This is a genomic window from Skermanella stibiiresistens SB22 (assembly GCF_000576635.1).
Classification (GTDB): domain Bacteria; phylum Pseudomonadota; class Alphaproteobacteria; order Azospirillales; family Azospirillaceae; genus Skermanella; species Skermanella stibiiresistens.
On sequence record NZ_AVFL01000025.1, the window covers coordinates 57672 to 114305 of the forward strand.

Below are 56634 nucleotides of genomic sequence, written 5' to 3' on the forward strand. Positions count from 1 at the left end.
GCCCTGGTTTTCCGGCGGCGCGGTTCGCTTCGCCGCCGTGCATCTCGGGGGCGCCGAGGCCCTGCTTGACGAGGTGGTCGAGCATCTGACCTCCAGGGGCCGCGATGGCGATCCCTATCAGGTGGCGCGCGTCGGCACCATGGCGGTCGCGGTCGAAAGCGGGCGGGCGTGGCTGGCCCGGGCGGCGGAGGCGGCCGACGCCGTGTTCGGCCACGGCGATCCGGCGCCCGACGCCGCGGCGGAAGCCGTCCATGTCGCCAACATGACGCGCACCGCGATCGAGCGGATTTGCCTGGACGTCCTGGAGGACGCCGTGCGCGGCATCGGCGTCGCCGGCCTGCTCAAGCCGCATCCACTGGAACGGCGGGGGGGCGACCTCACCACCTACCTGCGCCAGCCGGCACCCGACGCGACGCTGGCCGCGGTCGGCAAGCACGTCCTCGCCACTCGGGGCCAGCGCTCCAGCGGTGCGGGCGCGTGACGGACGCGTCCCTGGAACCCCTGGAAAGGCTTGGCCGGGTCGCGGTCGTGGCCCCCCACCCCGACGACGAGAGCCTGGGCTGCGGTGGCCTGATCGCCCGGCTGGCCGTCATCGGCAACCCTCCCCTGGTGATCATGATCAGCGATGGCACCGGATCCCACCCCAACTCCCCCTCGTTCCCGCCGGACCGGCTGAGGGCGGTGCGCGAGGCCGAGACCATCGACGCCCTGGTGGCGCTGGGCCTGACCGAGGCGCCGGTTTTCCTGCGCCTGCGGGACACCCAGGTCCCCCATCCTGGAGCCGAGGGCTTCGAGGCGGCCACCGCCCGCATCGCCGAACTCCTCGACGGCATCGACACGGTCGCGGTCTCGTTCCGCGACGATCCCCATTGCGACCATCAAGCCGCCTTCGCGATCGCCAGCGCCGCCATCCACCAGATCACCCGGCAAACCAGCCGCCGGATCAGGCTGCTCGAATACGTGATCTGGAACGACGCGGCCCACACCTCGGTCCCGGAAGGCTTCCGTGCGTTTGGCCTCGACATCGCGTCGGTGCTCGACGCCAAGCTCAAGGCGATCGGCTGTCACCGTTCACAGATCACCGACATGATCTCCGACGATCCGACTGGCTTCCGCCTGGACCCCGTCATGCTCAAGCGGTTCGAACAGCCGGTGGAAACCTATCTCGAGGCGGTCCCATGAAGCCCTCCCTGCCCGGCAGCTATTTCGACGACATCTACCGCCGCGACCCCGATCCCTGGCGCTTCGCCACCAGCGACTACGAGGCCGCCAAGTACCAAGCGACCCTCGACGCCCTGACACGCCCCCGCTATGGCCGCGCCTTCGAGATCGGCTGCTCGATCGGCGTCCTGACACGCCAACTCGCCACCCGCTGCGACGCTTTGCTGGCGGTCGACGTGTCGCCGCTCGCCCTCGAACAGGCCACCGCGCGCAACGCCGACCTACCCCAGGTCAGCTTCGCCCGAATGGCCATTCCCAACGAGTCCCCCAGCGGAACATTCGACCTGATCGTGATGTCGGAGGTGGGCTATTACCTGTCGATGCCTGACCTAGAACTGGCCGCCGACACCTGCCGCGCGCTCCTGAACCCCGGCGGCGAGCTGGTGCTCGTCCACTACATCCGGGAAACCGACTATCCCCTGACCGGCGACGAAACCCACGATTTCCTGCTACGCCGCGAAGGTTTCAGCGTCCAAGCCGATGAATACGGTGGTGACTACAGGTTGTCGGTGCTGAAGCGGACGGGCTAATATTCGTAGGTCGGATAAAGCGAAGCGGCATCCGACAAGCAGGCGCGTCGAAGTCGGATGCCGCTTCGCTTTATCCGACCTACGAAAACATAACTACTTGATTTAATTGACCCTCAATGCCGAAAGTCATCCACGAATACTGCCTCAATCAACTCCGCGGTGGCGGCCCGGCGGGTCAATAAATCCAACTTGTCGGCGGATAATCGGGACAATTGGCCCTTCACTTCGGGCGGCAAGGCGCCGAAGCGAGCCTCCAGCAGGACGCGGAAAAGTTCGCGCTTACCCTCGCCGCGTCCTTCGATGTTTCCCTCCCGCCTACCTTCCGTCCGCCCTTGCCTCAGCCATTCCTGTGCGGCGAGTGATACCATGTCATGCTCCCGATGCGGTCTGGCCCGTTCGTTCACCGCCTTCATCATGTCGATGGTGACCGCCGGGTACTTGTCGAGGATATAATACAGCACCTTCGCGGCGAGTGGTGAATCCCCGCGCAAGCCGCTCAGCACCGCCTCCAGGAGTTTCTCCGGATCGGGATGGCGGTGGACGTATTTCAGCGGCAGCAGCGCCGCCCTCACCTCGGGGTCGGAGGACAGCTGATCGTCCGGTATGGGGATGATGTTGCAGGTGATGTAGCGGAAGTCGCGCAGGAACTCCCGCAGGTTCTCGTCGGCGTCGAAGCCGTCGATGATCGAGGTCGGGACCTTCCAGGCGGCCTTTCCGTGGTAGAAGACCAGCGGGACGATCGGCGGCAGCTTCCGCATCTTCGACAGGTCGTCGCCGACGAAGTATTCCCATAAGTCCACCATAGTCGCGGATCAGGATGCCGGCGCGGGCGGCGTCCTCGACCAGGGCGCGGAACAAGAGATCGTGCTGCTGGCTCATCGCGCTCGTGACCGTCCGCATACCGTCGTGTGACGGGGCACAAGACCCCGTTCCCACACGCCGCGCAATGCGTCAAGTCGCGCGCTGAGTCATTCCGCTTGAAGCTCCATGACCCGACGCGCCATCGCTGGAACGGCGTCCTCGAGCGATACCCGCGCGGCCTCTCCCCTCCCCACCAAGGGCCCGCCGCCACCGATGCGCCGCGCGATCGCGTCGGGGCACTCGACCAGGATATCGTTGCCGTTCGCCAGGCTGGTCCGCCAGCCCGCCAGCGTCGCCGCCATCCCTCCGGCGGCGCGCCCATCCTGGCGATCGGAGGTGAACACCCGCACGCGGGGACTGTGGCGAAACCGGGCGCCGCTTCGCCGCAGAGCCCTGTGGAACGCCTGATCCTCACCCGTCGGCAAGGGAGGCAGACCCCCTGCCCGCAGATAGGCCCGCGCCGTGGCCGCCAGACTGGCTCCCCCATGATCACCATGGCGGGGCCAAGGATCGGCGGGATCGGGATCGAGCAGGCTGGCCATCCGATCGGTCAACCGCTCGTACCGGCGATGAAGCAATGTCGCGCGCTTCAACTGGGGATCGCCATCCAACAGGTTGACCGGAGGCAGCATCAGCTTTCCCCCCACGGCATCGGCGCCAGCGTCGATCTCCGCCAGCGTCCGCGCGACCCAGTCGGGCGCCACAATGGTATCCGCGTCGGTCGTCGCGATGACACCGCCCGCACGGCCCAGCAAGCGGAAGCGGTTCAGCGCCTCGTCCATCGCCAGCCGCCGCGCCCACCCGACATGGGCATGTTGGGGAGCCAGCACGAGGTCGACGATATGAAGCCCTAATCGCGGGTGCCGGGCCGCGTGACGGTGCGCGACGATGGCCGAGCCATCCGAACAGTTGTTCAGCAGCAGGATGACCTCGAAGCACGCCGGATCAAGCGGCCGGCCATGCCCGTCCACCTGACGCGTGAAACCGTCGAGGCAATCCCGCAGCCTCTCCTCCTCGTCATGGGCGGGGATGGCGACGCTCATCCGCAACCGCCGGGGAGGAGGTCGGTCGAGCGACAAGCCGCGAAAGATGGAGAGTATGAGTGGGATGGTGGACGACATCAAGCCCGAGGCGTTGACGGAGGCGCGAAGCGTCCGCGATTGAAACCACAATCATGATTGTGCGCGTTGAGCTAATTTCAACGGGAAGACAACTGTTATCTTTCGGATACTCCATCGTGTTTCCACCGCAATTGCCTAGGAACAAATAACTTACCCAGGTGTTTCGCGGATAATCTTGCGCAGTTCTTCCATCACCAAACTTTGCGCCGCGTCCAACCTTCCCTTGGTCCGGTGGACCAGCATGAACATGTGGGGCCCCATGTGCTCGTCCAGCAGCGGCAGGAAGACCAACTCCCCACGGCGGCGCTCCACCGCCACGTCGATCTCGTTGAGGAACGTCACGGCCTGACTGCGTGATGCCGTCTGCTTCAGCAATTCCAGCGAATTGCTCTCGATCGCCATGTCGATCGTGACGCCGGCCCGTTCGAACCCATCCGCCACCAGCCTGCCGATCGTCATGCCGCGATCCGGCACGATCAGCGGATAGCCCAGGCAGTCGCCGAGACGAATGGTCTCGCGGTTCGCCAGCGGGTGATCGGGCGCCATCACCGCGCCGATCGGGATCCGGGCCGACGCCACCACCCGCAGCTTGGGATCGTCCGGCAGGTTGAAGGCGAAACCGAGATCGGCCTCGCCGGTGATCACCGCGTTGGTCACCTGATTGACCGACAGCGCGCTGATCACCAGCTTGACGAAGGGATGGCGCTCTCGCATCCAGATCACGACATCGGGCAGAAGGGTGTTGGCGAGGCCAGCCATGGTCGCGATCCGCACCAGCCCGCGCCGCCAGCCCTTCATGTCCACGATCCGCTCACGCAGCTGGCGATGGTCCCGCAGCGTGTCGCGGACATGGGCGATCAGAAGCTCGCCGGTGGCCGTCAGCCTCATGTGCTTGTGCATGCGCTCGAAGATCGGAGCGCCCAGCTCCGCCTCCAGCGCCAGGATCTGCCGGTTGATCGATGACGAGGCGACGTTGAGCTTCTCCGCCGCCTTCCTGATCGACCCAGCCCTCGCGACCTCGTCCAGATAGACCAGCATCCGGGAATGCAGCATGGCGTCGGGTTCCCTGCGCTGCCTTTCAGGCATCAGTGTAGTGGTTTTTTGATGCTTTTCCAGCATCGCGATCCGCGTTGTAGTTGGTTCGATAGACAAGACGGTTCACCCATCCACCGGATCATGGACCGCCGGATCCCGGGCCAACAGCGCCCCAGCGAACAGGACGAGACATCATGGCATTCAAGCAGGCTCGGCGCCGCCTGATCGGTGGCGTCGCCGTGGCGGCCCTATCGCTCGCCGTCTCCACCGCCGGAGCGACCGCTGCGCTGGCCGCCGACAAGCTGGTGTTCCTGACCAGCTGGTTCGCGCAAGCCGAACATGGCGGCTTCTACCAGGCGCTGGCGACCGGCGCCTACGAGAAGGTCGGCCTCGACGTGACGATCAAGATGGGCGGCCCCCAGGTCAACGGCATGCAATTGCTGGTGGCGGGAGAGGCCGACGCGATCATGGGATACGACATCCAGACGCTGAAGGCGGTCGAGAACAAGCTGCCCGTCGTCACCGTCGCGGCCTCGTTCCAATACGACCTGCAAGGCTTGATGACCCACCCGGACATAGGCTCGCTGGAGGACCTCAAGGGCCGCAAGATCCTGATCGCGACCGCGTCGCGCAACACCTTCTGGCCGTGGCTGCGCGCCAAGTACGGGTTCGAGGACCAGCAGGCCGCTCCCTATACCTTCAACCTCCAGCCGTTCCTGGTCGATCCCAAGGCCGCCGTCCAGGCCTATCCGTCGTCGGAACCGTTCGAGGCGAGACAGCAGGGCAAGGACGTCAAGTTCCTCCTGCTGGCGGACGCCGGATATCCGCCCTACGGCACCACCATCGTCACCACCCGCGGCATGCTCGACCAGAAGCCCGACGTGATGCGCCGCTTCGTCAAGGCGACGATGGAGGGCTGGAAGAGCTATCTCGCCAATCCGGCTCCCGCCAACGAGTTGATCAAGCGCGACAACTCCAAGATGACCGACGAGCGCATGGCCTTCGCGGTGGATTGGCTGAGGACGCACAAGGCGGTCAATGGCGGCGACGCCGCGGCCGGCGGGATCGGCACCATGACCGAGGCGCGCTGGAAACAGACCTATGATTTTCTGGTCTCAGCCGGCCTGCTCAACAAGGAAACGGACTGGAAACGCGCCTTCACGACCGACTTCGTGAGGGATCTTCAAGTCACCCTGGACTGACGGTCATGGGCCCCGCATCCCAACGCGCCGCCTTGGTCCAGGCGGCGGCCGCCAAGCCGCCGCCTGGGCCCGAGCCACACCTCCAGCCCCCAGTGGTCGAGGTGCTGTCCGCCGAGAAGTCGTTCGCCAATGGCACGCGGGCGCTGGCCCCGATCGACCTGACCGTCCGCGCCGGTGAGTTCCTGACCCTGATCGGCCCGTCCGGCTGCGGCAAGAGCACCCTGCTCAAGCTGATCGCCAACCTGTACGAGCCGACCGACGGCAGGATCAACTGGTGGCGTGGCGACTTCCGCAAGGTCGGCCAGGACGGTCGCCGCCTCGCCTTCGTCTTCCAGGACCCGACGCTGATGCCCTGGGCCAGGGTCGCGACCAACGTTCGCCTGCCGCTGGACCTCGAACGCGTGCCCAAACCCCAGGCCACCCCCCGCGTCGCCGCGGCGCTGGAGCAGGTCGGCCTCGGTCACGCCGCCCGGAGCTTTCCGCGCCAGCTTTCCGGCGGAATGAGGATGCGGGTGTCGATCGCCCGCGCCTTGGTGACGGAACCCAACCTGCTGCTGATGGACGAGCCATTCGGCGCGCTGGACGAGTTCACCCGCAACAAGCTGGACGACGACCTCGTGGCGCTGTCGTGGGAGCGGAAGCTGACGACGATCTTCGTCACCCACTCGATCTACGAGGCTGTGTTCCTGTCCACCCGCATCGTCGTGATGGCGGCCAACCCCGGCCGGGTCTTCCGCGAGGTGGTGATCGACGAGCCGATGCCGCGCGGCGACGATTTCCGCACCAGCTCCCGCTTCGCCGACCTGTGCCGCGAATTGTCCGCCGCCCTGACCGACGCCTCGATCGCCAGCCAGGGAAAAGGAGCCAAGACGCCATGCGCCCGCTGATCCGGAACGAATGGTTCGTCCGGGTCGCCGCCCCGCTGCTGGTCGGCGCCCTGGTGCTCGCGGTCTGGCAACTGGCCTGCCAAACCTACGAGGTCCCGGCCTACCTGTTCCCGACGCCGACCGACATCGCCGCCAAGCTCGCCAGCGACCTGCCCGGCCTACTCGGGGCCTTGTGGAGCACGCTCAAGGTCACTTTCATGGCCTTCGCCATCGCGGTGATCGCCGGAACGGCGCTGGCGTTCCTGTTCACGCAGAGCAGGATCATCGAGTTCAGCCTGCTGCCCTACGCGGTGATCCTCCAGGTGACGCCGATCGCCGCCGTGGCTCCCCTGATCATCATCCTGGTCAAGGACACCACCGCGGCCCTGACGATCTGCGCCGCCGTCATCGCCATCTTCCCGATCATCTCCAACACGACGATTGGGCTGAAGAGCGTCGACCCCAGCCTCGCCAACTATTTCCGCATGAACAAGGCCGGCCGGCTCCAGACGCTCGTCCGGCTGCGCATCCCCAGCGCGCTGCCCTTCTTCCTAGCCGGCCTCCGGATCTCCAGCGGCTTGGCGCTGATCGGGGCGGTCGTGGCCGAGTTCGTCGCCGGAACCGGCGGGCGCAGTGCCGGCCTCGCCTACGAGATCCTGCAATCGAGCTTCCAACTCGACATCCCGCGCATGTTCGCCGCCCTTTTCCTGATCACCGCCACCGGCGTGATCCTGTTCCTGGCCATGGCCGGCCTATCCAACCTGCTGCTGGGCCATTGGCACGAAAGCGCCCTCAAGGTGGAGCAATGAACGACATCGTCATCACGGGCGCCCATGGCATCCTGACGGGACTGACCGGCCCCGCCGAACGGACCTCGGGCGCCATCCGCATCCATCACGGCCGGATCGCGGAGATCGGCGCCGTCGCGCCCAAGCCTGGCGACCGGGTGCTCGACGCCACTGGCTGCGTCATCTATCCGGGGTTGGTCTCGACCCACCATCACCTGTTCCAAAGCGTGCTGAAGGGCGTCAAGGCGGGCATCGACCTGTCGCTGGAGGGCTGGCTGCGGACGGTTCCCTACAGCCACTGGCACCTGCTGGACGAGGAGGCGCTGAGCGTCGGCGCCACCATCGGCTTCGCCGAACTGCTGCTGTCCGGCACCACCACGGTCGCCGACCACCACTACCTGTTCGCCGAGGATTACCGGTTCGACCCAGCGAGCGTGATCTTCGAGATGGCGGAGCGGATGGGCGTCCGGCTGGTGCTGGCGCGCGGCGGCGCAACCCGCGCGCGGAGCTTCGACATCCCTGGCACCCAGCCGATGCCGACCGAATCGCTGGACGCCATGATCCGCCGCGTCCAGGACCTGGCGTCGCGTCACCACGACCCGGCGCCCGACGCCCTGCGCCGAATCGCCTTCGCGCCGACCACGCCGCCCTGGTCGGTCGCCCCCGACGAGTTGGACGTGATCGCGGAGGCTGCCCGCTCCATGGGCGTCCCGCTCCACAGCCACCTGTCGGAGACCCGCCACTACGTCGATTTCTGCCTGGAGGTCCACGGCAAGCGCCCGGTCCACTGGGTCGCCGACCACGGCTGGACCGGCCCCGACGTCTGGTTCGCCCACCTCGTCCACATGGACGAGGGCGAGATGCGCGTCCTGGCGGAAACCGGCACTGGCATGGCCCATTGCCCGCAAAGCAATTGCCGTCTCGGCTCCGGCGTGGCGCCCGCCGATCTGTTCGACCGGATGGGCGGCCGGGTGTCGCTGGCGGTGGACGGCGCCGCCTCAAACGAGTCCTGCGACATGCTGAGCGAGATGCACACCGCCTGGCAGGTCCACCGCGCCGCCAAGGGCGCCGACGCCGTCCGGGTCGAGGATGTCGTCCGCTGGGCGACCGCCGGCGGCGCCACGGTGCTGGGCCTGCCCGCCATCGGGACGCTGGAGGTGGGCAAGGCGGCCGACATCGCCGTCTTCGACCTGTCCCAGCCGCGCCACGCCGGCCTTCACGATCCGCTGATCGGTCCCGTCGTCAGCGGCGTCGCGACCGCACGCCATGTGCTGGTCGGCGGCAAGCCGGTGGTCGAGAACGGCGCCATCCCCGGCCTCGATCTGGCGGCCCTCTCCGCCCACGCCGCGCGCGTCGTCACCCGCCTAGCCGCCTGAGCCTCGCACCCTGCGCCCCCCTTACGTTCCGAACAGGATCATCCCATGCTGACTTCCCGACAGAAGACGCTCCGCAAGTTCTGGTACGCCGTGATGCCGGTCCACAGGCTGAATGACGGCCCGAAGCCGTTCAAGCTGATGGGCGAGGATATCGTGCTGTTCCTGGACGCGGAGGGCAAGCCCGCCGCCCTCAAGGACCGTTGCTGCCACCGCACGGCCAAGCTGTCGAAGGGCTGGTGCGACGCCGGCCGGATCGTCTGCGGCTATCACGGCTGGACATATGACCGCGAGGGCAAGGTCGTCCGCATCCCTCAGGCCGGCAACGACGATCTCAAGACGCGGTTCGCCACCCCGTCATACCATTGCCAGGAGCGCTATGGTTACGCATGGGTGGCCCTGGACCAACCGATCGCCCCGATCTTCGACATCCCCGAGGACGGCGATCCGAGCTTCCGGCGCATCTTCCAATTTTACGACCAGTGGAGGACGTCGCCGCTGCGCCTGATGGAGAACTCCTTCGACAACGCCCACTTCTCGTTCGTCCACAAGGCGACCTTCGGCCAGATCGACAAGCCGCGGCCCCAGCGCTACGAGCTGGTGGAGACCGACTACGGTTTCTACGCCGCGTCGACCGTCGAGGTCCTGAACCCGCCGGAGGCGCACCGGGTCACGGGCGACACCTCACCCGTCACGACGCGCAAGATGGCCAATCACTGGTACATGCCGTTCTCGCGCCGGATGGACATGGAGTACCCAAGCGGGCTCCGCCACATCATCATCAACTGCGCGACACCGATCGACGACGGCAACATCCAGCTGGTGCAGCTGCTCTACCGCAATGACACCGAGAAGGACTGTGCCACCCAGACGCTGATCGACTGGGACGGCAAGATCACGATGGAGGACAAAGAGGTCCTGGAGTCGACCGACCCCGACGCCTGCGTCGACCTGTCCCGCAAGGCGGAGGCCCATATGGCGTCGGATCAGCCCGGTATGATCATGCGCCGACGATTGCTGGCGCTGCTCCGCGAGCATGGCGAGGAGGAAATCTTCAACTCCCCGCCGGCGGACGCACCGTCCGCCAACCAATCGTCAAACATCGCCGCCCTCTGAGAGGGGCCGCGGTTGGTATTAGGCCGCCTTGCGCAGGCGGTCGTTCGCGGGCTGGCCGGAGAAGCCCTGATCCTTGGCGGCGCCGGCATCCTGCGCCAGTTCGTCCTGGGTCAGCTTGCGGGCGATGATCGCGGTCACGGCGAAGTGGACGATGGCGATCAGAGCGATCAAGGTCACGACTTGGGTGGTGGCTTCGCTGAGCATCGGATCAATTCCTGTTTGGGATTTCCATGGTGCGGTGCGGCAAATATGCCGTCGCCACCACGCCCATGTCAAATGCCGTGTGAAGTATTTTGTATACCAGATCCGGGAGGCAGCCTTGCGTTTCCCGGATAGGTGATGGCACACGAAGGAAAATCCTTCCATTCACGCGGCAAGCTAAACTGATCGACCACACCATTCCCGTTAAAGGTGTATCAATGGTTAGTTTTACCTTAAAGAAATAATGCTGCTGACTTACCGCCGCGATATCGCATATTCTTACCGCAGCGCACCATATTTAGACTTTTTGGAACCCGACGGTCCCGCGGTCACCGCCGTGGTTTCGTCCATCGGCCGGGGCGTTTTTTCGACAACCCCCAGAACCACGCGATGTGTTCGACGCAGGCGATGCCCATGTCGAAAGCGTAGGGCGCAGTCATGGAGCCGCGCGCCGCGACGGTGGCACCCGCCTTCACGGGCGTACCGTGGGCCATGCCCTTGACCACATACTCCTCGACCAGGGTTTCGCCCGCACGGTCGACCCAAGCGTTCCGCGTGTGCCCGCTGACGCTGTCGATGACGGAGGGGGATCTCGCCAGCCGGTGGACACCGACCCACTGCTTGACGCATTCGGCACCGTTGACCGGGCTGACCGTCCTATCGGCGTCACCGTGCCAGATCGACACTTTCGGCGACCGCCCCCGCCGGAGAGCCGCCGCGCGGACCAGGCCCGCCCAGACGATCGATGGCCTGACCCGGCCGTGGACCATGGCGTTCAACGCGTCGAACTTGCCATAGGCGGCCTTGTAAGGCATGCCGGCGATGATCGCTCCACCGGCGAACACATCGGGATATATCGCCAACAGGGTGGACGTCATGGCGCCACCGGCCGATAGACCCGTAACATAGATCCTGTCCGGGTCGAGTCCGTGGTCCCCCACCATTCGGTCGACCATCTGCCGGATGGAACCCGGCTCGCCATGGTCGCGCTCCATGTCGCCCGGCGAGAACCAGTCGAAGCAGCGGTTGAAGTTGTTGGCGCGCCGCTGCTCCGGCAGCAGCAGCGCGAAGCCCAGCCGTTTCGCCAACGTGGACCAGCCGGCGCCGTGATCGAAGCTGGCCGCCGTCTGTCCGCATCCATGCAGCGCCACCACCAGCGGCGCCTTGGGCGGCAGCCTCGGCGGGACATGACGGTACATCCTCAAGTTTCCAGGATTGGAACCGAAGTCCTCGACCTCCTGTAGTGCCGGCTGCCATGGAACGGTGGCGCGCCCGAAAATCGGGGCGCGGGGCACCGTCAAAGCCCTGCCTGTCGCTTGGGCCATTGTCCGCCTATCAGAATGGATGGATGTTATCGCGGTACGGTCTTTCGAAAGCCGCCCGATTCACAACAACAACGAACCGGGAAACCCACAGTTCCTTCGCACTTGCAAAAAGAACTTGCCCAGGATGGCAGCCCATTTAGGCGGCAATGATCAATGCCTAAAAATTGGGCATAGTTACAAAAAATGGATATAAGAAAGTTGGAGCATTAAGCAGTTGGCAAACGCCGTGTTTTGTGCAAAAAAAAGGCCGCCCCGAAAGGCGGCCCGAAGTCTAGGGAGGAAACGCCCAAAGAGGCGTATGCAGCATCGCTGCTGCACTGCAAAAAGTACCCGGAAATGGGTTTTGATCAATGGGAAAGGCAGGTCGTCAGATCTGCCCTTCGCCATTTGCATGCCTATGTGCCAAAAATCGCGCATACCCCACGTATCCCGCGCCTGACCATCGCCAGTTCCGGAACCCATTGCCACTCCCGCCTGCTTCGGGACAGCCGGAGCGCAATCATCCGCACACTCCTTGGTCGGCGCGCGGCATCCTCCGACGGCTGATCATGGCCCCGCCCGAATCGCGGAGCGAATCACTTTCCGCCCCCACCTCCACCCACCCACGCCTTGGCTGGGCTCGGCTCGGCTCGGCGTAGGCTCTCATATGGCAAGTGATTCTCGCCCCGCCTATGAGGTTTGGCTGAACCCAACCCCAAGCATAAGCCGATCTATCCCTAAAATTCTATTAATTTCCCCTTTATATTGGACATTTTTTGGACCAATATTGGTCTCAAGAAGATCACAGCCCGGCGACGACTTAACAATTGGCCGCTCCTTTTCAAGTAGCTCCACACCGATTTTTAGGAATCGAAAGTCATGACCACCAGCAACCGCACCATCCTGATCGAATCCAACCGTCTCTTTCGCGAAGGTCTGAAGCATCTTCTTGCCGGAACCCGGTTTGAGGTCGGTGCGGAGTTCAACACCATCGATCTGGCGACCGAACACGCCGCCTTGGACGGTGCGGAACCTGCCCTGGTGATCTCCGGTCAGGCCATCAAGGAGGCCGCCGACCTTCGGCGCCTGCGCGACGCCCATCCCGCCGCGAGAATCGTCGTGTTGGCCGACGACCTGTCGGTCGACATGCTGCGTGAGGCGATGGCAGGTGGCGCCGACGGCTTCCTGATCAAGAATGTCTCGCCCGAGGCGCTGATCCAGTCGCTGCAGTTGATCATGCTCGGCGAGAAGGTGTTCCCGACCAACCTCGCCTCGATGCTCCTGGACATGAACACCCCTTCGCCGCAGCAGTCGATCCGCGGCCTGTCTCCCCGCGAGCAGGAGATCCTGCAGTCGCTGGTGACCGGCGCCAGCAACAAGATGATCGCGATCCGACTCGGGATCACCGAGGCGACCGTCAAGGTCCACCTGAAGACGCTGCTCCGCAAGATCGACGTCAACAACCGCACCCAGGCGGCGATCTGGGCCATGAACAACGGCTTCACGGCCGACGGCCAGACGACGCCAACTCGCACCCTCCACGCGGTTTCCGCCTGAGGCTCCTCCGATCGGCTCGCGGAATACTGACTGGTTCAACATATCAACAAGGCGGCAGGCGGGACTTTCCATGGAAGAACCATCCAGACTTCACACCATCCCAGTCAAACTGGGCCTGAGCGAACACTATCTGGTCGGCCGCATGCTGATGCTGCGGGAGCGCCTCACTCCCCAGCAATGGAATGTCTATGACCGCAGCGCCGAGGCGATCTGCAACCAGATCCTCAACCGTCTGCCCGCCGACAATCCCGACAGCTGCCAGTGGGACAACCGCCGCAAGCGGACCTGATCCGTCCCAAGGTGTTCCCGATCCACGACAACGGCCGGTCCGGCGCCCTCAGGCGCCGGACCGGCCGTTGTCGTTTCAGGATGCCGCCGACCCACGCGGCCCCGGATAAGTTTCCACCCAACGCTATTCTTAATTCCGGCTCACGAATCGCAGTAAACGAGGAGGGATTAATCCTCTGGACAAAAGCATCATCGCAGTGCAACAAAGCTACCTTTTCACGCGGCGGCTGTTATTCTGATACCGAAGTGCGGAAGCCATATCAAAGAGCGTCAAGGCCCAACAGACGCCAAGAGAAGGAACAGCTTGATGCAACTCAAGATCATGGGGTTGATCCTCGCCGGCGGTAAGGGAACGCGGTTGTTTCCGCTCACGAAAGAGCGGGCGAAGCCGGCGGTTCCTTTCGGCGGCAAATACCGTATCGTTGATTTTGTCTTAAGCAATTTCATCAATTCCGGCATCTTCTCGATCTATGTCCTGATCCAGTTCCGCAGCCAATCCCTGCTTCAGCACCTGCGCGACGGCTGGCAATTCGGTGGATTGCTCCAGGAGCAGTTCATCATCCCGGTGCCGGCCCAGATGCGCTCCCCCGGCGAAACCTGGTACAGCGGCACGGCCGACGCGGTGTTCCAGAACTGCAACCTGATCGAACAGTCCAAGCCCGACCTCGTCGTCCTGTTCGGCGCCGATCACATCTACCGGATGGACATCCGGCAGATGATCGAGTTCCACTCACGGAAGAACGCCGGCGTCACGGTCGCGGTGATCCCGGTCGACAAGAAATACGCCAAGGAATTCGGCGTGATCGAGGTCGACAACGAAGGCCGCATCATCGGCTTCGTGGAGAAGCGGGAGGACGCCCCGACGATGCCGGGCGACCCGACCAAGGTGCTCGCCTCCATGGGCAACTACATCTTCTCGACCGACCTGTTGCTCAAGATGATCTACGACGACGTCAAGGACGCCGACAGCTCCCACGACTTCGGCAAGGACATCCTGCCGAACCTGGTCGGCAAGGTCGAGATGTTCGCCTACGACTTCCAGACCAACCGGATCGCCGGCGACCCGCCGGACCGCGTTCCCTATTGGCGCGACGTCGGCACGCTGGACGCCTATTACGAGGCCAGCATGGATGTCAGGGCGATCGATCCCCCGCTCAACCTCTATAACCGCCAGTGGCCGCTGCGCACGTCCGGCTATTCCGATCCGCCGGCCAAGTTCGCCTTCGACGAGGAGGATCGCCGGGGCCAGGCGATCGACAGCATGCTCTCGGGCGGTTGCATCGTGTCGGGTGGCACGGTCAAGCGCTCGGTCCTGGGCCGCTGGGTGCGCGTCCATTCCGGCGCCTTGGTCGAGGACAGTGTGATCTTCGACAACGTGGACATCGGCCGACGCGCCAAGGTGCGACGCGCGATCATCGAGAAGAACGCCCGCATACCCGCCGACGCCGTGATCGGCTACGATCTGGAGGAGGACCGGAAGCACTACCACGTCACGGAAAGCGGCATCGTCGTGATCGACGGCCACCGCTCGCCCGTGCCGCTCGGCAAGGTCACGGTTTGACCCGACCCGCGCCGACCGGTGTTTCCAGTCCCTAGGACCAGATCAAGCGAACAGGAAGAAGAATGGCTCCGGTGATCGTCAATACCACCCCGTTCAACGACCAAAAGCCGGGCACCTCCGGCCTGCGCAAGAAGGTGACCGTCTACAGCCAGCCGCATTACGTGGCGAACTTCGTACAATCCATCTTCGACGTCATGGACGGTATCGCGGGACAAACGGTGGTTATTGGCGGCGATGGCCGCTTCTACAACGCCGAGGCCATCCAAATCATCCTGAGGATGGCCGCCGGCAACGGTATCGCGCGGGTTCTGGTCGGTCGCGGCGGCATCCTGTCGACTCCGGCCGCCTCCAACGTGATTCGCCAGTACGAGGCTTTCGGTGGGATCATCCTGTCTGCCAGCCACAATCCGGGCGGTCCCGACGGCGATTTCGGAATCAAGTACAACATCGGCAATGGTGGGCCGGCGCCGGAGAAAATCACCGACGCCATCCACCGCCGAACCGGTGAGATCAGCGAATACCGCCTGATCGAGGCTCCCGACATCGACCTCGACAGCTTGGGCAAGGCCCGGATCGGCGAGATGGTGGTGGAGATCATCGACCCGGTCGCCGACTACGCGGCGCTGATGGAGAGGCTGTTCGACTTCAACCGCATCCGGGCGCTGTTCCGGGGCGGTTTCCGCATGACCTTCGACGCCCTCAGCGCCGTCACGGGGCCCTATGCCCACGAGATCCTGGAAAAGCGCCTTGGGGCTCCGGCGGGCACCGTGCTCAACGGCACGCCCCTGCCCGACTTCGGCGGCCACCATCCCGACCCCAATCCGGTCCACGCCCACGACCTCGTCGCGGCGATGACCGGCGCCAACCCGCCTGATTTCGGCGCGGCGTCGGATGGCGACGGCGACCGCAACATGATCATGGGTCCGAATCTGTTCATCACGCCCAGCGACAGCTTGGCCGTCCTGGCGGCCAACGCGCATCTGGCGCCGGGCTACGCCGCCGGCCTAAAGGGTGTCGCCCGCTCGATGCCCACCAGCCGGGCCGCCGACCGTGTCGCCGCCAAGCTTGGCATTCCCGGCTTCGAGACACCGACCGGCTGGAAGTTCTTCGGCAACCTGCTGGACGCCGGCATGGCGACGCTGTGCGGCGAGGAGAGCGCCGGCACCGGCTCCGACCATGTCCGCGAGAAGGACGGGCTGTGGGCGGTGCTGCTCTGGCTCAACATCCTGGCGGTCAGAGGGGAGCCTATCGGCGCCATCATGACCGGGCATTGGCGGGAATACGGCCGCGACTACTATACGCGGCACGATTACGAGGATGTCGACACGGCGACCGCCGACGCGTTGATGGCGGACTTGCGGGCCAATTTGCCGACCCTGCCCGGCATGGCCTTCGGTGGCACCACGGTGGACGCCGCCGACGACTTCGAGTACCGCGACCCGGTGGACGGCTCCGTCTCCAGCCGCCAGGGTGTCCGCGTCACCTTCGCCGACGGCTCCCGCGTTGTCTACCGATTGAGCGGCACGGGAACGGGCGGCGCCACGCTCCGTGTCTACATGGAACGGTACGAGCCCGACCAGGCGCGCCAAGACCAGGACGCCCAAGAGGCGTTATCGGGTCTGATCGCCATCGCGGACCAAGTCGCCGGAATCCGGTCACGCTCCGGCCGCGACAAGCCATCCGTGATCACCTGATTCACCCCGTTGAAAATGGGGATGTGGGTCTCAGGTCGTCAGGCCGTCGGGACCCACGTCGAGCATCGACTTCAACGCCCGCAGCATGCCCGCGAGATCGAGCGGCTTGGTGAATATCCTCATCGGTCCGTTGATCTCGTGGAGCAGGCGGTGCTCGACGGCCTCCGAGAGATATCCGCTCGCGACGATGACGGGCAGCGAGGGAGCCGCCACCCGCAGGCGCGCGGCCAACTCGTCACCCGTCATCCTCGGCATCTTCAAGTCGGTGACGACGGCGTCGGCGCCGTCGCGTTGCCAGATGTCCCAAGCCTCTTGCCCGTCTCCCGCCAAGGTGACGCGAAAACCCCGACGCTGGAGAACGCTCTCCAGCGCCATCGCCGCGATCACCTCGTCATCGACGACGAGGATGTGACGCTGGTGCATTCCATGCCTTCCTTAATTCCGCACCGGAGTTCCGGCCCTTGGGGCGCATTGAACACCCATTTGGAAAATAAGGCACTTCCATATTCACGGTGATTAACTTAATGCCTATGCGTCACGCCCGCGTCAGCGCACGTCGAAGCGCCACCAGACACTGGGCGGCGGCGGACGATTGAAGCGCGTCGGGGATTGCCAGTCCCGACGGCCGAAGCCATAGTGGCGGCCGTTGCCGCGCCAATCGCGGCGGCGCTGGGCCTCGCGGTTCGAGCCGATGATCTCGCCGAGCCGGACGCAGGCGCGCCGATCGCCGAAGTCGCAAGCCCGCTTCAGGCCATTTGGATTGGAGAAGGACTGGTGTTGCCTGCCCGGCCAGCCATCATGCCTGTCCCGATGCCGATCCCAGTCGGCCGAAGCCGGCAGGGCGGAGAGCAGGAGCAGAGATGCCGAGGCGAACAGGAGGCGGATACCCATGGGGGTCACCTTGCAGTTGATCCACAAGCATGAACAAGCCCTGGGTGTCCGCTATTCCACGACCCCGATGGGTGAGGCCGCCGGCCAGCCGGGGGTAAGGCGGCGAAACGTCGCCTTACCCCCGGAATACGGTCAGAGGCCGGTCGCGACCGTGTTGGACCCACCGTCGACACGAAGCTTGTCGCCATCGCGGGTCAGGGTCAGGCGCGCCGCCGGGGAGCCGGCGTCACCCGCCAACTCGATCACCGCGGACTGGCCGACCGCCAAGTCATGGGTGAAGCGCAGGGCCGGGGAGCGGTCGTCGGCGGAGACGGTGGTGACGACTTCGAACTTGTCGGAGGCGTTGGTGAAGAAGACCACGGCGGAACCGTCACGCAGGGAAACGGTGCGGGCCTGTTCGGCGCTCACGATATCTGCCGCGGAAGCCATGGTCGGGATCAGGAGGGCGAGGGCCGTAGCGGCGAGGAAACGACGCATTGGGAATTCCTTTCGCAGTGCAACATACTGCGGACTCATATAGTCGAAGCTGGCTGGAATAACATGAAATATTGCAGTGCAAAAAAGCCATAGGTGGATTGCGCCATTCGGGACACCCCTTAGGAGCCACAGCCCGACGCGACCACAAAGAATATGCTCTCTAAAGTTGTAAAAATCGAAACACGAGCGGAACGGGCTGACCGCCTCTCCAACCAATTCTCCTGGTGGAAGAACAGCCAGCCCATCACGGTGCCGTGCTTACTTGCGGTCGCGCGGGGGCGTCAGCATCGGCATCCAGAACCGCATCGACATATCGATCGAGTTTCTCGTCAGCTCCTGCTGCTGCTTGTGCATCTCGGCGGCCCAAGCCCCGCGCATCATGCCGGCGGACTGGTTGAATGCCGAGAGCCACATGCTCATGAAGGGGTTCTTGGCGGTATAGAGGTTCTGCATGGTGATCTCCTGTCTCGAATGCTCGCAAAGACAACGTGCCGCGGTGCGGAACGGCACCACGGCACGAAAATCAGCGATCCAACAGGAAAGGACCCAGCCGGCCCCAGCGGCTTCAGTTCAGAAGGGCTTTGAGCCAAGGGGCTTTCAGGCCTGGGCGGCCATCCCCGGTAGCGCCGGAATGGCGGCTTCGTCGCGGATCCGGCGCACTCCCAGCTCGCCACGCAAGCGCCACAGGTTGCTCACGAGGCACATGGTGTCCGACGCGAGGCCGAAGGGTGAACCGACCGTCATGTTATGGGTGCCCCATCCCAGCGAGCACAGCACGAAGAAGCCACGCAGCTTGAAGGTGTCGGTCTGCCAGCGACCCAGCGTCGCCATCGCCATGCCGAACGCGGCGCCAGCCGACGCCAGCCCGTTCCACGTCAGGATCGTCAGCAACGCGATCATCGGCACGGTCGACCAGAAGAGAACCGTGGTCACCTTGTTGCGCTCGCGGGGCAGCGAGGATGCCGCCTGCACCAGCGTCATGACGCACATGGCGGCACCGCTCCAGGCGCCGAGCAGCCCGTAATGGATGCCGAACATGACGGTGGCGAAGGCTTGGACGGCGAGAATGGCGCGGCGATCCTTGAGGAATCCCCAGGACGAACCGGCGATGACGCCGGTGATGCCAAATATGTCGGCGAGCATGTCCGTGACAGCACTGTATGGGAGGATGGGGAAGAAGACAGCGCTGTATATACCTCCTTGGATGAGTCGGATGCCGTGCGATCTTCGACGGGGAGCCATGCGCAAATTGTGGCCCGCCGAACGCACCAGTTACCCGTATGACACACTCTTTCGATCACGTAATGGTGTCTCTTGCCGCGACTCGCACGCGCCTGAGCGGCTCGAAACGGCCATGCCTCTCATGATCACTTCCCCGCTCTCTGTTTAGTTGCATTATTAATATCCAGTTATGACGCCTTCCGATGCTTTGGCCTCATACTTTTGTTAACAAACTAGGCCTAAGGGCATATTGCCGAAGCTGAGTTTTTTATCCAAAATTCGCGCGCAAATTCAATGCATTACAGAAAAGTGGAAAAAACGATCGGAGAGCCGACTCGTACGGATTGGGTAATCATTCATTAACTTAACCGGCCGTATTCCAGAACGAACAGGATCTCGTTGCGGATGGAGAAACCGGCGATGAATGACGATCAGAACAGCGGCAAGGACGATGCCCCCCAGTTGCTTGGACAAGCGCTGACAGGTCGCCACCTGCTCGACACTCCTGGTCCGACGGGCGGATCCCCGGGCTCACCGCGGTTCGACGGCGACACCTATCCCCGAGTGTCCCGCCCGCCGCCGCCACGCCGTCCCAACCGCCGGATCGATCCACGCGGTCTCGATCAACGGGGCGTCGATCCCCGCGGTTTGGATCAGAAAGGACTTGATCGACAAGGTCTTGAGCGTGCGAGCCCGGACCAGCGCGACTCCGACCAACGCGGCATGGCCGACCGGTTCTCCTCGCTCGACCGGCCCCACGCCATTCCCGATCAAACCGCCGTGGAGCGGCTCGCCGCCGCCGCCTCGGCCATCCAGGCCGACAACGACGCCGATTTCGACGACGACAACGACGACCTCAACTCCAATGGGCTGATCTCGCGGTCCGGCTGCCCGCGGGGCTGGCTGATCAGCGAAGCCGAACTCGCCCGGCGCTTCGCCCGGATGGGCTGCCGCTTCGAGGATGTCGAGGTCGACACCGAGGTCGACCGCGTCGCCGTGGCGATCAAGCCGCCCCAGCCGGCGCGCGCGTCGGCCGAGGGCGCCTCCTACACCTCGCTGTTCGACCTGCCGCGCCGCCCGCCGTCCTCGCAGAAGCGCTGAGGCCGGCCCGTCCATCGATTTTCCTGAAACTTCGCGATCGCCGTGTGTTTCCCTCTCCGGGGATGAACCCCATCCCGAGGCCACCCCGAGGAGGACTTCACATGTCGAACCACCCCGCCCTGTCATCCGGCCGCGTCGCGGTCATCACGGGCGCCGCCAGCGGCATCGGCCTCGCCGCGGCACAACGTTTCGCGACGCTGGGCATGAAGCTCTGTCTGGCCGACCTCAACGGGAACGCCCTGGAGGAAGCGGCCGCGGGTCTTCGCGACCAAACCGATGTGCTGGCCGTGCCGACCGACGTGTCGGACCGTGCCCAGGTCGAGCGGTTGCGCGACAAGGCCCTGGAGCGTTTCGGCGAGATCGCCGTCCTGATGAACAACGCCGGCCGCGAGGGCGGTGGTGGCCTGTTCGGCGACCCGGAGCGTTGGAAGGCGACGCTCGCCACCAATCTGTGGGGCGTCGTCCACGGCGTCCAGGTGTTCGGGCCGGCGATGATCGCCCAGAACACCCCCGGCGCCATCATCAACACCGGCTCCAAGCAGGGCATCACCTGCCCGCCCGGCGACACCGCCTATAATGTCACCAAGGCGGGCGTCAAGGTCGTGACGGAAGCCCTCGCCCACGAGCTGCGCGAGACCGAAGGCTGCCAGGTCACGGCCCATCTGCTGATCCCCGGCTTCACCTTCACCGGGTTCACGCGCGTGCGCGTCTCCGAGAAGCCGCCGGGCGCCTGGACGCCGGAGCAGGTGATCGACTTCATGCTGGCGGCGATGGCGGCTGGCGACTTCTACATCCTGTGCCCCGACAACGACATCGACCGGAAGACCGACGAGAAGCGCATCCGCTGGGCGGCGGAGGACATCATCCGGAACCGCCCCCCGCTGTCGCGGTGGCACCCCCTGTACAAGGACGAGTTCGAGAAGTTCGAACCCTGACCACGCTTCCGCCACTCGCCCAGCCTCATTTCTCCGGGAGGCGCGCCGGCAATTCCAGTTCGATGATCGGTGCGGTCCAGTGTCCGGACCGCATCGACGCGGAATAGCCAGGCGTTGGATCGAACCAGCCAAACCAACCATCCAAGGCCAGGATGAAGCCGATCACACCACCGGCGTGTATCAGACTAGCCAGCCAAATATCCGAGGATGAAATCAAAAGGTAACGGGCGACATATCGGCTCAACAAGTGATGCGAGCGAAGATAGCGAATGATGACGCGTTTACAGAGCCATGCCGCCCATACGAGTATGAGCAGCAGACCCAAATGCCACATTTCCACGGACACCCCTCGATTGCGATCCAAGATGCTTTGACGGCGCTTCCCTGATCGAATTCTATGGGGTTGGTCAGCCGATGTATTGTGAGATCGAGCGGACCACCCCGTCAGACGTGCTCGGACGCCGCCGCCGCGGCCGAGGCCTCTCGACGGGCGTGCTCGGCGCTCCCCATGCCGTTGAAGAAGGCGTTCAGCAGGACCGAGACGATGGCCGCCAGCAGGATGCCCGACTCCAGCAGCGGATGCAGGGCGTGGGGCAGGTTCTTGAAGAAGTTGGGCGACACCAGCGGGATCATGCCGAACCCGATCGAGATCGCGACGATGAACAGGTTGTTGGCGTTGTTGCGGAAATCGACCGCAGTCAGGATGCGGGCGCCGGTCGCCGCCACCATGCCGAACATCACCAACCCGGCTCCCCCCAGCACCACCTGGGGAACCGCCTCGACCAGCGCCGCCATCTTCGGCAGCAGGCCCAGGATCAACATGATCACGCCGCCCGCCACCGTGACCCAGCGCGAGCGGACACCGGTGACGCCGACCAGCCCGACATTCTGGGAGAACGAGGTGTAGGGAAAGGTGTTGAAGATGCCGCCCAGCAACGTCCCGACGCCGTCGGCGCGCAGCCCCTTCGTCAGCGCGTCCTGATCGACGTCGCGGCCGGTGATGTCGCCCAGCGCCAGGAACATGCCCAGCGACTCGATCATCACGACCATCATCACGACGCACATCGTCACGATCGGGACCAGATGGAATTCCGGCACGCCGAAGTGGAACGGCAGCACCAAGTCGAACCAGGAGGCCGTACCGACCTTTTCAAAGTGCATCAGCCCCATCGCCGCCGCCAGGATAGAGCCCGCGACAATGCCCAGCAGGACCGCGATATTGGCGACGAAGCCCCTGCCCCACTTGATCAGCGCCAGGATCACCAGCAGCACGAACAGCGCGATACCCAATCCCGTCACCTGTCCGTAGTTCGGGTTGGGAAACGCCGCCGGCACGCCATCCACCATCTTGGTCAGCATCGGCAAACCGCCACCGGCCCAATTGATGCCGACCCTCATCAGCGAGATGCCGATCACCAGGATGATGGTGCCGGTGACGACTGGTGGAAAAAGCGGCAGCAATCTGCTGATGAACGGGGCAACCACGATGCCGAAGACACCGGCGGCGATCACCGAGCCGTAGATCCCCAGCAATCCGACCTCCGGCGCCGCCGCCATCGACAGCATCGGGCCGACCGACGCGAAGGTGACGCCCATCATCACCGGCAGCCGGATGCCGACACCGGGAAATCCCAGACATTGGACCAGCGTCGCCAAGCCGCAGGCGAACAGATCGGCGCTGATCAGGAAGGCGACATCCTGGGGAGGCAGGCCCAGCGCGCGCCCGATGATCAGAGGCACCGCCACGGCACCGGCGTACATCACCAGCACGTGCTGCAACGCCAGCGGGATCAGGCGCGGCAGGGGCAGCCGCTCGTCGACGGGATGGGTGGTGGTCGCCATTTGGGTCCGGTTCCTCCAAGCCACAGGGTCATCCTGAGACTTGGAGGGTTGCAACAACTACGCCATAAAGCCAATGAATAAAGTCAGGCGCCCTGCTGTCCATGGTCCTGCCGGCCATAGGCCAGGACATGCTCGGGATAGTGGACATCGGCGGTGGGGTCGCGCTTGAAGTCCAGCAGCAGGACCACGCGGGTTTCCCCACTTCGGTTCCATGCCTCGTGCTCGGTCGTGTCGTCGAACAGCATAAGCCCGCCGGGCGTCCAAGCCTTGGTTTCCGGCCCCACCCGGATCGCGCAGTCCGTCGGCGTCAGCAGGCCCAGGTGGGCGCGCAGCACCTCGCTCGTGTAGCCGAAATGCGGCCCGATATAAGTGCCGGGCGCCAGCGAGGAGAAGCCCGCCGTCAGCAGGCCGGGAATGCCCTCGATCGCCCTCGTCGTGATGGGACAGAGCGCGCAATGCTCCACCACCTTCTCGCCGAACTTGTAGAGCGGGAAGACGGTCCAATCGCCGTCGTAGATGCTCTTCTCGGGCCACGAGATGAAATACTCGCGGGAAAGCGCCTCCAACTCGGCCCTGATATCGGTCCACGCGTCGGAGAGGGCGGTCAATTCCGGCACCTGGGCCGGATCCATGAACATGATTGTGCCTCCTGGATATAAATCAATTCAGAGGGGATGAAACGCGCATCGAACCTACTTAAAATACGGATCGAAATCCATCAGGTTGTGATCCTTGAAATCGGATGTTCGCCCCCACCTCGATTGGCTACCCCAACTAAAACGTTTGCAAGTCACTCGCATTATCATTAGCGTCAGGCGAAAATCACGATATCGCCGTCAGCACCCGTTCCCCTTCTGGAAAAGTTCTCCTATGCGTCCCGAAGCTCGCCTCCGTTCCCTCCTCGCCCGTCTGATGGGAACCGCGGCGGTCCTGATCCTTCCCGCCGCCGCTCACGCGCAGGATGCCGACGGTGGCTCGGTCGTCCTGCCTCCCATCTCGGTCGAAACGGCGGCCCCCACTGGCACCAGCCCCGTCCAGGGCTATGTGGCGCCGGTCACCAGCACGGCGACCAAGACCGACACGCCGCTGATCGAGACGCCGCAGTCGATCTCCGTCATCACCCGCGACCAGTTGGACGACCGGGCGGTCCAGTCGATCACCGACGCGCTGGACTATACCGCCGGCACCTTCTCGGGCACCATCGCCGATCCCCGGTTCGACGCTCCGAACATCCGGGGATTCAGCGCCGGACCCAACCAATTCCTGGATGGGCTGCGCATCCTCCGGAACCTCGGCGCCCCCGCGATCGAGCCCTACGGGCTGGAGCGCGTAGAGGTGCTGCGCGGCCCCTCCTCCGTCCTTTACGGCCAGTCGGTGCCGGGCGGTCTGGTCAACATGGTCAGCAAGCGCCCGACCGAGGACAGGTTCGGCGAGGTCAACCTCCAGGCCGGCAGTCACGACCGCTACCAGGGCTCGTTCGATCTGGGTGGGCCGCTGGATCCCGACGGCAAGTTCCTCTATCGCCTGACCGCGCTTGGGCGCGACAGCGGGACGCAGATGGACGATGTGGACGACGACCGCTGGTTCGTCGCCCCGGCCCTGACCTGGAAGCCGACCTCCGACACCAAGCTGACCCTGCTCGGCCGCTTCCAGCACGACGAGGCGCAGTCCCCACCCGGCCTGCCCGCCTTCGGCACCCTGTACGGCAGCCCGTTCGGCGACATCTCGACCAGCTTCCACCCAGGAGAGCCGACGTTCAGCGACTCCCAGCTGGAGCTGTCCAGCATCGGCTACGACCTGGAGCACCGCTTCAACGACACCTTCTCGATCCGGCAGAACGCCCGCTACCTGCATCTCAGCTTCAACTACGACAGCCTTTACACCTCCGGACTGGCGGCCGATCAGCGGACGCTCAACCGCGGCACCATCGTCCAGCGCGAGAGCTCCGACACCGTCAACATCGACACCTCGGGCCAAGCCAAGTTCGCGACCGGGCCGCTCGGCCACACGGCATTGCTGGGCGTCGACTACCGGCGCTTCTGGGGCGACACCAGGACCGGCTTCGGGCGGGCGCCGTCGCTCGACCTGCTGAACCCGGTGTATGGCCAAGCCATAGCCCTGCCCGCGATCGGCACCGACCGCGACGACGACCTCAGCCAGATCGGCGTCTATGTCCAGGACCAGATCAAGCTCGACAAGTGGCTGCTGACGCTGGGCGGCCGGCAGGACTGGGTCTCGACCGAGCAGCGCAGCCGGATCACCGGCGCCACCACCGAACAGGACGACAGCGCCTTCACCGGCCGCGCCGCCCTGATGTACCTGTTCGACGCCGGGTTTGCCCCCTATGTCAGCTACACCACGTCGTTCGACCCGGTCATCGGCACCCAGGCGCCGCAGCGCGGCGGCGGCACCTTCGAACCGACCGAGGGCGAGCAGTACGAGGTCGGCGTCAAGTACCAGCCTCCCGGTAGCGAGAGCTTCATCACCGCGGCGCTGTTCGACCTGACGCGAACCAACGTCACCACCACCGACCCCGACTTCCCGACCTTCCAGATCCAGACCGGCGAGGCCCGGGTCCGCGGCATCGAGCTGGAGGCGACCGCCAATCTGATGGCCGGGCTCAACATCACCGCCGCCTACACCTACCTGGACACCGAGATCACCGAGAGCAACAGCGGCACCGAGGGCAACCGTCTCGCCACCGTGCCGAAAAACCTCGCCAGCCTGTGGGGCGACTACACCTTTCCCGAAGGCAGCTTCCTGGAGGGCTTCGGCTTCGGCGCCGGCGTCCGCCACATCGGGTCGCGCTTCGGCAACGACGCCAACGACATCGAGGTGCCCAGCGTCACCCTGTTCGACGCGGCGGTCCATTACGACTTCGGCCAGTTCCGCGTCGGATTGAACGCCAACAACCTGTTCGACCGTGAATACGTGGCCTCGTGCGGCAGTGTCGGCGGCTGTTACTATGGCAACCGGCTCGCGGTGATCTCGACACTCACATACCACTGGTAGCCCGCCTTGGATGGAACCTTGACCACCGTCGCCGGCCACGCCCTGTACCACCTGAAGGGCGTCGGCTTCAGCGTGCCCGGCCGCGACCTGCTCCAGCCGCTCGACCTCACGCTCGACGGGCGCAGCATCCACGGCCTGATCGGACCGAACGGCTCCGGCAAGAGCACGCTGATCAAGCTGCTGGCCGGACAGAAAAAACCCAGCCGGGGCAAGATTAGCTTCGGCGGCAAGCCGGTCGCCGATTGGGCCGGCAAGGCCTTCGCCCGCAAGGTGGCCTATCTGCCCCAGTTCACCCCCGCCGCCGACGGCATGACCGTCCGCGAGCTGGTGGCGCTCGGCCGCTTCCCTTGGCACGGCACGCTGGGCCGCGTGACCGCCGCCGACCATGCCGCCGTGGACGAGGCGATCACCCGCACCGGCATGGCGCCGCTGGCGGGGCGGCTGGTCGACAGCCTGTCCGGCGGCGAACGGCAGCGCGCCTGGCTCGCCATGATGCTGGCCCAGCAAACCGAGTGCCTGCTGCTGGACGAGCCGACCTCCGCCCTGGATGTCGCCCATCAGGTCGAGGTCCTGGCCCTGGTCCGCCAGCTCAGCCGGGAACGCGGGCTCGGCGTCGTCATCGTGCTGCACGACGTCAACATGGCCGCCCGCTATTGCGACGAGCTGCTGGCCCTGGGGGAAGGCCGCCTGGTGGCGCGTGGCACCCCGGCGGAGATCATGCGGCCGGAGATGCTGGATCGGATCTACGGCGTGCCGATGGGCGTGATGCCCCACCCGGTTACCGGCGAGCCGATCGGCTACGTCCGATGACCCTCCCGACGCGGCGCGCCGTCTGCGCCGCCGCCCTGGCGCTGCTGGTCCCGCCCGTGATGTCCCTTCCGGTCGCCGCCGCTCCGGTCGAGGCCGCGTCGCGCGTCGCCGCCGTGGACTGGGCGATGCTGGAGACCGCGCTGGCGCTTGGCGTCACCCCCGTCGCCGGGACCGAGCTCGTCCACTACCGCCGTTCGGTGGTGACCCCAGCGGTCCCGGACGAGGTCGCCGATCTCGGCCTGCGCGGCGCTCCCAACTTGGAGATGCTGCTGCGGACGGCGCCCGACCTGATCCTCAGCTCGCATTTCTACACCGGCATCCGCCAGCGTCTGACCCGCATCGCACCCGTCCACATTTCCACCATCAACGCACCCAACGGCCGTCCCTATGTCCGGGCGCTGACCGAAACCGCCGAGCTTGGATCCCTGTTGGGCCGCGCCGAAGCCGCCCGAACCCTGATCGACGACACGGAGGCGGCCATGGAACGCCACCGCCGAACCTTCCGAAACCTTCGTCCGGGCCCGATCCTGCTGGTCAACATGGGCGACACGCGCCATGTCCGCACCTTCGGGGCCGATAGCCTGTTCGGTTCGGTGCTGGAGCGGCTGGACCTCGCCAACGCCTGGACCGACCGCACCCAGTACCGGGCGTCCGCCACCATCGGGATCGAGCGGCTGGCCGAGACGCCGGAGGCCACCCTGGTGGTGGTGGAGCCGACGCCGCCCGGCGTCGAACCCGTCCTGACATCCAGCCCGTTGTGGCGGGCGCTGCCCAGCGTCCGCGCCGGAGCGCTGGTCCGCCTGCCCGCCGTCAACCCGTTCGGCGGTCTGCCCGCCGCCACCCGCTTCGCCGACCTGCTGTCGCGCCACCTGACGGGAGGAACCGCCGATGGCTGACATCGCGACCCGACGCTCGATCTCCTTCCCCGCCCCGCGTGGCCCGGCCCTGCTGGCGTTGGCGCTCGGATCGGCCGCCGCCATCCTGTCGCTCTGGCACTTGTCGGCCCTGCTGCCAGCCCACCGCTGGGCGGAAGCCCTGCTGGCGCCCGACCTGACCGACATGACCCAGGTGCTGTTCCATTACAGCGCCCTGCCCCGCCTCACCATGGCGCTGCTCTGCGGCGCCGCCCTGGCGCTGTCCGGCGCCCTGCTCCAGCGCGTGCTGCGCAACCCCATCGCGGAGCCGACCACGCTGGGCATCTCCGCCGGCGCCCAGTTGGCGCTGGGCACCGCGACCCTGTACGCCCCGGCGGCGATGGAGTTCTCGCGCGAGGCCGTCGCCTTGGCGGGAGCCGCGGCGGCCATGCTGCTGGTCATGGCCCTATCTTGGCGGCAGGGACTCCGCCCCGTCTCGGTCGTGCTGTCCGGCCTGATCGTCGGCCTGACCTGCGCGGCGCTCAGCGCCACGCTGATCCTGCTGAACGGCGAGTACCTGATGTCGCTGTTCATCTGGGGCGGCGGCTCGCTCAGCCAGCAGGGTTGGAGCGACGTCCTGGCCCTGCTGCCCCGCTTGGCGCTCGCGGGCGTGGCGGCGGTGCTGCTGATGCGCCCGCTGATCCTGCTGGGATTGGACGACAGCGCCGCGCGCGGTCTCGGCGTCGCCCTGCACGCCACACGCTTCGGGGTGCTGCTGGTGGCGGTCTGGCTCGCCGCCTCCGTCGTCTCGCTGGTCGGGATCATCGGCTTCGTCGGATTGGCCGCCCCGACCTTCGCCCGGCTGGCCGGCGCCCGCTCGCCCCGTCAGGTGATGGGCTGGGCTCCCGTGATCGGCGCCACGCTGCTGTGGCTGGCCGACGGCGTCACCCAGACCGTCGCCGCCACCCAGGCCGACCTGATCCCGACCGGCGCCATGACCGCGATGCTCGGCGGGCCCCTGCTGCTGTGGATGCTGCCGCGCCTTCACGCGCTGGCGGGACCGACCGACGCCGGCACGGCGTCCACCGGAATCGAGCGCGACGCCCGGCACCCCTGGCGGCTGGTCGCCGTCCTCGCGGTGGCCCTTCCCCTACTGTGCTGGGCCGCCCTCACGTTTGGCACAGGCCCAAGCGGCTGGACGGCGGCGACGGGGGATCTGTTCACCCAACTGCTGCCCTGGCGTGCCCCCCGCCTCGCCGCCGGTCTGTGCGCCGGCGCCATGCTGGCGACGGCGGGCACCATCCTGCAGCGCCTGACCGGAAACCCGATGGCGAGCCCCGAGGTGCTGGGCATCAGCTCCGGCGCCGGTCTGGGCTTCGCGGCGCTGGTGCTGGCCGTGGGCACTCCCAGCCGAATGGAGCAACTGGCCGCCTCGACGCTGGGAGCCGCCGCGGCACTCGCCGTCATGCTGCTGCTGGCGCGCCGCTCGTCCTTCGCCCCGGAACGGCTGCTGCTGGCCGGCGTGGCCTTGGCGGCGTTCTGCGGCTCCGTCCTGGGCGTGATCATGGCGAGCGGCAACACGCGGGCGTTCCAGCTGCTCGGCTGGATCTCCGGCTCGACCTATACCCTGGAGACCTCCGACGCGGTGCTGGCCGCCGCCGTCGCCACCGTCCTGATCCTGATCGTCCCGGTCACCGCCCGCTGGCTGGAGATCCTGCCGCTCGGCGAGACGACCGCGCGCAGCCTCGGCGTGCCGCTGGGCTCCAGCCGCCTCAGCCTCGTCGTGCTGGCGTCGCTGCTGACGGCGGCCGCCACCCTGGTGGTCGGGCCGCTCAGCTTCGTCGGGCTGATGGCGCCCCACCTCGCCCGCCTGATCGGCCTGCGCCGCCCGCTGACCCATCTGGTGGGCGCCACCCTGCTGGGAGCCTTCCTGATGGGCCTGTCGGACTGGCTGTCGCGCACGCTGGCCTTCCCCTACCAGCTGCCGGTGGGATTGTTCGCGACCCTGATCGGCGGCCCCTACCTGATGTGGCTGCTGGCCCGCCCCTCCGGCTCGAAAGGCGGTTGACCCATGACGGAACCGACACCCTTCACCTTTCTCGATGGCCCGGCCGGGCGGTTCGGCGCATGCCTGGTGCCGCCGGCCTCCGCCCCCGGCGCGATCCCCGCCACCGACCTGATCGCGGCGGGCGGCCTCGACCTCGCCCTGGAAACACTCCGCGCCCGCTATCCCGATGGCGAGGCCCGCGCGCTGCTCTCGCTATGGTCGCGCTACTACTTCTACAAACTGATCCCGCCGGTGATGCTGGGGGCGCTGCTGACCGGCAGGACGCTGCCGCTCGACCTCGCCGGCACCGGTGTCAAGCACGACGCCGACGGCTTGCCCGCCGCGATCGTGTTGCCGCACGAAGGCACGGCTGCGCCCGATCCGGTTCCGGCCCAAGCCGTGCTCGGCCCGCTCGCCCGCGACCACCTGGAGCCGCTGATCGAAGCGCTCGCGGCCCAAGCGAGGGTGTCGGCCCGCGTGCTGTGGGGCAACGCCGCCGGTTACCTGCACTGGGTGGTCGAACAGCTGGCAGCCGATCATGAAACCTTTGGCCCGGCCTCGCCCGCGATCATCGAGGCCGACGCCCTGATCCACAGCCGGACGTGGCCCGACGGCTGGACCAACGCGCTTGACGAACCCATGCGTCACACGGATTGTCCGGGAGGCCAGCAACGTCACCGCAAGGTCTGCTGCCTGCTCTACCGGGTGCCCGGCCGCGATCTCTGCTCCTATTGCCCGCTCACCTTGCGCCAACCGAAGGCCAAACACTGATCATCAGAAAGGAGCCGCCGTCATGGAATGGTTCGACGACACCCACGGCATCCACAGCGTCGACGCCCTGACCGCCCATTATCCGACGCCACACGAGATGGTGGTCCGCAAGCAGATCAATCGGCTCGACACCTATGCCCGCAGCCTGATCGAGGTCTCGCCCTTCCTGGTGCTGGGCACCGTCGGCCCGACCGGCACCGACTGCTCGCCGCGCGGCGGCAAGCCGGGATTCGCCCTGGTCCACGACGATCACACGCTGATTTTGGCGGACTGGCCGGGCAACAACAGGCTCGACAGCCTGCGCAACATCATCCAGAACCCGCTGGTCGGAATGGTCTTCCTGCTGCCCGGCATGGGTGAGGTGTTCCGCGTCAATGGCAAGGCCAAGCTCTCGACCCATCCCGACCTGCTCGAACGCTTGTCCGACAACGGCAAGCGACCCCGCTCCGCCATCGTCATCACCGTGACCGAGGCCTTCATCCACTGCCCCCGCGCCATCGCCGTGGCCGATCTGTGGAACCCGGAAAAGCACGTCGACACCGCCAGCTTGCCTAGCCTTCGCACCATCTTCGAGGCGCATGTGGCCCTATCCGCGGAATGACGATGGGAGGGTAGTCCTTACCAAAAACATCGATTTAGTTAACCATGATCTGCTACGGTCGCGTCCTATTGGACACAAACCCGGGGCGATCATGACATCCCTGTTCAGGCATATCGGAGCGGTCGCGAGCGCGCTGTTCTGCGCGTCGATCCTGGCCGGCTGTTCGGGCACGACCGATCCGGTGCTGGAAACGGCCCAGACACCGATGATGCTGGGCGACAGCGCCGCCGACCGCGTCGTCTCGCTGCAAACCAGGACGATGCTGGCGGGACTGGCCTGCGGGGCGCAGTGGAACGACCCCCAGGCCTTCTCCCGCTACGCCAGCTTCACGGTCCGCAACGCCGAGATCATCCGCCATTCCCAGCGGGAGCTGGCGGAGCGGATGGGCGGCCTGTCGGAGTTCGACCAGATGCACACCCGAATCTCCAACGGTGAATCCATGCGCATGCTGAACATGGGCGACGCCGCCTATTGCTCGGAGATGCGGATGCCGTTCTACACCGCCGTCTCCCTGGAGCCCGACGAGCTGACCCGCCGCAGTGTGGTCGCCGAGATCAAGTCGAACTGACCGGCAGTGAGGGGACGCCAGCGGCGCCCCCTCACTGCGCCGCGACCAGCTCGATCCACTCCTGCTCGGTCAGGGTGGCGACGCCCAGGTCGCGGGCCTTAGCGGCCTTGGTGCCGGCGTCGGCGCCGATCACCACATAGTCGGTCTTGGACGACACCGACCCCGCCACCTTCGCCCCCAGCGCCTCGGCGCGGGCCTTGGCCTCGCTCCGGGTCACCGTCTCCAGCGTTCCGGTGAACACCACGGTCTTGCCAGCGATCGGCGAGGCCTGGACCTTCGGCGGCACGAACTCCGTGACGGTCACCCCGGCGGCCAGCAGGTCGTCCAGCACCTCCAGGTTATGCGGCTCGGAGAAGAAGCCCAGGAGGTCGTCGGCGACGGACGGGCCGATCTGCTCGATCCCAATCAGATCGCCATACGCTTCCGATCCATGGACCTGGGCCGCCGCCATCTGCTCGCGCCAATGGTCGAATGTCCGGTAGCTCTTGGCAAGCAGCCGCGCCGTCGTGTGGCCGACCTGCGGGATGCCGAGCGCGAAGATGAAGCGGTCCAGCGGAGTCCGGCGCCGGTTGTCGATGCTGTCGAACAGCTTGGCCGCCGACTTGTCGCCCCAGCCATGCCGGTTCTTCAGCTTGGTCAGGCTGGCGGCGTCCTTCTCGCGCAGGCGGAAGATATCGCCCGGCTTCCGGACCATGCCCTCGTCCCAGAACTCGCGGATGATCTTCTCGCCCAGCCCCTCGATGTCGAAGGCGTCGCGGCTGACGAAATGGCGCAACCGCTCGACCGCCTGAGCGTCGCAGATCAGCCCGCCGGTGCAGCGCCGGATGACCTCGCCCTCCGGCCGCACGGCGGCGCTGCCGCAGACCGGGCAGTGGTCGGGAAACACATAGGCCGACGAGTCCTCTGGACGCTTGTCCAGGACCGGCTCGACGATCTGCGGGATCACATCGCCGGCCCGCTGGACCACGACCAGATCGCCGACCCGGACATCCTTGCGGACGATCTCGTCCTCGTTGTGCAGGGTGGCGCGGCTGACCACGACACCGCCGACCGTCACCGGCTCCAACTCCGCCACCGGGGTCATGGCCCCGGTCCGACCGACCTGGATGGTGATCTCCCGGAGGCGCGTCTGCGCCCGCTCCGCCGGAAACTTATGCGCGATCGCCCAGCGCGGCGCGCGGCTGACGAAGCCCAGCCGATCCTGCCAATCCAGCCGGTTGACCTTGTAGACGACGCCGTCGATGTCGAACCTCAACCCCGACCGCTTTTCCTGGACGCCGTCGTAATAACGCAGCAGCGCCTCCGCCCCGAGGCACAGCTCCGCAGGCTGGTTCAAGCTGAAGCCCCAGGCCTTCAGCCGATTCCTGACCTCCCACTGGGTGGCGCCCAGCGGTGCCGACACCTCGCCCCAGGAGTAGCCGAAGAACCCGAGGGGCCGCGACGCGGTGATCCTCGAATCAAGCTGGCGCAGGCTGCCCGCCGCCGCGTTGCGCGGGTTGGCGAAGATCGGCTCACCCTTGGCCAACCGCCGCTCGTTCAGCGCCATGAACTCCGAGCGGTCCATGTAGACCTCGCCCCGGACCTCCAGCACGTCGGGAAAGTCGCCCGCCAGCGAATGCGGCACGTCGCCGATGGTGCGGACATTGGCGGTGACGTCCTCGCCCTCCTGCCCGTCGCCGCGGGTCGCCGCCATTACCAGCGCGCCCCCCTCGTAGCGCAGTGAGCACGACAGCCCGTCGATCTTCGGCTCGGCGACGAACTCGACCTCGCCGGCCTCCTTGATGTTCAGGAAGCGGCAGATGCGCTGGACGAACTCGGTCACGTCCTCGGGCGCGAAGGCGTTGCCCAGCGACAGCATCGGAACCGCGTGCCGGACCTTCGAGAACCCGGCCGCTGGTGCCGCGCCCACCGTCTGGGACGGGCTGTCGCCCCGCTTCAGCTCGGGAAAGCGAAGCTCGATCGCGTCGTTCCGCCGCCGCAGCAGGTCATAGGCGGCGTCGGTGATCTCCGGCTGGTCCTGTTGGTGGTACAGGGTGTCGTGGTGGGCGATCTCGGCCGCCAGCGCCTCCAGCTCCTCCGCCGCCTGCTCTGGCGACAGTTCCCCGACATCGATCTCGCGGACGGCTTCGCGGGCCCCCGCCGTCATCAGCCATGCCCCGCGATCAGGCTCTCCGCCGCGGCGCGCGCTTCCTCGGTGACCTTGGCGCCGGACAGCATGCGCGCGATCTCCTCGCGCCGCTGCTTGTCGCTCAACTCAACCACCTCGGTCGTCACCGTTTCCTCCGTATCGATCTTCTGGATGCGCTTCTGGACCTTCAGGTGGTGCGCGCCGCGCGCCGCCACCTGAGGGCTGTGGGTCACGACCAGAACCTGCCGGTCGCGTCCCAGTTTGGCAAGCCGTTCGCCGACCGCCGCCGCCACGGCGCCGCCGATGCCGGTGTCGACCTCGTCGAAGACCAGCGTCGGCACCGTGCCGACCTGGGCCAGCACCACCTTCAAGGCCAGCATGAAGCGCGCCAGCTCGCCGCCCGACGCGATCTTGTTGATCTGACCGGGAGGGGAGCCTGGATTGGTCGCGACCAGGAACGCCACCCGGTCGATGCCGTCGACGCCCCACGACCGCTCGTCCAGCGGCTCGATGCTGGTGGTGAACCGCGCGCGGTCCAGCTTCAGCGGCGGCAGCTCGCGCGCCACGGCGGCGTCCAGCTTGCCGGCGGCCGCTCGGCGGAATTCCGACAGCCGCTTGGCCGCCTCCAGATAGCCGTCGCGCGCCTGCGCCGCCTCGCGCGCCAGCCTTTCCAAGGCGTCGCCCTGGTCCTCGATCAGGTTCAGCCGGCGCGCCATCTCCTCGCGCAGCGGGGCCAGCTTGTCGACCTCGACATTGTGCTTGCGGGCGGCGCCGCGCAGCGCGTACAGCCGCTCCTCCAGCTTCTCCAGCGCGCGTGGGTCCAGGTCCTCGTCGCTCGACAGCGCTTGGAGCGTCGCCACCGCGTCGGCGACCTCGGCCAGCGCCCGGTCCAGCGCGCCGATCACCGGCTCCAGCCGGCCACCCGCCTTGTCGACGATCCGCATCAGCGCGCGGTGGGCCGAGTTCAGGCCGCGCTCGGCGCCGCGTTCACCCGACAGTTCGGCGAAGGCGCCGTTCATCGCCTCGACCACCTTCTCCCGGTGCATCATCACCGAGCGGGTCTGGGCCAGCTCCTCCTCCTCGCCGACGCGGGGCTCCAGGCTGTCCAGTTCGGCGACCGCGTGGCGCAGATAGTCCTCCTCGGCGCGGGCGCGGCCGATCTCCTCCGCCGCCTCCTCGCGGGCGTCCTCGATCTGGCGCCACGCGCGGTGGGCCGCCGCGACCTGCGCCGCCATGGTGCCAAGCCCGGCATAGGCGTCCAGCACCGACCGGTGGGTCTGCGGGTTCAGCAAGCCGTGGGTGTCGAATTGGCCATGGACCTCGACCAGCGCCTCGCCCAGCCGGCGCAGCAGCGTGACGCCGATCGCCTGATCGTTGACATAGGCGCGGGACCGGCCGTCCGAGGTGACGACGCGGCGCAGCACCAGCGTGTCCTCGATCTCCAACCCCTGCTCACGGACGATCGCCACGGCGGGATGGTCCTCGGGAAGGTCGAACTCGGCGGTGACCGAGGCTTGGTCGCTGCCGTGGCGGACCAGGGTGCTGTCACCCCGTCCACCCAGCGCCAGCCCCAGGGCGTCCAGCAGGATCGATTTGCCGGCGCCGGTTTCGCCGGTCAGCACGCAAAGGCCCGCGTTGAGCGACAGCGACAGCCGTTCGATCAGAACGACGTCGCGGATCGACAACGCGACCAGCATGGGTCGTCTTAGAACACCGAGGCCCAAGCCCGGCTGATCCAAGACCTGTCGTTGCCCGCCGGCCGAACGTTCGCGTCCACCAGCAGGGCGTAGCTGTCCACGTACCATTCGCTGCCTGGAAAGTTGTGCCCCAGCACGGCCGCCGCCGCCTGCGCCTCGTCCACCACGCCGAGGGCGAGGTAGGCTTCGGTCAAGCGATGCAGAGCTTCCGGCACGTGGCTGGTGGTCTGGTATTTCTCGACGACGGTGCGGAAACGGCCGATGGCCGCGTTCTGGTAACCCTGGCGCAGGTAGTAGCGCCCGATTTCCATTTCCTTGCCTGCCAGATGGTCGTTGGTCAGGTCGATCTTGAGCGCCGCGTCGCGCGAATAGGGCGACTCCGGGAACCGCCGGGTCACCTCGCCCAGCGCTTCCAAAGCCTGCTGGGTCACCCGCTGGTCGCGGCCCACGTCGGTGATCTGCTCGTAGTAGCAGAGCCCCTTCATGTAATAGGCGTAGGCGATCTCGTCGCTGCCGGGGTGCAGCTGGATGAACCGGTCCAGCGCTATGATCGCGTCGTCGTATTTCAGCGCCTGATAGTCGGCGTAGGCCGCCATCAGCTGCGCCCGCGTCGCCCATTGCGAGTATGGATGCTGGCGCTCGACCTCGTCGAACAGGCGCGCCGCCACTTGGTAGCGCTCCTCGTCCATGGCGGCGGCCGCCTCGTTGTAGATCGTTTCGACCGGACGCTCGACATACGGCTCCTCCTCCGTCGACGCGCAGGCCGACAGGGCGAACGCCGCCCCCAGCGGCAACATCACGGGAAGCACCAGGCGGATCAAGGCGGGAGACAAACGGGTCATCATCGACATTTCACACGGGACACGGGTTTCGCGCCTTATAGCACGCCCAAAGCCCGACGCGACACCGTTTGGAGCGGTGGCCGCGGAGGACACAAGCACGGTACCCGAGCCGGGCTTGAGACCGAGGCTGGAGCCGGTCGCGTCGATATGTCGAAAACGCTGGATCATTCCACATCGATCGAAATTGGGCCGGCCATCCCGCGCGGACAACCGGCGACGCGGAACGTTACCAGAACAAGTTTGTCTTTTCAACCAGAACACGGCACGAAGGGAGGACCCTCCCCAGCGAAGGCGCGCGAGCCATTGGCGGAAAAACCCGCTAATGTGCCGCACCCGCAGCCAGCCCCGCGAAGCCATTCCCAAATGACAGCCAGCCTCACCACCCCGCTCCGTCCCTTGAAGGACCACGCGCTGCGCGAGACGCTGGCGAACGAGGTCCACGCCCGGCCGGCGGAAAGCCTGCGGGCGCCGCTGCGCGCCTCGCACTTCGCCATGCTGTCCGGCGAGGGCGCCGGGGAGAGCGACCGCGCGCACCTCGCGCGCCTGTGCGAGCGGGCCGGCGTGGCGCCACCACCACCGGGGGCCACCCATCACAGCGCCGATCTCGGCACCTGCCGGATCAAATGGGAGCGCCACACCGAGTTCAGCAGCTACACCGTGTTCCGCCCCGGCGGCAGCGGCGACAGCTTCACCGACACGGCACTCGGCGCTGTGCCCCCGGAATGGCTGGCCGGCGTCGCCGGCGAGATGCTGGCGGGTGTCCACCTGGCGCTGCTGCCCTCCGACTCGCCACTGGCGTCGCCCGAGGGTCTGCAGGGCGTGTTCGGCTCCGATGGGTTCGTGGGCGCCCGCATGGCCGGCGGCGGCTCGACCGGCTGGACCGACTTCCGTATCCACGCCGACGGCTTCGGCCGCTACGTCCTGGCCGACCACGGCATGAAGCCGCGCCAAGCCGGCCGGCTGGTCCAGCGCCTGATCGAGATCGACACCTATCGGATGATGGCGCTGATGGCCCTGCCGCTGGCGCGCGGCGTGCTGCCCCGCATCCGCTCGATCGAGGCCGAACTGGCCACGCTGACCGAGCGGACCACCCGCATCGCCCGGATGGAGGACGAACAGGCCCTGCTCCAGCAGCTCTCCAAGCTGGCGGCCGAGGCCGAGCAGACGGCGGCCGAGACGACCTACCGCTTCGCGGCGGCCCGCGCCTACAGCGATCTGGTCTCCCGCCGCATCTCCGAGCTTCGCGAGGACCGCATCGAGGGCATGCAGACCATCGCCGAATTCATGGCCCGCCGCCTGACCCCGGCGGTCAGCACCTGCGAGGCGGTCGCCAAGCGCCAGGAGTCGCTATCGGCCCGCATCGGCCGCGCCAGCAACCTGCTCCGCACCCGCGTCGATCTGGCGGTCGAGGAACAGAACCGCGACCTGCTCCGCTCGATGGACCGCCGCGCCAGCCTGCAACTCCGCCTTCAGGAAACGGTCGAGGGCCTCTCCGTCGTCGCCATCAGCTATTACCTGATCGGCATCGTCTCCTACCTCGCCAAAGCCCTGAAAGGCATCGGCCTCCCGATCAACCCCGACCTAGCGGTCGGCTTGGCGGTCCCGGTCGTCCTGATGCTGGTCTGGCAAGGTGTCCGCCGCATCCGCAAGGTGGTGACGGGGGAGGAGCATGGCTGAGGCGGCCGCGATAGACCGCCGTGTCAAAAATTGCCAGCGACTGTAATCACGCATAATAAAAACAGAATAATCGATCGAGAATAACAATCCTCGTAGGTCGGCTAGAGCGAAGCGGCAGCCGACAAGCCGGCGTGTTGGTGCCGGGTGCCGCTTCGCTCTAGCCGACCTACGGCCAAATTCCGCGATCATTATTTGTACGCGGGCCGGGCCGCGACATCGTTCTTTTCCGACGTCGCGGCCCTTCCCCTTAGAACATCGCCGACTGATTGTAGAACGGCTTGCTCTCCCCCTCACGGATGTAGCCGTCGTAGAAGGCTTTGACGTGGGGGAAGACGGCGTTACCAAGCTCGCGGCGGGCGACTTCGTCCGGGGTGCGGGGCTTGGATAGGGTTTCGGCGATCTCCGCCAGCACCTGGTCGCGGTCAATGCGGGTGAAGCGGCCGTCGGCGTAGACGGCCTCGCCGTCGATGTAGACGGCGTCGACCGCGTTGGTCTTGGCGCGCTGCATGACCGCGTCGAGCATGGGGATGTCGGGGTCCTGGAACGGATATGTGGCCGTCTTCCAATTGATCAGCACCGCGTCGAAGAAACGGCCTTCGTCCAAGCGGCCGATCTGTTCGCCGAACGCGGTCGTCTTGGCGCCTGATTCGGTCGCCATCCTCAGCACCTGCGGGCAAGTCGGCACGTCGTCGCCCATCCCCGGCGTGCGGTGGACGCGCAGCGCCAGCCGCAGCTCCTGGAGCATGTCGCGGTCGTCGTTGATGCCGGCCTCGTCAAGGCCCATGCCGACCGTGATTCCCTTCCGCTCGAACGCGTTGAGCGGGGCGATGCCCGAGCGCAGGCGGAAGTTGGACGAGCAGTTGTGGCAGATGCAGGTGCCGGTCTCGGCGGTGATGTCGATGTCCTCATCGGTCAGCCAGACGCCGTGACCCAGCGTCATGCGCGGGCTGAGCAGGCCCAGGTCGTACAGATGGCGCACGGCGGTCTTGCCGGTGCGGCGCATCGCATATTCCTTCTGGTACGCGGTCTCCAGCAGGTGCATGTGCATCGGCACTCCCGCGGCCTTCGACTTCTCGTTCAGCGCCAGCAGGCCGTCGTCGGTGCACCAGTGCAGGTTGGCCGGGGCCAGCTGGATGCGGGTCAGACGCTGGCCCTCGTTCTCCGCCGTCAGCTGGTCGAACAGGGTCAGGAACTCCTGGAACGGCAGCGCCTGCCCCTTCAGGTAGCTCAGCAGCTCGCCGCTCAGCGGCTTCGGCAGGCGGGCGCAGAACTCCTCGTCGGCCTCGTAGACCAGCCGGTTCTGTTCCCGCACGGCGTAGCAGTACGACGCCCGCATGCCCAGCGCGCGGTAGGCTCCCAGCACCTTGGACGCGGCGCCGTGGATCGCGTCGTAGCCGCCCGCCATCCAGCCATGGATGTGCTGGACCGTGGTGACGCCCGACGCGACCATTTCGAAGGCGGAATAGAGCGTGTCCAGGTACAGGTCGATCTTGCGCGCCGGCATCCGGCTGGCGAACCACAGTTCCAGGGCGTGGTCGGGCGAGCCGAGCTGGAGCGGCGTCAGCCCGACATGGTGGTGGCTGTTGACGAAGCCCGGCATCATGACGTGGTTCGGATAGCTCTTGACCACCGCCGCCGGCGCCAGTCCCTTCATGTCGTCGAGCGTGCCGACGGCGGCGATCACGCCGTCGCGCGACAGCACGGCGCCGTCGTCGATCACGATCGGGGTGTGGCGATCCTGGATGCCGGTGACGACCCAGCGGGCCTGGACGATGAGTTCTCCCATGGGGGGCTCCTTATTGTTCATGAATGGGGACCGCCGGAAGCCGCAGCCGACGCGCGGTCGGGTTGCGGGCGGCGGCGATCCTGATTTGATTGGGATCGATATCGACGGTGACGCCGCCAGTTGGGCCGCTGGGACCGCTGGCGATGGCGCCGTCGGGAGAGATGGCGACGGTCGAGCCGTCGTGGCGGACGGGGCCGCCGGTGATCGTTTCGGTTCCGTATCGGGCCGCCGCGATGGCATAGACCGCGTTGGCTCGGGCATGGGTGCGCATTTCGGCCTCGAAGATGCCGTCGGGATCGCTGGGCGCCGGTCCCGACACCAGAACCGCCACGGCATCCGCGCCAGCGGCGGCGACAGCCCGCCAGCTTTCCGGAAAGCGCCGGTCGTAGCAGACCAGCGCCGCCAGCCGGATCGGGCCGATCTCGACCACACCAACCGTGGCCGGTCCGGCCTCGAAATGATCGGCCTCGCCGAAGCGATCGCCGTCCGCCACCGGCGGCAGGTGGATCTTCAAGGCGACGACCTCCGCTGCGGCGTGGCCGGGCCGGGCCAGCACCGCCGCGTTGAACGGCTTGGCGTGACGGCCCCGCTCCGGCAGAAGCGCCACCGACAGCGCCATCCCGAACAGGATCGGCACGCCGGTTCGCTTGGCCAATCCCACCGCCCAAGCCGCCGTCGGGCCATCCAGCGGCTCGGCCAGATGGCGCCAAGCCTCCGGCTCCTTCGCCGCGGCGTAGGGTACAGCGAACAGTTCCGGCAGGATCACGAGGTCGCAGCCGGCCTCGACCAAGGCCAAAACCCGGGGCTCGGCCGCGTCGAGCGCGCGACCGAGCCCGTCGTCGGCCGGCCCTGTCGAGGCCGCTCCGACGCGGAAGCGTTTCTCCATGCTTCTGTCGGTCCTAGACCACTTCCTGCTCGGCGAAGGCGCGATCGACCTCGTCCGCCAGCAGTTCGGTGAACATGTCGCGATACTCGTGATAGCGGGGGTCGCGGCTGGGCCGGGGGCGCGGCAAGTCGATCGGCACGATGGTCTTGACCTGTCCCGGCCTTGATGTGAACACCACCACCCGGTCGGCCAAGGCGATCGCCTCGTCGATCGAGTGGGTGACCAGGATCACCGAGGCGCCGCTGTCCCGCCAGATCTGGAGCAGGAAGTCCTGCATCTTGGACCGGGTCTGGACATCCAGCGCCGCGAAGGGCTCGTCCATCATCAGCACCTTGGGCCGCATCGCCAGCGCCCGGGCACAAGCCGCCCGCTGGCGCATGCCGCCGGACAGCTCGTCCGGCTTCTTCTCCATCATGTCGCCCAGCCCGACCTTCCGCAGCATGTCGGCCGCCACCGCGCGCCGTTCCGCAACCGGAACGCCCCGCACCGACAGACCGAAGGCCACGTTGTCCAGGATGGTCAGCCAGGGGAACAGCGAGGCCTCCTGGAAGATCAGGCCGCGCTCCGCCGAGGGTTCGGTCACGAACGCGCCGTCCTGCTCGATCACGCCGCCGGAGGTCCCCTCCAGCCCCGCGATCATGTAGAGCAGCGTGGACTTGCCGCAGCCCGACGGCCCCAGCAGCACCACGAACTCGCCCGGCATGACATCCAGGCTGAGGTTCCGCAGCGCGTGGACGGGAGGACGGCCCTCCGGCGTCCAGGTCTTGGCGACGTTCTTTATCGATACCGCTGGGCGGGTCATTTCGAGCCTCCCTGGCCGGGCGCCACCCACCACAGCATGCGGCCCTGGATGTAGCGCAGGCCCCAGTCGAACAGGAAGCCCAGCACGCCGATGATCGCCATGGTGAAGAAGACCAGCTTGGCGTTGAAGGTCGCCCGCGCCATGCTGGTGATCTGCCCCAACCCCGAGCCGACGCCCACCGCCTCGGCGATCAGCACGACCATCCAGGCGGCGAACAGGTTCAGGCGCAGCGTCATGAACAGGCTCGGCAGGATGGCCGGCAGGGTCACGCGCCAGAAGGTCTGCGCCTCGGTCGCCCCCATGATGCGGGCGACGTGCAGGTAGTTCCTCGGCACGCTTTCCAACTGCGCCACGGTGGACAGCACGATCGCGAAGAAGACCGTGATGAACACCAGGAAGATCGCCGGCACGTCGCCGATGCCGAACACGAAGATCGCCACCGGAAGCCACGCCACCGGCGAGATCGGCGCCAGCAGCAGGATGGTCGGCAGCAGCAGGTTGCGGACCATCCTGACGTAGTGGACCATCGCCCCGACCGCAACGCCCAGCACGAAACCAAGCGCCAGCCCCAGCACGACCCGGCTGGTGGTCCACAGGATCGTCAGCAGCAGGCCCGTCACGCCGTTGCCCGCCGCCTTGGCGCCGACGATGTTCTTCTGGCTGAAGTACCCCAGCGTGCCCGGAATGTCCTGGAGGAACAGGTGCGGCGGCGGCAGGAGCAGCGGATTGGCCCAGCCGATCGCCCACAGGATCTCCCAGATCGCCGTGAACAACCCGATGGAGGCCATTCCCCAGCCGATGCCGACCAGGTGCCGGCGCAGCTTGGGCGAGCCGGACGGGAGGCGTCCCACTCCCGCCCCGCCAAACAAGGTCGCGACCGATTTCGTGCTGATGCTCATGTCAAAAAACTCAGGCGGCGGACTTCAGATGCAGGGAGCTGTAGAGCGTGCCGTTCTCGGCGATCACCTGGTTCAGCAGGCTCCAGTCGAAGGCGCCGGCGTCGGGCAGCTTGCGGATATAGCCAAGCTCCTGCATCGACTTGCCGCGATCGATGATGAACTGCTGCTGGTCACGCTGGTCGACGACGATCGGCTGCTTGGTGGACGCGTCGATCGCCGCTTCCATGGTCGTCTTGTAATAGCTGCCGACGGTGTCGTTCAGCGCCGCCTGCTTGTCGGACTCGGCCTGCGATTGGGCCATCATCAGCGCCTTGATCACCGACTTGACCGCCGCCGGGTTGCTCTCCAGCAGGGGGATGCGGGCGGCCAGCACGCAATCCGAATAGCCCTTGCCGTACAGGTCGGTGCCATCGGACAGGACCGTGGCGCCTGGCCGTCCCATCACGCATTGCGAGGCGTAGGGCTCGATGTGGCAGATGGCGTCGACGGCGCCGGCGATGAAGGCCTGGGCCAGTTCCGGCGAGGTGTTGAGGTAGCGGATGTCGACATCCTGGAAGGTCATGCCGGCCTTCTTCAGATAGTCGAACGGCAGAACCTCCAACGTGTCGGCCTGGAAGGTGCCGAACGTCTTGCCCCTCAGGTCCGCCGCCGACTTGATGCCTTCCTTCGCCACGATGATGCAGCCTTGGACACCGCCGCCGGCGACGATCCGCACGGGAGCGCCCGCGTCGTACAGGGTCATGAAGTTGGAGTACGGGATCATCGAGATGTCGACCAGCCCGGCCCCGAACATCGTGGTGATCTCGGTGTTGGACGGCGTCACGACGAATTCCAGCTCGACGCCATCCGCCTTGGTCAGTTCCCGCTCCTTGGCGAGGAAGATGCCCATGTTGCAGAAGCCCGAGCCATGGGTCGCCTTGACCGTGGTCGCGGCGTGGGCCGCCGTCGGCGCCAGCAGCGCCGCCATGTGGGCGGGGATCGCCACGGTGGCCGCGGCGCCCAAGGTGCCGACGGCGGAGGTCTTCAGGAAGTTTCGGCGTGAGAACTGTTGGTAGAAGGTGCCATCACGATCGCACATGGTCCACTCCAGTCGTTTGATAGACCGCATGGAACCCGCGCGAAGTCATGTCCCAACCCCTCGAGAGGACCCTCGGGAGGAGCGGGGTTGCGCTCAAACGACGTGTGTTCGATCGCACTGGCCATTGCACGGAATCCATACAATGGGCACGCCAACCCAAAAGAGCGTGGATCGCTCTGCGCTAGTGGATCTGACGTCGCAAAACCCGTGCCAAAGTTAAAAACTGGTTAACGACGGCGGAATTCACCCTGACCGCCGCCCCGGAACGCATCGAATGCCCTGATAAGAGCCACCTGCACCATATCGATGCAGGAACCGGCGCGGCGGGAGCCCAAAAATCTAGCGTTGCTCGAACCCGTCCGCGTCCGGATGCTCGGCCGGCTGGACCACCACGTCAGTGACGCGGGCGTGCTTCGGTCCTTCCCGGCACGCTTCGATCATGGCGTCCACTTGATCCGCCGGACCGGCGAACAGCGCTTCGACCGTGCCGTCCTCCAGATTGCGCACCCAGCCCACCAGCCCAAGCAAGCGCGCCCGCTCCACCGTCCAGGCGCGGTACCAGACGCCCTGCACCCGGCCCGAGATGATGACGGAAACCGCTCTCACGTCGCCGGTCATCACCGCCCCGCCGCCCGCAGGAAATCCAGGATCAGGTCCGGGTCCTTGTGCCCCGGCCGGTCCTCCACCCCCGAACTCACATCGATCGATTGGGCGCCGCTGATCGCGATGGCCTCGGCGACATTGGCGATCGTCAGGCCGCCCGACAGCATCCACGGCTTCGACCAGGTCCGCCCGGTCAGGATGGTCCAGTCGAAGGCGATGCCGTTGCCGCCCGGCAGGGCCGAGACCTTGGCCGGCGGCTTGGCGTCGAACAGCAGCCGGTCGGCCACCTCGGCATAGGCGTCCACCACGTCCAGATCGGCGACCGACGACACCTTGATCGCCTTCATCACCGGCATGGAAAAGGCAGCCTTGATCTCCGCCACGCGGGCCGGCGACTCGTCGCCGTGAAGCTGGATCAGGTCCAGCGGGACTTGGCTGACCACGTGCTCCAGGTATTCGTTCGAGGGATCGACGAACAGGCCGACCGTCCTGACGCCGGTCGGCACCATCCGCGCCAGTTCCGCCGCCAGCGGAGGGGCCACGTGCCGGGGCGAGCGGTCGTAGAACACCAGCCCGATGTAACGGGCACCGCCTTTGACGGCGGCCTGGACCGCGCCCGGATGGCCGACGCCGCAGATCTTGACCTGAACGGTCATAGCCACTCCCTCACCAAATCACCGTCACGGACGAATTCACCGTCACAGAAGTTCCTTCACGATCGCCCGGGCCGCCGCCGCCGGATCGGCCGCCTGGGTGATCGGCCGCCCGATCACCAGGAAATCGGCCCCCTGGTCCACGGCATCGCGCGGGGTCATCACCCGCTTCTGGTCGCCAACCGGCGCCCCCGTCGGCCGAATCCCAGGAACCATCAGCACGAAGTCGGGCCCGCGATCCGCCCGCAGGGCCGCGACCTCGGCGGGAGAGCAGATGATGCCGTCCAAGCCGCAGGACTGCGCCAGCTCCGCCAGCCGCCGCGCCTGGTCCAGCACGGAAACGCCCTGACCGACCGACACCAGGTCGTCGTCGTCCAGGCTGGTCAGCACCGTGACACCCAGCAGCCGGGGCCTAGGCAGGTCGGTCATCGACGCCGCCTCCACCGCCGCGCGCATCATCGCCGGCCCACCACTGGTGTGGATCGTCAGGAAAGCCGGCTGGAGCGGCAGCATCGCCCGCACCGCCGCCGCGACCGTGTTGGGAATATCGTGCAGCTTCAGATCCAGGAACAGCGGCGGCCGGACCTCGGCCGCCATGCCGCCCATGACCGCCCGGATGCCGGCGGGACCCTGCCCCACGAAGAATTCCAGCCCCAGCTTGACGCCGCCCACGATGCCGGCCAGCCGCTCGGCCAACCCGCGCGCGGCCTCGATCTCGGGCGTGTCGATCGACACGAAAACGCGCTGGGCGGCGGAACCAATCGATGCGTCGAATGTCATGGCGACTCCAATGAGGAACGGTCGAATAAGGTTTTGTCCAATAAATCGGCCTCGCCATCCGGCGAGGCTCCCGCGGCCCATGACGTCAATGTCGGTCCCAGGCCGGGGTTTTCCAAGGCCGCCGCCATCGCCTCGCCCAGTACGGCGCCAAACTTGAAGCCATGGCCGGAGAAGCCGGTCATCACCCAGGCGCGCTTGCCCACCGGCTCCACGACGAAACGCTCGTCCTTCTCGCAGGTATAAAAGCAGGTGGCGGCGCTGGCGATCGAATAACGCTCCGGTTCCGCCAGCCGCGCGCGGCCAAAGGCCCAGATCCGCTCCGCCTCCTCGAGTTCCGCGTCGCGGTCCTGGTCCGGATCCCCGGTCAGGGTGAAACGATGGTCGCCGATCTTCATGCCCGTTCCCGCCACCGGCGGCACCAAATAGAATCCGCAGTCGGGGTCGATGTCCAGCACCATGGGATGCCGCGCCCAGGCGTCCCGCAGCGCGTCGGGTATGGTCAGATATGTCAGCACCTGCCGCGATGGTGTGACGCGGGCGGCGACCGAGGGGGCCAGCCGCCGCACCCATGGCCCCGCCGCGATCACAACGGCGTCGGCCTCCACCGTCGAGCGGTCGGCCAGCCGCAGTGTGCCCCGCTCCGGATCGACATCCTCGACAGCCATGTGGGGGTGGATCGTCACGCCGCGCCCCGGCAGGTGGTGCGCCATCAGCTCGATGATCCGCCCGGCCAGCAGCACGCCGCCGCTGTCCAGGTGGAACGCCTCACGCACACCGTCGGACGCGATCAGCGGAAACTCCGCCGCCAAATCCGGCCCCGACAGCCAGCGCACCGCCCGCCCCCGCTCGGCAAGCGTCGCGGCGCTGTCATGGAGCCAGCCGGTGTCCTCGATCGAGCCGACGCACAGGGTGCCGGTCGGCACATACAGCGTCTCGCCCAAGTCGGCCCACAGCCGATCCCACGCTTGGTACGCCTGATCCACCATGGCGGTGTAGCCAGCCTCGGCGCCATAGGCGTGGCGGATCAGTCGGTGCTGGTCGACCGACGAGCCGAGCGGGTTGGGAACCGCGTATTGATCGTAGACGCTGACCTGATGACCGCGCCGGGCCAAAGCCCAGGCGGTCGACAGCCCCATGATGCCGGCTCCGACGACGGCGACGCGCATGCCCATGATTGGAGACTTCCCCTCAACCCCGTCCCGACGCGGCGAACTCACGTCACCTCGACCGCGTATTGCGCCGCGGCCAAGTCCTCCAGCGCCGTCCCGACCGACTTGAACAGGGTGATCTGGTTGTAGAAACGCCGGCCCGCGCGGTCGCCCCGCGTCAAATCGAACAGGTCGCCGGCGATGTCCTCCTCGGTCATCAGCCCCGCCGCCAGCGGCTGGGTGATGTCGCCGGCCTCCTTGGTGGCGCCGTCGCGCGTGTCGACGAAGATCCGGGCGCGGGCGATCACCTCGTCGTCGGCTTCCCTCATCTCGGGCGTGAAGCCGCCGACCAGATCGACGTGGACGCCCTCCGCCAGCCACTCGCCCTTGATCAGCGGCTCGCGCGACAGGGGGGCGCAGGACACGATGTCGGCGCCGCGCACCGCCCCCTCAAGGTCGCGGGTCGAGGCGACCTTCAGGCCGCGCCGGTTCAGCACCTTGGCGAGCCGGTCCGCCTTGGCGCCGTCACGGCCCCAGATCAGCACCTCGCGGATCGGCCGGACGCAGGCGTGCGCCAGGATCAGATGGGGCGCCAGCGCGCCCGTCCCGACCATCAGCAGCCGGCTGGCGTCGCTCCGCGCCAGATATGAGGCCGCCAAGGCCGAGGCCGCGGCGGTCCGCTTGACCGTCAGCGCCGGTCCGTCGAGCATCGCCAGGGGAGCGCCCGTCTTGCCGCTCAGCAGCAGATAGGCCCCCATGATCGACGGCAGCGACCGCGTCCCATTGTCGGGAAACACGGTGACCAGCTTGACGCCGATATAGCGGCCGACCTGCCACGCCGGCATCACCAGCAGCGTCGCCGCGTGCTGGTCGAAGGTCGGGATCGTGTGGTGATGCCGCACCGGAGCCTCGCAGCCCGAGCGGAACATCTTCCGAAGCCGTTCGATCAGCGGCCCGAACTCAAGCGCCGCTTCCACCTCGGCGGCACTGATAATCCTCATCGGCCAGCCCGCATCCGTAAAATGAACCTATCGACGAGCGGCCTGGACTACCGCGCCTGGGCGGTCGTCCCGATCTGCGCCAGCGGAGCCCGCCGCGCGGCGTCGTTGTCCAGCATCGGCGTGTTGGCGGCGGCCAGCGTCTGGGCTGCCTCGGCGACGCGGCGCTCGGCCACGGTGCGCTGCTCGCGCTCGCGGGCCAGATCGCGCTCCAGCTGCTGCGCCTTGCGGCCACGCACGCGGGCGGCGACGCGGTGCTTGCGGTCGGCGCTCCAGGCGACGAAGCCGCCGGCGAGGAAGCCGAGGACCAGCGTGGTCAGCACCGCGACATAGATCGGCACGGTGATGGAGAACGGCAGCGGCCACAAGGCCAGTTCGACCGCGTCGCGGTTGGACACGGCGAAGGACACGATGACCAGGGCGATCGGAATTGTGATGATCCAGGACAGGTAACGCACGGGCATCCTCGGCTTCTAGCTGAACGGCTTTTCTTGATGGGCGCATCCCTTGCGATGACGCATCCCTTGATGACGGGCCGCTGGCGGCGCCATCCTCACCCGTGACCCTTACTCCGTGTTCAGACGTTCGCGCAACTGCTTGCCGGTCTTGAAGAAGGGAATAAACTTCTGCGTCACGTGGACGCTGGCGCCGGTGCGCGGGTTACGCCCAACGCGCGCGTCGCGCTTCTTGACCGAGAAGGCGCCAAAGCCGCGCAGCTCGACCCGGTCGCCGCGCGCCAGCGCCTCCGATATCTCATCGAAGATGGTGGTGACGATCTTCTCGATGTCGCGCTGGTAGAGATGCGGATTCTGTTCCGACAATCGAAGAATCAGTTCGGACTTCGTCATGGGCTCCGACTCTCCCTGGTTGCGCGAATGTTCCCTTTGACGCGGGATCTCTCTCCTCACGCAACGTCCACGGTGCCATGCCGGAACCGGGAGCGTCAAGGTAAGTTACTCTGATACAACAGTTTTGTCCGAGACCAATTTGCCGGCGGGCTCGACCGCCAAGACGGATCCGCGCCCCCCGTCCCGCAGCCCGTCCCGATCACCGGCCGCCATGCCATCGCGTCCCAACCGGGCTGCGCGAGACATCGATCCAACAAGCCGAAACCTCATCTTAATAGATATAAAATTATAATCTATTTGTATTCAAATACTTCGATATCCAGCCGTCCACATTTCGAACCGGGCGCCGCCCCATCCTTCAGGGAATTACCCATGGACATGACGCCACAGATGGATGTACCGCCCCAGCAGTCCCCGGCCTATGTCGAACTGCGGCGCGATGTCGTCATCAACGCCGATTTGTGGTCGGCGACGGCGAAGATCCTGTCCGCCGATTTCGGGTTCGAGGGCATCATCGGCATCCCCGGCTTGACCACCGCGGCCGATCTCAACCGGGCCATCGCGGCGGGAGCGGGCGTCAATGGCGACCTCGCCAAGCTCACCCCGACGCCTCCGCTGCGCAATCTCACCTCCGCCGTTCCCGTCGCCGGCCTCGTGGCGGGCGGGTACGGAACGCCGGTCGTCCAGGCCGACGCCCTGCCCGTCGTGTTCAGCTGGCCGCTGCTGCCGAGCACCGTCTCGCCCACCGACATCGCCATCCGGCTCAACACCGGTCAGGTGGTGACGCCTTTGGCGGCCGCCCTCAATCCGAATTACGACCTCAACGAGCGGAACGTGATCGTCGTGTTCGGGCAATTCGGCAACCGACTGACACCGGGAACGCCGGGGGCGATCTATCCGGTCTCGGTCGAGATCGTCGCGGACGCCACGCCGCTGAAGGTGATCGGCCCGAACGGTCCCCAATCCGCCGTCGGCCTGACGGCGCGGAGTGGCAATCCCTATGTGGCCGGCCCGGCCATGATCGGCGCCCGGCTGACCCGGTTCTCGTCGGTCGGCGATTTCGCGCCGGCCTCCCTCGCCGGCGACACGCGGAACGACGGCGCCTCGCTCTATCCGGGCCAAGCCACATATCGGCTGCGCCTGCTGACCTCCGGCGGGTTCTCGCCGGACGGGGTGAGCAACATGCTGCCGACCGAGTTCTCCCGATACTTCCGGCTGGAGGCCACCAACGCCGACGGCAAGACGGTGACCGTCGACCGCGACGGCGTGAGCTACGACCTCGGCCCCGGCATCGGATCGCTGAAGGTGCTGGGCCTCGCCGAACTGGGGGCGGCGGCCAATGGCACCACCAGCGTCTACGGTCCCTATTACCGGGAAGACCACGACAACTACATCGACATCATCCTGAGCGGTGACGAGGCCGCGATCCGCAGGCTCGCCACCGTGGCGCTTCCGACGGCGGCCGTCGCCGGCTACAGCGACATCCACACTCCCGGCGGGCCCGGCACGACCCCGACGCCGGGAACCATCTACACCAAGCCCTCCCTGCCGCAGACGATCGCCATCGACGTCAGGCTGGACGATCAGGCCACGGTCAGCCACGCCGCCCAGACGGTGGGCGCCTACGACGTCGCCGACGGCCTGCCCGTGGTGTTCCGGCTGCACAATCCCGGCACGGCGGACACGGTCTACACGTCAAGCACCAAGCGGGCCCTGTCCCTGATCGCGCAAAGTTACGTCGAGCGGGGCGTCCCCTTTTCGAACGAGCCGAACCACGCCGCCCTGGTCGGCGTCCAGGAATTCCAATCGACCACCGAGACCGACCACATCTACACGGCCGACGCCGCGGAAATCTCCCGCCTGCGGCAAGCCGGCAGCGGATACGTCGATCAGGGCGCCGTCTTCACCGCGATCGGCCAGCCGGCGGTGGGAGCCCAGCCGATCTACCGCTTCCACTCGGCCACGCTCGGCGACCACTTCTATTCGCCGGGGCTGACGGAAGGCTTCTCGACAAATGGCTACGCCTATGAAGGGATCGCCTGGTACTCCGCCGCCCTGCTCCCCGGTTTGGGCCAGGATGTCGTGTTCGACCGCTCGGACACGCTCGATTTCAGCGACGCGCTGACCGGCGCCGGCACCCTGACGAAGCGCGGTGCCGGCACCTTGACCCTGTCGGGCTTCAACGGCCTGACGGGGTCCACCGCCATCGCCGAGGGTGTCCTGAACGTCACCGGCAGCCTCGCCGGCAGCGCGGCGACGGTCGCGCGGGGCGCCACGCTGACGGGAACCGGGACCGTCGGCGCCGTGTCCGTCAGCGGCACCGTCGCCCCAGGCACCCCCGGCGCCACCTCCACAGCCACCCTCGGCACCCTGTCCGCCACCGGTCCGGTGACGTTCGAGAGCGGTTCGGCCCTGGCGGTGCGGATCGCCCCCGCCGGTTCCGACCGTCTCGCGGTAGCCAACTCGGTGGCGTTGAACGGCGGCACCCTGCGGGTCCTGCCCCAGCCGGGCCCTTATCTCGCCGGAACGTCCCACGACGTGATCACAGCGACCGGCGGGATCACCGGCGGCTTCTCGTCGGTCGAGGTGGCCGATCCCGACCGATTGCGCGGGCTGGTCCTCAGCGCCACCACTCTCGGCACGGCCCTCCGGCTCGGCCTGGGAACCGACGCGGTGCTGACCAGCCAGCCCGATACGGTCATCTTCAATGGCCAGTCCCTCGCCTCCAGTCTCACCGGCCTTGGCGCCGACGACACGGCCATGTTCCTCGGAACCGCCAACAGCGTCGGCGGCGACATCGCCGGCGGAGGCTCCCTGGTGATCGGATCGAGCGAGGGCGGCACGGCGGCGCTGACCCTGGACTCCGGCACGCAGACCTTCGGAACGGTCGTCAACCAGCCCGACGCGACGCTGGTCGCCAATTCCCGGCTCCGGGCGCTGTCGCCCCTTTGGAACGGCGGCACCCTCGGCGGCGGCGGCACCATCTCCGGGTTGGTGGTCAACACGGGAACGCTCTCGCCCGGCGCCTCGCCGGGAGTGCTGACCGTCGACGGTTCGGTCGTCAACATGGGAGACGGGGCGGCGCTCCGGATCGAGGTCGATGGCCCCACCGCAGGCACCGGCGACGGCTTCCACGATCGGATCGTGGTGACCGGAGCCCCCGGCACCTTCACGGCATCCGGGACGCTCATTCCGGTCACCCGCGGTTTCGCCGAAGCCGAGGCATCCGCCTACACCCCCGCCCTGGGCCAGAGCTTCACCATCGTCGACGCCGCCGGCGGCATCCTGGGCGGCTTCTCCGGCCTGACCCAGCCGGCGACTGGCCTGCCGGCCGGCACCCGGTTCGACCTGGCCCACGGGACGAACAGCCTGATCCTGGCGGTCACGCCCGAGTCCTACGCGGCGCTGGACGGGCTGACGGCCAACCAGCGCGGGGCGGCCAGCGCCGTCGACGCCCTGCGCCCGGCGGCGGGAACGCGGAGCGGCACCGATCGCGACGCCCTGTTCGACGCGCTTTATCCCACCCCCGCCGCGGCGATCCCCAGAGCGCTCGATCAACTCGCCGGGGCCGGGCACGCCGAAGCGGTTTCGGCGGCGCTCGGCACCAACCGCCTGTTCGGCGACGTGCTGGGCAACCGGGCGACCGCCGTCCGGCGTGGCGCGGCCGGCGCGGCGATCGGCCACTTGACCTCCTTCTCGCTGGGAGCCACCGACGCCGGGTCCGCCGGCGCCACCACTCCATCCCAGCCCCCATCCGAAGGAGAATCGCCGCAGGGCGAAACCTCGACCGACCCAACGACGCCGAACGTCTGGGGTCTCGCCGTGGCCCGGTTCGCCGATCGGGACGACGACGGCAACGCCGCCGGCTTCAAGTCCACGGCCGGCGGCTTCACGCTCGGCATGGACCATGGGGTGACACCCGACTTCGACCTGGGTGTCGCCTTCGGCTACTTCCGGACCGACGTGGACGCGCGCTCGCCCGGTGGCGGCGGCGGGAACGGCGGCCGCACCGACATCGACAGCTACGCGATCGGCGCCTACGGATCCTACTCCGCCGGGGATTTCTTCGCCGATGGCTCGCTGAGCTACTCGTTCTCCGATTACGACAGCCGCCGACCGATCCGGTTCGGCGGCCTGGACCGAACCGCCGCCGGGTCGAGCCGCGGTCATGGCTTCGGCACCGCCTTGGCCGTCGGCCACACTTGGCGGATGCAGGGCGCCATCGTGGAGCCCGCGGTTTCCGTCCGGTATGACCGGATCGCCCGCGACGGGTTTTCCGAATCCGGCGCCGGCTCCCTCGGGCTGGCCGTCGGCGCCATGGATCTGGACACCCTCCGGACCGGCCTCGGCATCCGAGCGTCCAAGCGCTTCGATCTGGACTGCATGGTGGTGGAGCCGGAGTTCGGGGTCCGCTGGGACCACGATTTCCTGGACCGGGCCGCCGATGGCCGGGCGGCACTGGCCGGGGTTCCGTTCACGGTGGCGGGCGCCAAGGCCGGCCGCGACGCCGCCGTGCTGTCCACCAGGGTGGTCGCCCACCTGGAAAACCGCCTTGACGCCTTCGCCGGCTACGAAGTCGAACTGCGCGACGCCGCCACGGCACAGACGGTGTCGGCGGGCCTGCGCTACCGCTTGCCGTAGCGCGGGCCCGCCGCTCCGCCGACCATGACGGCCTCAGATGTCGATCAGGATCTTCAGCTGGCTGGCCGCCGGGTCGAGCAGCGCCTCGAACCCCTGGGACACCACGTCATCCAGCGCGATCCGCTTGGTCACGACCTTCTCGACCGGGAAGATGCCGGCCTCGACCATCGACGCCACGCGCGGCCAGCTCTGCGTCGGATAGGTCCAGGAGCCGCGCAGGTCGATATCCTTGAAGGTGATCGCGAAGCCATCGACGGTGGCGGGCTTCACGTGCAATCCGACCTGCACGACGGTGCCCTGGCGGCGGACGGCGTTGACGCAATCGGCCAGCGCGCCGCCGTGGCCGACGCATTCCAGCGCCACGTCGGCGCCGACTTGCCCCTCGGTCCGGTCGCGGACAGCCTCGACCAGGTTCTCGGTGCCGGGGTTGATGGTTATGCAATCCGGCAGGATGTCCCGCATCATCCGCAGCCGGTTGTCGTTGGTGTCGGAGATGAAGATCTTGCTGGCCCCGGCGGCGCGGGCGGCCAGCATGGTCAGCGCGCCGATCGGGCCGGCTCCGGTGATCAGAGCGCTCTCGCCGGCGCGCAACCCGCTCCGGTCGATCGCGTAGACCGCCACCGCCGCCGGCTCGATCAGGGCCGACTGCTCGTCGCTCACCGCGTCGGGCATGCGGAAGACGTTGTAGTCGTTCAGCACGGAGTATTCCGCCATGCCGCCCCACGCCCAGCTGAGGCCGACCAGTCCCAGCTGGTCGCTCAGCTGGTACAGACCGCGCCGGCCGAAATGGTCGTCACGCGGCGCTATCAGCGGTTGGATCGAGACCCGGTCGCCCGGCTTGACGATCGTCACGCCGTCGCCGACCGCCACCACCGTGCCGCCGAACTCATGGCCGAGGATCTGCGGGCCACTGGCTCCGGTATAGGGATGCGGTTCGCGCGGAATGAAGATGGGGCCGGCGACATACTCGTGCAGATCGGTGCCGCAGATGCCGCAGAAGCGGTTCCGGACCAGCACCTGTCCCGGTGCCGGACGATCCGGCGGGGCCGCGACACTGTCGACCCGGACATCGCGCGCGGCGTGGAATCGGACGGATTTCATGAGCTTTCTCCTCCCGTTCTTATTCTTGGTTGATCAGACGAACACCATGCCGCCATCGACCATCAGCGATTGCCCGGTCATGAAATCGCTGTCCGACGACGCCAGGAACCGGGCCACGCCAACCAGATCGGCCGGAGCCGAGGCGCGGCCGAGCACCGCGATGCCAGCGAAATTGTCGAACGCCTCGTTGTCGCGGCTGGTCAGCCCGTGTTCCTTGAACCCGCCGTCGATCACCTTCCACATGTCGGTCGCCACCACGCCGGGGCAGATCGCGTTGGCGGTGATCCGCTCCTTGCCGAAGGCGCGGGCGGCGGCTTGGGTCAGCGCCACGACCGCGAACTTGCTGGCCGAGTAATGGGCCAGCGGCTCATAGCCCTGCTTACCGGCGATCGACGCGGTGTTGACGATCTTGCCGCCGCCCCCCTGGGACAGCATCTGGCGGATCGACTCCTGCATCCCGATCAGCACGCCCAGGGCGTTGACATCGGTGACGAAGCGCCAGTCCTCCTCGGTGATCTCCAGGAACGGCTTGGTCTGGGCGACGCCGGCGTTGTTGAAGATCACGTCCAGCCGGCCATGGGCGCGCACCGTCTCCTCGATCATGGCGCGCACACTGGCCCTGTCGCGGACATCGACCGCCACCGCGATGGCCTTGCCGCCGCCGTCCCGGATCGACGCCGCGACGGCGCCGGCGTTGTCGCCCGACAGGTCGGCGATGGTCACGCGGGCGCCGTCGGCGGCGAGCCCGCGCGCGATCTCGGCCCCGATCCCGCGACCGGCACCCGTGACGATGATGCTCTTTTCTTGGATGTTGGTTGGCATGGCTTTTCCTCCTTCAGCCACACCCGGACAGCAAAAGCCGCGCCAGCGCTGGAAGAATCCCGCATGTCCTTGATCGGGGCCACTTTTCGCGGAAGCATTCGCTGGCGGCGGCGCGGCGGACGCGACAGGCTCCGCGACACTGTGCGACGGCTGTGGCATCGCCCCGCGTGCTACCGTTCCGCTCCAATTTCCCCAAGGCGGCGGGAGTGATCCATGAGGCTCTACATGACGCCCGGTTCGTGTTCGACCGGCATCCACATCCTGTTGGAGGAGATCGACAACCCGTTCGAGGCGGCCATCATCAACCTGCCGGCTGGAGACCAGTTCAAGCCCGACTATGTGGCATTGAACCCGAAATCGACCATCCCGACCCTGTTGCGCGACGACGGCACGACGCTGACCGAGTTCCAGGCCATCGCGTATTGGCTGGCCCGCGTCAATCCCCGCGCCAAGCTGCTGCCCGGCGATCCGAATGGCGACGCCCGCGTGATGGAGGTGATGGATTACGTGGTCGGCACCATCCACATGCAGGGCTTCGCCCGCCTGTTCACGACCGACACCTTCGCTCCGGATGAGTCATCCCACGCCGCCGTCAAGGCGCGCGGCACCGAGATCGTGCTCAAGGGTCTGGGGCTGATGGACAAGGTGCTGGACGGCAAGGACTACGTCACCGGCCCCGCCTTCTCGATCGCCGACGCGGCGCTGTTCTACGTCGAGTTCTGGGCCGACAAGACCGGCATCCCGCTGCCGCCCCACTGCCTCGCCCATTACCAGCGGATGCGCGCCCGGCCCGCCGTCCACCGCGTCTTGCGGGAGGAGGGATACCGCTGACTTCGAGCGGCGGCGATTTCGACATTCAAGTTTGCCGCTCATCACAAAGAAGAAAGGCCGCCGCGATTGCTCGCGGCGGCCTTTCCGGCTTTCAGCTCAGCTCACAGCGAAGGAGATCAATCCTCGCTCTGCTCCTTGCTCTGGGCACGGCGCAGGGCCGCACCCAGGATGTCGCCCAGGCTAGCGCCGGAGTCGGACGAACCGAACTCCTGCATGGCCTGCTTCTCTTCCTCGACTTCCTTCGCCTTGATCGACAGGCTGATGCGGCGGCCGCCGCGATCGACCTGGGTGACCTTGGCGTCGACCTTCTCGCCGATGGCGAAACGATCGGGACGCTGCTCGGAACGCTCACGCGACAGGTCGGACTTGCGGATGAAGCCGGAGAACCCGTCGGCGACCGCAACCTCGATGCCGCCATCGGTGATGGCGGTGACGGTCGTGGTGACGACGTCACCCTTCTTCATGCCAGCGGCCGCGCTCTCGAACGGATCCGAGGACAGCTGCTTGATGCCGAGGCTGATGCGCTCCTTCTCGACGTCGACGTCGAGAACCTTGACCTTGACCTG

55 protein-coding genes (2 of these 55 running past the window's edge) are annotated in these 56634 nt (G+C 66.8%); 24 read left to right on the plus strand and 31 right to left on the minus strand.

Features of this window, described 5'->3' with window-relative positions; all coding sequences use genetic code 11:
- The 3 genes in view from N825_RS26410 to N825_RS26420 are tightly spaced (each overlapping or abutting the next) and all read left to right on the plus strand, a layout consistent with a single transcriptional unit that may run on beyond the window.
- On the plus strand, positions 1–481 hold the 3' end of the coding sequence (locus tag N825_RS26410) for an acyl-CoA dehydrogenase family protein (RefSeq protein ID WP_157619551.1). 683 nt of this gene lie to the left of the window's left edge; 481 of the gene's 1164 nt are visible here — the last part of the coding sequence; its start codon lies beyond the left edge, outside the window; its stop codon occupies positions 479–481.
- Positions 478–1182: a PIG-L deacetylase family protein gene (locus N825_RS26415; RefSeq protein WP_037458684.1), complete on the plus strand. Its 705-nt coding sequence runs from the start codon at positions 478–480 to the stop codon at positions 1180–1182. The genes N825_RS26410 and N825_RS26415 overlap by 4 nt, the downstream gene beginning before the upstream one ends.
- Positions 1179–1751 (plus strand): class I SAM-dependent DNA methyltransferase, encoded by a 573-nt coding sequence (locus tag N825_RS26420; protein WP_037458685.1) that lies wholly within the window; start codon positions 1179–1181, stop codon positions 1749–1751. Before N825_RS26415 ends, N825_RS26420 begins: the two co-directional genes overlap by 4 nt.
- A 113-nt stretch (positions 1752–1864) precedes the next feature.
- Here the strand turns inward: N825_RS26420 and N825_RS26425 are convergent, their stop codons facing one another.
- The 3 genes from N825_RS26425 to N825_RS26435 form a co-directional block, all read right to left on the minus strand.
- Complete coding sequence (locus N825_RS26425) at positions 1865–2554, minus strand: Rpn family recombination-promoting nuclease/putative transposase (protein WP_037458686.1); 690 nt, start codon at positions 2552–2554, stop codon at positions 1865–1867.
- 165 nt (positions 2555–2719) lie between these two features.
- Positions 2720–3655 carry a glycosyltransferase family 2 protein gene (locus N825_RS26430; RefSeq protein ID WP_051513172.1) on the minus strand — a complete coding sequence of 312 codons (936 nt, stop codon included), beginning with the start codon at positions 3653–3655 and terminating at the stop codon, positions 2720–2722.
- A 228-nt stretch (positions 3656–3883) separates the two neighbouring features.
- Positions 3884–4786: a LysR substrate-binding domain-containing protein gene (locus N825_RS26435; protein ID WP_198038909.1), complete on the minus strand. Its 903-nt coding sequence runs from the start codon at positions 4784–4786 to the stop codon at positions 3884–3886.
- A gap of 176 nt (positions 4787–4962) precedes the next feature.
- Here N825_RS26435 and N825_RS26440 point away from each other — a divergent pair, with 176 nt between their 5' ends.
- From N825_RS26440 to N825_RS26460, 5 genes are read left to right on the plus strand one after another with little or no spacing between them, the layout of a single operon-like run.
- Complete coding sequence (locus tag N825_RS26440; protein WP_037458687.1) at positions 4963–5970, plus strand: ABC transporter substrate-binding protein; 1008 nt, start codon at positions 4963–4965, stop codon at positions 5968–5970.
- A gap of 5 nt (positions 5971–5975) precedes the next feature.
- On the plus strand, positions 5976–6857 hold the full coding sequence (locus N825_RS26445; protein ID WP_051513176.1) for an ABC transporter ATP-binding protein: 882 nt from the start codon (positions 5976–5978) through the stop codon (positions 6855–6857).
- On the plus strand, positions 6845–7645 hold the full coding sequence (locus tag N825_RS26450) for an ABC transporter permease (protein WP_037458688.1): 801 nt from the start codon (positions 6845–6847) through the stop codon (positions 7643–7645). The genes N825_RS26445 and N825_RS26450 overlap by 13 nt, the downstream gene beginning before the upstream one ends.
- On the plus strand, positions 7642–9000 hold the full coding sequence (locus N825_RS26455; RefSeq protein WP_037458689.1) for an amidohydrolase family protein: 1359 nt from the start codon (positions 7642–7644) through the stop codon (positions 8998–9000). Before N825_RS26450 ends, N825_RS26455 begins: the two co-directional genes overlap by 4 nt.
- 45 nt (positions 9001–9045) lie before the next feature.
- Positions 9046–10113, plus strand: coding sequence for an aromatic ring-hydroxylating dioxygenase subunit alpha (locus N825_RS26460; protein WP_037458690.1), 1068 nt, complete (start codon positions 9046–9048; stop codon positions 10111–10113).
- 18 nt (positions 10114–10131) lie between these two features.
- Here N825_RS26460 and N825_RS26465 read toward each other — a convergent pair whose 3' ends face one another.
- Together N825_RS26465 and N825_RS26470 are read right to left on the minus strand one after the other, a co-directional pair.
- A complete protein-coding gene (locus N825_RS26465; protein ID WP_037458692.1) occupies positions 10132–10317 on the minus strand; it encodes a hypothetical protein in 186 nt (61 codons plus the stop codon).
- A 326-nt stretch (positions 10318–10643) separates the two neighbouring features.
- A complete protein-coding gene (locus N825_RS26470) occupies positions 10644–11639 on the minus strand; it encodes an extracellular catalytic domain type 1 short-chain-length polyhydroxyalkanoate depolymerase (protein ID WP_084165086.1) in 996 nt (331 codons plus the stop codon).
- 858 nt (positions 11640–12497) lie between these two features.
- Between N825_RS26470 and N825_RS26475 the strand changes: the two genes are divergently transcribed.
- From N825_RS26475 to N825_RS26490, 4 genes are all read left to right on the plus strand, one after another.
- A complete protein-coding gene (locus N825_RS26475; RefSeq protein WP_051513179.1) occupies positions 12498–13175 on the plus strand; it encodes a LuxR C-terminal-related transcriptional regulator in 678 nt (225 codons plus the stop codon).
- A gap of 70 nt (positions 13176–13245) precedes the next feature.
- Entirely contained in the window at positions 13246–13464 is a 219-nt protein-coding gene (locus tag N825_RS26480) for a hypothetical protein (protein WP_037458694.1), read from the plus strand.
- Between the two features lie 303 nt (positions 13465–13767).
- A complete protein-coding gene (gene glgC, locus N825_RS26485) occupies positions 13768–15024 on the plus strand; it encodes a glucose-1-phosphate adenylyltransferase (protein ID WP_281174383.1) in 1257 nt (418 codons plus the stop codon).
- Positions 15025–15086: 62 nt separating this feature from the next.
- Positions 15087–16718 carry an alpha-D-glucose phosphate-specific phosphoglucomutase gene (locus N825_RS26490; protein ID WP_157619554.1) on the plus strand — a complete coding sequence of 544 codons (1632 nt, stop codon included), beginning with the start codon at positions 15087–15089 and terminating at the stop codon, positions 16716–16718.
- A gap of 30 nt (positions 16719–16748) precedes the next feature.
- Here N825_RS26490 and N825_RS26495 read toward each other — a convergent pair whose 3' ends face one another.
- From N825_RS26495 to N825_RS26515, 5 genes are all read right to left on the minus strand, one after another.
- Positions 16749–17141: a response regulator gene (locus tag N825_RS26495; protein WP_037458698.1), complete on the minus strand. Its 393-nt coding sequence runs from the start codon at positions 17139–17141 to the stop codon at positions 16749–16751.
- A 123-nt stretch (positions 17142–17264) separates the two neighbouring features.
- Positions 17265–17609, minus strand: a complete 345-nt coding sequence (locus tag N825_RS26500; protein WP_157619555.1) for a hypothetical protein — start codon at positions 17607–17609, stop codon at positions 17265–17267.
- 132 nt (positions 17610–17741) lie between these two features.
- The gene (locus tag N825_RS26505) at positions 17742–18086 is read right to left on the minus strand and encodes a hypothetical protein (protein WP_037458701.1); all 345 of its coding nucleotides are present in this window, start codon (positions 18084–18086) and stop codon (positions 17742–17744) included.
- Between the two features lie 258 nt (positions 18087–18344).
- On the minus strand, positions 18345–18539 hold the full coding sequence (locus N825_RS26510) for a hypothetical protein (protein ID WP_037458704.1): 195 nt from the start codon (positions 18537–18539) through the stop codon (positions 18345–18347).
- 144 nt (positions 18540–18683) lie between these two features.
- Complete coding sequence (locus tag N825_RS26515; RefSeq protein ID WP_051513180.1) at positions 18684–19229, minus strand: YgjV family protein; 546 nt, start codon at positions 19227–19229, stop codon at positions 18684–18686.
- Between the two features lie 498 nt (positions 19230–19727).
- Between N825_RS26515 and N825_RS39165 the strand changes: the two genes are divergently transcribed.
- Both N825_RS39165 and N825_RS26530 read left to right on the plus strand, forming a co-directional pair.
- On the plus strand, positions 19728–20408 hold the full coding sequence (locus tag N825_RS39165; protein ID WP_157619556.1) for a hypothetical protein: 681 nt from the start codon (positions 19728–19730) through the stop codon (positions 20406–20408).
- Positions 20409–20509: 101 nt separating this feature from the next.
- A complete protein-coding gene (locus tag N825_RS26530; protein ID WP_037458709.1) occupies positions 20510–21343 on the plus strand; it encodes an SDR family NAD(P)-dependent oxidoreductase in 834 nt (277 codons plus the stop codon).
- 25 nt (positions 21344–21368) lie between these two features.
- Here the strand turns inward: N825_RS26530 and N825_RS39170 are convergent, their stop codons facing one another.
- The 3 genes from N825_RS39170 to N825_RS26540 all read right to left on the minus strand — a co-directional run bounded on the left by N825_RS39170 (position 21369) and on the right by N825_RS26540 (position 23823).
- Positions 21369–21668, minus strand: coding sequence for a hypothetical protein (locus N825_RS39170; protein WP_157619557.1), 300 nt, complete (start codon positions 21666–21668; stop codon positions 21369–21371).
- Positions 21669–21787: 119 nt separating this feature from the next.
- Entirely contained in the window at positions 21788–23185 is a 1398-nt protein-coding gene (locus N825_RS26535) for a nucleobase:cation symporter-2 family protein (RefSeq protein WP_037458711.1), read from the minus strand.
- An 83-nt stretch (positions 23186–23268) separates the two neighbouring features.
- On the minus strand, positions 23269–23823 hold the full coding sequence (locus N825_RS26540; RefSeq protein WP_037458712.1) for an aspartyl/asparaginyl beta-hydroxylase domain-containing protein: 555 nt from the start codon (positions 23821–23823) through the stop codon (positions 23269–23271).
- A 232-nt stretch (positions 23824–24055) separates the two neighbouring features.
- On the opposite strand from N825_RS26540, the gene N825_RS26545 reads away from it, so the two are divergent.
- From N825_RS26545 to N825_RS26575, 7 genes are all read left to right on the plus strand, one after another.
- Positions 24056–26197 carry a TonB-dependent siderophore receptor gene (locus N825_RS26545; protein ID WP_037458713.1) on the plus strand — a complete coding sequence of 714 codons (2142 nt, stop codon included), beginning with the start codon at positions 24056–24058 and terminating at the stop codon, positions 26195–26197.
- An 18-nt stretch (positions 26198–26215) separates the two neighbouring features.
- Positions 26216–27007: an ATP-binding cassette domain-containing protein gene (locus N825_RS26550; protein ID WP_037458784.1), complete on the plus strand. Its 792-nt coding sequence runs from the start codon at positions 26216–26218 to the stop codon at positions 27005–27007.
- A complete protein-coding gene (locus tag N825_RS26555; RefSeq protein WP_037458715.1) occupies positions 27004–27903 on the plus strand; it encodes an iron-siderophore ABC transporter substrate-binding protein in 900 nt (299 codons plus the stop codon). The genes N825_RS26550 and N825_RS26555 overlap by 4 nt, the downstream gene beginning before the upstream one ends.
- Positions 27896–29929: a Fe(3+)-hydroxamate ABC transporter permease FhuB gene (gene fhuB, locus N825_RS26560; RefSeq protein ID WP_037458717.1), complete on the plus strand. Its 2034-nt coding sequence runs from the start codon at positions 27896–27898 to the stop codon at positions 29927–29929. The genes N825_RS26555 and fhuB overlap by 8 nt, the downstream gene beginning before the upstream one ends.
- A gap of 3 nt (positions 29930–29932) precedes the next feature.
- Entirely contained in the window at positions 29933–30679 is a 747-nt protein-coding gene (fhuF, locus tag N825_RS26565; RefSeq protein ID WP_051513182.1) for a siderophore-iron reductase FhuF, read from the plus strand.
- 22 nt (positions 30680–30701) lie between these two features.
- On the plus strand, positions 30702–31280 hold the full coding sequence (locus N825_RS26570) for an MSMEG_1061 family FMN-dependent PPOX-type flavoprotein (protein WP_037458718.1): 579 nt from the start codon (positions 30702–30704) through the stop codon (positions 31278–31280).
- Positions 31281–31371: 91 nt separating this feature from the next.
- Positions 31372–31848 (plus strand): hypothetical protein, encoded by a 477-nt coding sequence (locus N825_RS26575; RefSeq protein ID WP_037458719.1) that lies wholly within the window; start codon positions 31372–31374, stop codon positions 31846–31848.
- A 31-nt stretch (positions 31849–31879) separates the two neighbouring features.
- Here N825_RS26575 and ligA read toward each other — a convergent pair whose 3' ends face one another.
- The 3 genes from ligA to N825_RS26590 are packed head-to-tail and all read right to left on the minus strand — an operon-like array spanning position 31880 to position 36515.
- The gene (ligA, locus tag N825_RS26580; protein ID WP_037458721.1) at positions 31880–33994 is read right to left on the minus strand and encodes an NAD-dependent DNA ligase LigA; all 2115 of its coding nucleotides are present in this window, start codon (positions 33992–33994) and stop codon (positions 31880–31882) included.
- Positions 33994–35673, minus strand: coding sequence for a DNA repair protein RecN (recN, locus tag N825_RS26585; protein ID WP_037458722.1), 1680 nt, complete (start codon positions 35671–35673; stop codon positions 33994–33996). Before recN ends, ligA begins: the two co-directional genes overlap by 1 nt.
- Positions 35674–35681: 8 nt before the next feature.
- Positions 35682–36515 (minus strand): outer membrane protein assembly factor BamD, encoded by an 834-nt coding sequence (locus N825_RS26590; protein ID WP_425423751.1) that lies wholly within the window; start codon positions 36513–36515, stop codon positions 35682–35684.
- Positions 36516–36878: 363 nt separating this feature from the next.
- Here N825_RS26590 and N825_RS26595 point away from each other — a divergent pair, with 363 nt between their 5' ends.
- A complete protein-coding gene (locus tag N825_RS26595) occupies positions 36879–38192 on the plus strand; it encodes a DUF3422 family protein (RefSeq protein WP_037458724.1) in 1314 nt (437 codons plus the stop codon).
- Positions 38193–38439: 247 nt separating this feature from the next.
- Here N825_RS26595 and N825_RS26600 read toward each other — a convergent pair whose 3' ends face one another.
- The 12 genes from N825_RS26600 to ihfB all read right to left on the minus strand — a co-directional run bounded on the left by N825_RS26600 (position 38440) and on the right by ihfB (position 48673).
- A complete protein-coding gene (locus N825_RS26600; protein WP_037458725.1) occupies positions 38440–39978 on the minus strand; it encodes an amidohydrolase family protein in 1539 nt (512 codons plus the stop codon).
- A gap of 10 nt (positions 39979–39988) precedes the next feature.
- Complete coding sequence (locus N825_RS26605; RefSeq protein WP_051513184.1) at positions 39989–40864, minus strand: carbon-nitrogen hydrolase family protein; 876 nt, start codon at positions 40862–40864, stop codon at positions 39989–39991.
- Between the two features lie 13 nt (positions 40865–40877).
- Positions 40878–41666: an ABC transporter ATP-binding protein gene (locus N825_RS26610; protein ID WP_037458727.1), complete on the minus strand. Its 789-nt coding sequence runs from the start codon at positions 41664–41666 to the stop codon at positions 40878–40880.
- Complete coding sequence (locus N825_RS26615; protein WP_037458729.1) at positions 41663–42565, minus strand: ABC transporter permease; 903 nt, start codon at positions 42563–42565, stop codon at positions 41663–41665. Before N825_RS26615 ends, N825_RS26610 begins: the two co-directional genes overlap by 4 nt.
- A 10-nt stretch (positions 42566–42575) precedes the next feature.
- Entirely contained in the window at positions 42576–43643 is a 1068-nt protein-coding gene (locus N825_RS26620) for a substrate-binding domain-containing protein (RefSeq protein WP_037458731.1), read from the minus strand.
- Positions 43644–43982: 339 nt separating this feature from the next.
- The gene (locus N825_RS26625; protein WP_037458793.1) at positions 43983–44249 is read right to left on the minus strand and encodes an acylphosphatase; all 267 of its coding nucleotides are present in this window, start codon (positions 44247–44249) and stop codon (positions 43983–43985) included.
- 11 nt (positions 44250–44260) lie between these two features.
- Entirely contained in the window at positions 44261–44902 is a 642-nt protein-coding gene (locus N825_RS26630; RefSeq protein WP_037458733.1) for a phosphoribosylanthranilate isomerase, read from the minus strand.
- A gap of 42 nt (positions 44903–44944) precedes the next feature.
- Positions 44945–45679 (minus strand): orotidine-5'-phosphate decarboxylase, encoded by a 735-nt coding sequence (gene pyrF / locus N825_RS26635; RefSeq protein ID WP_037458735.1) that lies wholly within the window; start codon positions 45677–45679, stop codon positions 44945–44947.
- A complete protein-coding gene (locus N825_RS26640; RefSeq protein ID WP_063833936.1) occupies positions 45676–46851 on the minus strand; it encodes an NAD(P)/FAD-dependent oxidoreductase in 1176 nt (391 codons plus the stop codon). Before N825_RS26640 ends, pyrF begins: the two co-directional genes overlap by 4 nt.
- A 41-nt stretch (positions 46852–46892) precedes the next feature.
- A complete protein-coding gene (gene lhpI / locus N825_RS26645; RefSeq protein WP_037458736.1) occupies positions 46893–47828 on the minus strand; it encodes a bifunctional Delta(1)-pyrroline-2-carboxylate/Delta(1)-piperideine-2-carboxylate reductase in 936 nt (311 codons plus the stop codon).
- 47 nt (positions 47829–47875) lie between these two features.
- A complete protein-coding gene (locus tag N825_RS26650) occupies positions 47876–48289 on the minus strand; it encodes a lipopolysaccharide assembly protein LapA domain-containing protein (RefSeq protein WP_051513186.1) in 414 nt (137 codons plus the stop codon).
- 102 nt (positions 48290–48391) lie between these two features.
- Positions 48392–48673: an integration host factor subunit beta gene (gene ihfB / locus N825_RS26655; RefSeq protein ID WP_037458738.1), complete on the minus strand. Its 282-nt coding sequence runs from the start codon at positions 48671–48673 to the stop codon at positions 48392–48394.
- A gap of 372 nt (positions 48674–49045) precedes the next feature.
- On the opposite strand from ihfB, the gene N825_RS36970 reads away from it, so the two are divergent.
- The gene (locus N825_RS36970; RefSeq protein ID WP_051513189.1) at positions 49046–53314 is read left to right on the plus strand and encodes an autotransporter domain-containing protein; all 4269 of its coding nucleotides are present in this window, start codon (positions 49046–49048) and stop codon (positions 53312–53314) included.
- A gap of 33 nt (positions 53315–53347) precedes the next feature.
- Here the strand turns inward: N825_RS36970 and N825_RS26665 are convergent, their stop codons facing one another.
- Positions 53348–54415 (minus strand): 2,3-butanediol dehydrogenase, encoded by a 1068-nt coding sequence (locus N825_RS26665; protein WP_037458740.1) that lies wholly within the window; start codon positions 54413–54415, stop codon positions 53348–53350.
- Positions 54416–54448: 33 nt separating this feature from the next.
- Positions 54449–55237, minus strand: a complete 789-nt coding sequence (locus N825_RS26670) for an SDR family NAD(P)-dependent oxidoreductase (protein WP_037458742.1) — start codon at positions 55235–55237, stop codon at positions 54449–54451.
- A gap of 213 nt (positions 55238–55450) precedes the next feature.
- Here N825_RS26670 and N825_RS26675 point away from each other — a divergent pair, with 213 nt between their 5' ends.
- Positions 55451–56068: a glutathione S-transferase family protein gene (locus tag N825_RS26675; protein ID WP_037458744.1), complete on the plus strand. Its 618-nt coding sequence runs from the start codon at positions 55451–55453 to the stop codon at positions 56066–56068.
- A 116-nt stretch (positions 56069–56184) separates the two neighbouring features.
- Here N825_RS26675 and rpsA read toward each other — a convergent pair whose 3' ends face one another.
- Positions 56185–56634, minus strand: the 3' end of a protein-coding gene (gene rpsA, locus N825_RS26680) for a 30S ribosomal protein S1 (protein WP_051513192.1). The gene runs 1275 nt beyond the window's last position; 450 of the gene's 1725 nt are visible here — the last part of the coding sequence; the start codon falls outside the window, past its right edge — the gene reads right to left on this strand; it ends in the stop codon at positions 56185–56187.

Bases quoted from the DNA above. Each gene is read 5' to 3' on its own strand.
- N825_RS39165 (WP_157619556.1), top strand. From the start codon at position 19,728: ATGAATGACGATCAGAACAGCGGCAAGGACGATGCCCCCCAGTTGCTT.
- N825_RS26620 (WP_037458731.1), bottom strand. From the start codon at position 43,643: ATGTGCGATCGTGATGGCACCTTCTACCAACAGTTCTCACGCCGAAAC.
- N825_RS26420 (WP_037458685.1), top strand. From the start codon at position 1,179: ATGAAGCCCTCCCTGCCCGGCAGCTATTTCGACGACATCTACCGCCGC.
- N825_RS26435 (WP_198038909.1), bottom strand. From the start codon at position 4,786: ATGCTGCATTCCCGGATGCTGGTCTATCTGGACGAGGTCGCGAGGGCT.
- N825_RS26510 (WP_037458704.1), bottom strand. From the start codon at position 18,539: ATGCAGAACCTCTATACCGCCAAGAACCCCTTCATGAGCATGTGGCTC.
- N825_RS26495 (WP_037458698.1), bottom strand. From the start codon at position 17,141: ATGCACCAGCGTCACATCCTCGTCGTCGATGACGAGGTGATCGCGGCG.
- N825_RS36970 (WP_051513189.1), top strand. From the start codon at position 49,046: ATGGACATGACGCCACAGATGGATGTACCGCCCCAGCAGTCCCCGGCC.
- N825_RS26570 (WP_037458718.1), top strand. From the start codon at position 30,702: ATGGAATGGTTCGACGACACCCACGGCATCCACAGCGTCGACGCCCTG.
- N825_RS26480 (WP_037458694.1), top strand. From the start codon at position 13,246: ATGGAAGAACCATCCAGACTTCACACCATCCCAGTCAAACTGGGCCTG.
- N825_RS26505 (WP_037458701.1), bottom strand. From the start codon at position 18,086: ATGCGTCGTTTCCTCGCCGCTACGGCCCTCGCCCTCCTGATCCCGACC.
- pyrF (WP_037458735.1), bottom strand. From the start codon at position 45,679: ATGACATTCGACGCATCGATTGGTTCCGCCGCCCAGCGCGTTTTCGTG.
- N825_RS26665 (WP_037458740.1), bottom strand. From the start codon at position 54,415: ATGAAATCCGTCCGATTCCACGCCGCGCGCGATGTCCGGGTCGACAGT.
- N825_RS26540 (WP_037458712.1), bottom strand. From the start codon at position 23,823: ATGTTCATGGATCCGGCCCAGGTGCCGGAATTGACCGCCCTCTCCGAC.
- N825_RS26470 (WP_084165086.1), bottom strand. From the start codon at position 11,639: ATGGCCCAAGCGACAGGCAGGGCTTTGACGGTGCCCCGCGCCCCGATT.
- N825_RS26455 (WP_037458689.1), top strand. From the start codon at position 7,642: ATGAACGACATCGTCATCACGGGCGCCCATGGCATCCTGACGGGACTG.
- ihfB (WP_037458738.1), bottom strand. From the start codon at position 48,673: ATGACGAAGTCCGAACTGATTCTTCGATTGTCGGAACAGAATCCGCAT.
- N825_RS26445 (WP_051513176.1), top strand. From the start codon at position 5,976: ATGGGCCCCGCATCCCAACGCGCCGCCTTGGTCCAGGCGGCGGCCGCC.
- N825_RS26595 (WP_037458724.1), top strand. From the start codon at position 36,879: ATGACAGCCAGCCTCACCACCCCGCTCCGTCCCTTGAAGGACCACGCG.
- N825_RS26530 (WP_037458709.1), top strand. From the start codon at position 20,510: ATGTCGAACCACCCCGCCCTGTCATCCGGCCGCGTCGCGGTCATCACG.
- fhuF (WP_051513182.1), top strand. From the start codon at position 29,933: ATGACGGAACCGACACCCTTCACCTTTCTCGATGGCCCGGCCGGGCGG.
- N825_RS26590 (WP_425423751.1), bottom strand. From the start codon at position 36,515: ATGACCCGTTTGTCTCCCGCCTTGATCCGCCTGGTGCTTCCCGTGATG.
- N825_RS26475 (WP_051513179.1), top strand. From the start codon at position 12,498: ATGACCACCAGCAACCGCACCATCCTGATCGAATCCAACCGTCTCTTT.
- N825_RS26640 (WP_063833936.1), bottom strand. From the start codon at position 46,851: ATGGGCATGCGCGTCGCCGTCGTCGGAGCCGGCATCATGGGGCTGTCG.
- N825_RS26515 (WP_051513180.1), bottom strand. From the start codon at position 19,229: ATGCTCGCCGACATATTTGGCATCACCGGCGTCATCGCCGGTTCGTCC.
- lhpI (WP_037458736.1), bottom strand. From the start codon at position 47,828: ATGAGGATTATCAGTGCCGCCGAGGTGGAAGCGGCGCTTGAGTTCGGG.
- fhuB (WP_037458717.1), top strand. From the start codon at position 27,896: ATGGCTGACATCGCGACCCGACGCTCGATCTCCTTCCCCGCCCCGCGT.
- N825_RS26675 (WP_037458744.1), top strand. From the start codon at position 55,451: ATGAGGCTCTACATGACGCCCGGTTCGTGTTCGACCGGCATCCACATC.
- N825_RS26650 (WP_051513186.1), bottom strand. From the start codon at position 48,289: ATGCCCGTGCGTTACCTGTCCTGGATCATCACAATTCCGATCGCCCTG.
- N825_RS26555 (WP_037458715.1), top strand. From the start codon at position 27,004: ATGACCCTCCCGACGCGGCGCGCCGTCTGCGCCGCCGCCCTGGCGCTG.
- recN (WP_037458722.1), bottom strand. From the start codon at position 35,673: ATGCTGGTCGCGTTGTCGATCCGCGACGTCGTTCTGATCGAACGGCTG.
- N825_RS26670 (WP_037458742.1), bottom strand. From the start codon at position 55,237: ATGCCAACCAACATCCAAGAAAAGAGCATCATCGTCACGGGTGCCGGT.
- N825_RS26630 (WP_037458733.1), bottom strand. From the start codon at position 44,902: ATGACCGTTCAGGTCAAGATCTGCGGCGTCGGCCATCCGGGCGCGGTC.
- N825_RS26450 (WP_037458688.1), top strand. From the start codon at position 6,845: ATGCGCCCGCTGATCCGGAACGAATGGTTCGTCCGGGTCGCCGCCCCG.
- N825_RS26440 (WP_037458687.1), top strand. From the start codon at position 4,963: ATGGCATTCAAGCAGGCTCGGCGCCGCCTGATCGGTGGCGTCGCCGTG.
- N825_RS26610 (WP_037458727.1), bottom strand. From the start codon at position 41,666: ATGACCCGCCCAGCGGTATCGATAAAGAACGTCGCCAAGACCTGGACG.
- N825_RS26425 (WP_037458686.1), bottom strand. From the start codon at position 2,554: ATGGTGGACTTATGGGAATACTTCGTCGGCGACGACCTGTCGAAGATG.
- N825_RS26575 (WP_037458719.1), top strand. From the start codon at position 31,372: ATGACATCCCTGTTCAGGCATATCGGAGCGGTCGCGAGCGCGCTGTTC.
- N825_RS26605 (WP_051513184.1), bottom strand. From the start codon at position 40,864: ATGGAGAAACGCTTCCGCGTCGGAGCGGCCTCGACAGGGCCGGCCGAC.
- N825_RS26545 (WP_037458713.1), top strand. From the start codon at position 24,056: ATGCGTCCCGAAGCTCGCCTCCGTTCCCTCCTCGCCCGTCTGATGGGA.
- N825_RS26600 (WP_037458725.1), bottom strand. From the start codon at position 39,978: ATGGGAGAACTCATCGTCCAGGCCCGCTGGGTCGTCACCGGCATCCAG.
- N825_RS26430 (WP_051513172.1), bottom strand. From the start codon at position 3,655: ATGAGCGTCGCCATCCCCGCCCATGACGAGGAGGAGAGGCTGCGGGAT.
- N825_RS26615 (WP_037458729.1), bottom strand. From the start codon at position 42,565: ATGAGCATCAGCACGAAATCGGTCGCGACCTTGTTTGGCGGGGCGGGA.
- N825_RS26500 (WP_157619555.1), bottom strand. From the start codon at position 17,609: ATGGGTATCCGCCTCCTGTTCGCCTCGGCATCTCTGCTCCTGCTCTCC.
- N825_RS26490 (WP_157619554.1), top strand. From the start codon at position 15,087: ATGGCTCCGGTGATCGTCAATACCACCCCGTTCAACGACCAAAAGCCG.
- N825_RS26535 (WP_037458711.1), bottom strand. From the start codon at position 23,185: ATGGCGACCACCACCCATCCCGTCGACGAGCGGCTGCCCCTGCCGCGC.
- N825_RS26465 (WP_037458692.1), bottom strand. From the start codon at position 10,317: ATGCTCAGCGAAGCCACCACCCAAGTCGTGACCTTGATCGCTCTGATC.
- ligA (WP_037458721.1), bottom strand. From the start codon at position 33,994: ATGACGGCGGGGGCCCGCGAAGCCGTCCGCGAGATCGATGTCGGGGAA.
- N825_RS26460 (WP_037458690.1), top strand. From the start codon at position 9,046: ATGCTGACTTCCCGACAGAAGACGCTCCGCAAGTTCTGGTACGCCGTG.